Origin of the sequence: Eubacterium sp. AF16-48, assembly GCF_003479405.1 — a bacterium.
In the GTDB taxonomy this organism is placed as follows: domain Bacteria; phylum Bacillota; class Clostridia; order Lachnospirales; family Lachnospiraceae; genus Eubacterium_G; species Eubacterium_G segne.
In genome coordinates, this window is sequence record NZ_QUHB01000007.1 from 84,889 (window position 1) to 142,096 (window position 57,208).

General features: G+C 35.3%; 66 protein-coding genes, 2 tRNA genes and 3 pseudogenes (1 of these 71 cut by a window edge). 9 read left to right on the plus strand and 62 right to left on the minus strand.

Annotation, left to right across the window (positions count from 1 at the left end; all coding sequences use genetic code 11):
* From DWW68_RS13605 to DWW68_RS13900, 11 genes and pseudogenes are all read right to left on the minus strand, one after another.
* Positions 1-329: hypothetical protein (locus DWW68_RS13605; RefSeq protein WP_347497958.1), on the minus strand; the 329-nt coding region annotated here is incomplete at its 3' end.
* Between the two features lie 160 nt (positions 330-489).
* Complete coding sequence (locus DWW68_RS09050) at positions 490-762, minus strand: acylphosphatase (RefSeq protein WP_118589466.1); 273 nt, start codon at positions 760-762, stop codon at positions 490-492.
* Between the two features lie 16 nt (positions 763-778).
* Positions 779-1,054: a DUF6179 domain-containing protein gene (locus DWW68_RS09055; RefSeq protein ID WP_301331905.1), complete on the minus strand. Its 276-nt coding sequence runs from the start codon at positions 1,052-1,054 to the stop codon at positions 779-781.
* Positions 1,036-1,311 (minus strand): DUF6323 family protein, encoded by a 276-nt coding sequence (locus tag DWW68_RS09060; protein WP_118589468.1) that lies wholly within the window; start codon positions 1,309-1,311, stop codon positions 1,036-1,038. The genes DWW68_RS09055 and DWW68_RS09060 overlap by 19 nt, the downstream gene beginning before the upstream one ends.
* A 100-nt stretch (positions 1,312-1,411) precedes the next feature.
* A complete protein-coding gene (locus tag DWW68_RS09065) occupies positions 1,412-2,146 on the minus strand; it encodes a hypothetical protein (protein WP_118589469.1) in 735 nt (244 codons plus the stop codon).
* A 153-nt stretch (positions 2,147-2,299) separates the two neighbouring features.
* Positions 2,300-2,893, minus strand: coding sequence for a hypothetical protein (locus DWW68_RS09070; protein WP_118589470.1), 594 nt, complete (start codon positions 2,891-2,893; stop codon positions 2,300-2,302).
* Positions 2,894-3,008: 115 nt separating this feature from the next.
* A complete protein-coding gene (locus DWW68_RS09075; protein ID WP_118589471.1) occupies positions 3,009-4,559 on the minus strand; it encodes a polysaccharide biosynthesis protein in 1,551 nt (516 codons plus the stop codon).
* A 154-nt stretch (positions 4,560-4,713) separates the two neighbouring features.
* Positions 4,714-5,055 carry a M15 family metallopeptidase gene (locus tag DWW68_RS09080; RefSeq protein ID WP_118589472.1) on the minus strand — a complete coding sequence of 114 codons (342 nt, stop codon included), beginning with the start codon at positions 5,053-5,055 and terminating at the stop codon, positions 4,714-4,716.
* 9 nt (positions 5,056-5,064) lie between these two features.
* A pseudogene (locus DWW68_RS09085) lies at positions 5,065-5,181 on the minus strand (sugar O-acetyltransferase); the annotation flags it as partial.
* Between the two features lie 334 nt (positions 5,182-5,515).
* The gene (locus DWW68_RS09095; protein ID WP_118589473.1) at positions 5,516-6,883 is read right to left on the minus strand and encodes an MATE family efflux transporter; all 1,368 of its coding nucleotides are present in this window, start codon (positions 6,881-6,883) and stop codon (positions 5,516-5,518) included.
* A gap of 447 nt (positions 6,884-7,330) precedes the next feature.
* Positions 7,331-7,534 carry an MATE family efflux transporter gene (locus DWW68_RS13900; RefSeq protein WP_347497901.1) on the minus strand — a complete coding sequence of 68 codons (204 nt, stop codon included), beginning with the start codon at positions 7,532-7,534 and terminating at the stop codon, positions 7,331-7,333.
* A 102-nt stretch (positions 7,535-7,636) separates the two neighbouring features.
* Here DWW68_RS13900 and DWW68_RS09105 point away from each other — a divergent pair, with 102 nt between their 5' ends.
* Complete coding sequence (locus DWW68_RS09105; protein ID WP_243053077.1) at positions 7,637-7,957, plus strand: MATE family efflux transporter; 321 nt, start codon at positions 7,637-7,639, stop codon at positions 7,955-7,957.
* 488 nt (positions 7,958-8,445) lie between these two features.
* Here the strand turns inward: DWW68_RS09105 and DWW68_RS09115 are convergent, their stop codons facing one another.
* The 12 genes from DWW68_RS09115 to DWW68_RS09170 all read right to left on the minus strand — a co-directional run bounded on the left by DWW68_RS09115 (position 8,446) and on the right by DWW68_RS09170 (position 16,481).
* On the minus strand, positions 8,446-9,132 hold the full coding sequence (locus tag DWW68_RS09115; protein ID WP_118589475.1) for a TMEM165/GDT1 family protein: 687 nt from the start codon (positions 9,130-9,132) through the stop codon (positions 8,446-8,448).
* 16 nt (positions 9,133-9,148) lie between these two features.
* On the minus strand, positions 9,149-10,150 hold the full coding sequence (locus DWW68_RS09120; RefSeq protein WP_021952011.1) for a calcium/sodium antiporter: 1,002 nt from the start codon (positions 10,148-10,150) through the stop codon (positions 9,149-9,151).
* A gap of 321 nt (positions 10,151-10,471) precedes the next feature.
* Complete coding sequence (locus DWW68_RS09130; protein ID WP_118589477.1) at positions 10,472-10,858, minus strand: helix-turn-helix domain-containing protein; 387 nt, start codon at positions 10,856-10,858, stop codon at positions 10,472-10,474.
* A gap of 19 nt (positions 10,859-10,877) precedes the next feature.
* The gene (locus DWW68_RS09135; protein WP_243053079.1) at positions 10,878-11,315 is read right to left on the minus strand and encodes a putative sulfate exporter family transporter; all 438 of its coding nucleotides are present in this window, start codon (positions 11,313-11,315) and stop codon (positions 10,878-10,880) included.
* 82 nt (positions 11,316-11,397) lie between these two features.
* Positions 11,398-11,532 (minus strand): hypothetical protein, encoded by a 135-nt coding sequence (locus DWW68_RS13820; protein ID WP_279220117.1) that lies wholly within the window; start codon positions 11,530-11,532, stop codon positions 11,398-11,400.
* Positions 11,529-12,380 carry a KilA-N domain-containing protein gene (locus DWW68_RS09140; RefSeq protein ID WP_118589479.1) on the minus strand — a complete coding sequence of 284 codons (852 nt, stop codon included), beginning with the start codon at positions 12,378-12,380 and terminating at the stop codon, positions 11,529-11,531. The genes DWW68_RS13820 and DWW68_RS09140 overlap by 4 nt, the downstream gene beginning before the upstream one ends.
* Positions 12,364-12,714 (minus strand): helix-turn-helix transcriptional regulator, encoded by a 351-nt coding sequence (locus DWW68_RS09145; protein ID WP_118589480.1) that lies wholly within the window; start codon positions 12,712-12,714, stop codon positions 12,364-12,366. The genes DWW68_RS09140 and DWW68_RS09145 overlap by 17 nt, the downstream gene beginning before the upstream one ends.
* A gap of 145 nt (positions 12,715-12,859) precedes the next feature.
* A complete protein-coding gene (locus DWW68_RS09150) occupies positions 12,860-13,129 on the minus strand; it encodes a hypothetical protein (RefSeq protein WP_118589481.1) in 270 nt (89 codons plus the stop codon).
* A gap of 80 nt (positions 13,130-13,209) precedes the next feature.
* Positions 13,210-13,335 carry a hypothetical protein gene (locus DWW68_RS13825; protein ID WP_279220114.1) on the minus strand — a complete coding sequence of 42 codons (126 nt, stop codon included), beginning with the start codon at positions 13,333-13,335 and terminating at the stop codon, positions 13,210-13,212.
* Positions 13,336-13,831: 496 nt separating this feature from the next.
* The gene (locus DWW68_RS09160; RefSeq protein ID WP_243053081.1) at positions 13,832-13,996 is read right to left on the minus strand and encodes a hypothetical protein; all 165 of its coding nucleotides are present in this window, start codon (positions 13,994-13,996) and stop codon (positions 13,832-13,834) included.
* A gap of 111 nt (positions 13,997-14,107) precedes the next feature.
* On the minus strand, positions 14,108-15,511 hold the full coding sequence (gene rlmD / locus DWW68_RS09165) for a 23S rRNA (uracil(1939)-C(5))-methyltransferase RlmD (RefSeq protein WP_118589483.1): 1,404 nt from the start codon (positions 15,509-15,511) through the stop codon (positions 14,108-14,110).
* A gap of 19 nt (positions 15,512-15,530) precedes the next feature.
* Complete coding sequence (locus DWW68_RS09170) at positions 15,531-16,481, minus strand: HD domain-containing protein (protein ID WP_118589484.1); 951 nt, start codon at positions 16,479-16,481, stop codon at positions 15,531-15,533.
* A gap of 134 nt (positions 16,482-16,615) precedes the next feature.
* On the opposite strand from DWW68_RS09170, the gene DWW68_RS09175 reads away from it, so the two are divergent.
* The 3 genes from DWW68_RS09175 (at position 16,616) to DWW68_RS09185 (ending at position 21,264) form a co-directional block, all read left to right on the plus strand.
* Entirely contained in the window at positions 16,616-18,982 is a 2,367-nt protein-coding gene (locus DWW68_RS09175) for an endonuclease MutS2 (protein WP_118589485.1), read from the plus strand.
* 134 nt (positions 18,983-19,116) lie between these two features.
* Positions 19,117-19,818 carry a response regulator transcription factor gene (locus tag DWW68_RS09180; RefSeq protein ID WP_118589486.1) on the plus strand — a complete coding sequence of 234 codons (702 nt, stop codon included), beginning with the start codon at positions 19,117-19,119 and terminating at the stop codon, positions 19,816-19,818.
* Between the two features lie 12 nt (positions 19,819-19,830).
* The gene (locus DWW68_RS09185) at positions 19,831-21,264 is read left to right on the plus strand and encodes a HAMP domain-containing sensor histidine kinase (RefSeq protein ID WP_118589487.1); all 1,434 of its coding nucleotides are present in this window, start codon (positions 19,831-19,833) and stop codon (positions 21,262-21,264) included.
* Positions 21,265-21,293: 29 nt separating this feature from the next.
* Here the strand turns inward: DWW68_RS09185 and spo0A are convergent, their stop codons facing one another.
* A complete protein-coding gene (gene spo0A / locus DWW68_RS09190) occupies positions 21,294-22,097 on the minus strand; it encodes a sporulation transcription factor Spo0A (protein WP_118589488.1) in 804 nt (267 codons plus the stop codon).
* 350 nt (positions 22,098-22,447) lie between these two features.
* On the opposite strand from spo0A, the gene DWW68_RS09195 reads away from it, so the two are divergent.
* A complete protein-coding gene (locus DWW68_RS09195; protein ID WP_021953450.1) occupies positions 22,448-22,621 on the plus strand; it encodes a 4Fe-4S binding protein in 174 nt (57 codons plus the stop codon).
* A 100-nt stretch (positions 22,622-22,721) separates the two neighbouring features.
* Here the strand turns inward: DWW68_RS09195 and DWW68_RS09200 are convergent, their stop codons facing one another.
* The 5 genes from DWW68_RS09200 to DWW68_RS09220 form a co-directional block, all read right to left on the minus strand.
* Entirely contained in the window at positions 22,722-23,447 is a 726-nt protein-coding gene (locus DWW68_RS09200; protein ID WP_118589489.1) for a MerR family transcriptional regulator, read from the minus strand.
* A gap of 249 nt (positions 23,448-23,696) precedes the next feature.
* Positions 23,697-24,221, minus strand: coding sequence for a hypothetical protein (locus DWW68_RS09205; RefSeq protein ID WP_021953452.1), 525 nt, complete (start codon positions 24,219-24,221; stop codon positions 23,697-23,699).
* Positions 24,222-24,552: 331 nt separating this feature from the next.
* Positions 24,553-25,896 carry a replicative DNA helicase gene (gene dnaB / locus DWW68_RS09210; RefSeq protein ID WP_021953453.1) on the minus strand — a complete coding sequence of 448 codons (1,344 nt, stop codon included), beginning with the start codon at positions 25,894-25,896 and terminating at the stop codon, positions 24,553-24,555.
* 27 nt (positions 25,897-25,923) lie between these two features.
* Entirely contained in the window at positions 25,924-26,370 is a 447-nt protein-coding gene (gene rplI, locus DWW68_RS09215; RefSeq protein WP_021953454.1) for a 50S ribosomal protein L9, read from the minus strand.
* Entirely contained in the window at positions 26,370-28,439 is a 2,070-nt protein-coding gene (locus tag DWW68_RS09220) for a DHH family phosphoesterase (protein WP_243053083.1), read from the minus strand. The genes rplI and DWW68_RS09220 overlap by 1 nt, the downstream gene beginning before the upstream one ends.
* A 217-nt stretch (positions 28,440-28,656) precedes the next feature.
* On the opposite strand from DWW68_RS09220, the gene DWW68_RS09225 reads away from it, so the two are divergent.
* The gene (locus tag DWW68_RS09225; RefSeq protein ID WP_021953456.1) at positions 28,657-28,932 is read left to right on the plus strand and encodes a hypothetical protein; all 276 of its coding nucleotides are present in this window, start codon (positions 28,657-28,659) and stop codon (positions 28,930-28,932) included.
* A 57-nt stretch (positions 28,933-28,989) separates the two neighbouring features.
* Here DWW68_RS09225 and DWW68_RS13830 read toward each other — a convergent pair whose 3' ends face one another.
* From DWW68_RS13830 to DWW68_RS09235, 3 genes are all read right to left on the minus strand, one after another.
* Positions 28,990-29,121 carry a hypothetical protein gene (locus tag DWW68_RS13830; protein ID WP_279220115.1) on the minus strand — a complete coding sequence of 44 codons (132 nt, stop codon included), beginning with the start codon at positions 29,119-29,121 and terminating at the stop codon, positions 28,990-28,992.
* Positions 29,122-29,289: 168 nt separating this feature from the next.
* Positions 29,290-30,726: a hypothetical protein gene (locus DWW68_RS09230; RefSeq protein WP_118589490.1), complete on the minus strand. Its 1,437-nt coding sequence runs from the start codon at positions 30,724-30,726 to the stop codon at positions 29,290-29,292.
* Between the two features lie 126 nt (positions 30,727-30,852).
* Positions 30,853-31,449, minus strand: coding sequence for a histidine phosphatase family protein (locus DWW68_RS09235; protein ID WP_118589491.1), 597 nt, complete (start codon positions 31,447-31,449; stop codon positions 30,853-30,855).
* A 212-nt stretch (positions 31,450-31,661) separates the two neighbouring features.
* Between DWW68_RS09235 and DWW68_RS09240 the strand changes: the two genes are divergently transcribed.
* A complete protein-coding gene (locus DWW68_RS09240; RefSeq protein ID WP_118589492.1) occupies positions 31,662-32,999 on the plus strand; it encodes an MATE family efflux transporter in 1,338 nt (445 codons plus the stop codon).
* A gap of 5 nt (positions 33,000-33,004) precedes the next feature.
* Here the strand turns inward: DWW68_RS09240 and DWW68_RS09245 are convergent, their stop codons facing one another.
* From DWW68_RS09245 to DWW68_RS09285, 9 genes are all read right to left on the minus strand, one after another.
* Positions 33,005-33,676 carry an ATP-binding cassette domain-containing protein gene (locus DWW68_RS09245; protein ID WP_118589493.1) on the minus strand — a complete coding sequence of 224 codons (672 nt, stop codon included), beginning with the start codon at positions 33,674-33,676 and terminating at the stop codon, positions 33,005-33,007.
* A 20-nt stretch (positions 33,677-33,696) separates the two neighbouring features.
* Positions 33,697-34,791, minus strand: a complete 1,095-nt coding sequence (locus tag DWW68_RS09250; protein WP_021953462.1) for an ABC transporter permease — start codon at positions 34,789-34,791, stop codon at positions 33,697-33,699.
* The gene (locus tag DWW68_RS09255) at positions 34,748-35,143 is read right to left on the minus strand and encodes a hypothetical protein (protein WP_147365663.1); all 396 of its coding nucleotides are present in this window, start codon (positions 35,141-35,143) and stop codon (positions 34,748-34,750) included. The genes DWW68_RS09250 and DWW68_RS09255 overlap by 44 nt, the downstream gene beginning before the upstream one ends.
* Positions 35,144-35,317: 174 nt before the next feature.
* Positions 35,318-35,893 (minus strand): VanZ family protein, encoded by a 576-nt coding sequence (locus DWW68_RS09260; protein WP_021953464.1) that lies wholly within the window; start codon positions 35,891-35,893, stop codon positions 35,318-35,320.
* A 14-nt stretch (positions 35,894-35,907) separates the two neighbouring features.
* The gene (locus tag DWW68_RS09265) at positions 35,908-36,303 is read right to left on the minus strand and encodes a hypothetical protein (protein WP_021953465.1); all 396 of its coding nucleotides are present in this window, start codon (positions 36,301-36,303) and stop codon (positions 35,908-35,910) included.
* A gap of 337 nt (positions 36,304-36,640) precedes the next feature.
* Complete coding sequence (locus DWW68_RS13835; protein ID WP_021953466.1) at positions 36,641-37,036, minus strand: integrase DNA-binding domain-containing protein; 396 nt, start codon at positions 37,034-37,036, stop codon at positions 36,641-36,643.
* 137 nt (positions 37,037-37,173) lie between these two features.
* Positions 37,174-37,347: a ribbon-helix-helix protein, CopG family gene (locus DWW68_RS09275; RefSeq protein ID WP_118589494.1), complete on the minus strand. Its 174-nt coding sequence runs from the start codon at positions 37,345-37,347 to the stop codon at positions 37,174-37,176.
* Between the two features lie 75 nt (positions 37,348-37,422).
* Positions 37,423-37,614, minus strand: coding sequence for a DUF6462 family protein (locus tag DWW68_RS09280; RefSeq protein WP_021953467.1), 192 nt, complete (start codon positions 37,612-37,614; stop codon positions 37,423-37,425).
* Between the two features lie 31 nt (positions 37,615-37,645).
* On the minus strand, positions 37,646-38,674 hold the full coding sequence (locus DWW68_RS09285) for a hypothetical protein (protein ID WP_207721409.1): 1,029 nt from the start codon (positions 38,672-38,674) through the stop codon (positions 37,646-37,648).
* A gap of 194 nt (positions 38,675-38,868) precedes the next feature.
* On the opposite strand from DWW68_RS09285, the pseudogene DWW68_RS09290 reads away from it, so the two are divergent.
* Both DWW68_RS09290 and DWW68_RS09295 read left to right on the plus strand, forming a co-directional pair.
* A pseudogene (locus DWW68_RS09290) lies at positions 38,869-39,327 on the plus strand (phenylacetate--CoA ligase); the annotation flags it as partial.
* Between the two features lie 12 nt (positions 39,328-39,339).
* Positions 39,340-39,777, plus strand: a complete 438-nt coding sequence (locus tag DWW68_RS09295) for an ACT domain protein (RefSeq protein ID WP_021953470.1) — start codon at positions 39,340-39,342, stop codon at positions 39,775-39,777.
* 296 nt (positions 39,778-40,073) lie between these two features.
* Here DWW68_RS09295 and DWW68_RS09300 read toward each other — a convergent pair whose 3' ends face one another.
* The 21 genes and pseudogenes from DWW68_RS09300 to DWW68_RS09395 form a co-directional block, all read right to left on the minus strand.
* Positions 40,074-41,816, minus strand: a complete 1,743-nt coding sequence (locus DWW68_RS09300) for a fibronectin type III domain-containing protein (RefSeq protein ID WP_021953471.1) — start codon at positions 41,814-41,816, stop codon at positions 40,074-40,076.
* Between the two features lie 184 nt (positions 41,817-42,000).
* Positions 42,001-42,639, minus strand: coding sequence for a response regulator transcription factor (locus DWW68_RS09305; RefSeq protein ID WP_021953472.1), 639 nt, complete (start codon positions 42,637-42,639; stop codon positions 42,001-42,003).
* Positions 42,636-43,877 (minus strand): hypothetical protein, encoded by a 1,242-nt coding sequence (locus tag DWW68_RS09310; protein WP_021953473.1) that lies wholly within the window; start codon positions 43,875-43,877, stop codon positions 42,636-42,638. The genes DWW68_RS09305 and DWW68_RS09310 overlap by 4 nt, the downstream gene beginning before the upstream one ends.
* Complete coding sequence (locus DWW68_RS09315) at positions 43,877-45,520, minus strand: histidine kinase N-terminal 7TM domain-containing protein (RefSeq protein ID WP_118589495.1); 1,644 nt, start codon at positions 45,518-45,520, stop codon at positions 43,877-43,879. The genes DWW68_RS09310 and DWW68_RS09315 overlap by 1 nt, the downstream gene beginning before the upstream one ends.
* Before the next feature lie 108 nt (positions 45,521-45,628).
* A pseudogene (locus DWW68_RS09320) lies at positions 45,629-45,889 on the minus strand (transposase); the annotation flags it as partial.
* A gap of 143 nt (positions 45,890-46,032) precedes the next feature.
* A complete protein-coding gene (locus DWW68_RS09325) occupies positions 46,033-47,019 on the minus strand; it encodes a leucine-rich repeat domain-containing protein (RefSeq protein WP_021953476.1) in 987 nt (328 codons plus the stop codon).
* 73 nt (positions 47,020-47,092) lie between these two features.
* Positions 47,093-47,263: a hypothetical protein gene (locus DWW68_RS13490; RefSeq protein ID WP_021953477.1), complete on the minus strand. Its 171-nt coding sequence runs from the start codon at positions 47,261-47,263 to the stop codon at positions 47,093-47,095.
* A gap of 81 nt (positions 47,264-47,344) precedes the next feature.
* Entirely contained in the window at positions 47,345-47,893 is a 549-nt protein-coding gene (locus tag DWW68_RS09330; RefSeq protein ID WP_118589496.1) for a hypothetical protein, read from the minus strand.
* Positions 47,894-48,046: 153 nt separating this feature from the next.
* A complete protein-coding gene (rpsR, locus tag DWW68_RS09335; RefSeq protein WP_021953479.1) occupies positions 48,047-48,310 on the minus strand; it encodes a 30S ribosomal protein S18 in 264 nt (87 codons plus the stop codon).
* 44 nt (positions 48,311-48,354) lie between these two features.
* Positions 48,355-48,807 (minus strand): single-stranded DNA-binding protein, encoded by a 453-nt coding sequence (locus DWW68_RS09340; protein WP_021953480.1) that lies wholly within the window; start codon positions 48,805-48,807, stop codon positions 48,355-48,357.
* Between the two features lie 24 nt (positions 48,808-48,831).
* The gene (gene rpsF / locus DWW68_RS09345) at positions 48,832-49,122 is read right to left on the minus strand and encodes a 30S ribosomal protein S6 (protein ID WP_021953481.1); all 291 of its coding nucleotides are present in this window, start codon (positions 49,120-49,122) and stop codon (positions 48,832-48,834) included.
* A gap of 150 nt (positions 49,123-49,272) precedes the next feature.
* Positions 49,273-50,073 carry a hypothetical protein gene (locus tag DWW68_RS09350; protein WP_021953482.1) on the minus strand — a complete coding sequence of 267 codons (801 nt, stop codon included), beginning with the start codon at positions 50,071-50,073 and terminating at the stop codon, positions 49,273-49,275.
* Positions 50,067-50,765: an ABC transporter ATP-binding protein gene (locus DWW68_RS09355; protein WP_118589497.1), complete on the minus strand. Its 699-nt coding sequence runs from the start codon at positions 50,763-50,765 to the stop codon at positions 50,067-50,069. The genes DWW68_RS09350 and DWW68_RS09355 overlap by 7 nt, the downstream gene beginning before the upstream one ends.
* The gene (locus tag DWW68_RS09360) at positions 50,762-51,124 is read right to left on the minus strand and encodes a GntR family transcriptional regulator (protein WP_021953484.1); all 363 of its coding nucleotides are present in this window, start codon (positions 51,122-51,124) and stop codon (positions 50,762-50,764) included. Before DWW68_RS09360 ends, DWW68_RS09355 begins: the two co-directional genes overlap by 4 nt.
* Before the next feature lie 466 nt (positions 51,125-51,590).
* Positions 51,591-51,767 carry a DUF951 domain-containing protein gene (locus DWW68_RS09365; protein ID WP_021953485.1) on the minus strand — a complete coding sequence of 59 codons (177 nt, stop codon included), beginning with the start codon at positions 51,765-51,767 and terminating at the stop codon, positions 51,591-51,593.
* On the minus strand, positions 51,767-53,563 hold the full coding sequence (locus tag DWW68_RS09370) for an Ig-like domain-containing protein (RefSeq protein WP_118589498.1): 1,797 nt from the start codon (positions 53,561-53,563) through the stop codon (positions 51,767-51,769). Before DWW68_RS09370 ends, DWW68_RS09365 begins: the two co-directional genes overlap by 1 nt.
* The gene (locus DWW68_RS09375) at positions 53,547-55,235 is read right to left on the minus strand and encodes a hypothetical protein (protein WP_118589499.1); all 1,689 of its coding nucleotides are present in this window, start codon (positions 55,233-55,235) and stop codon (positions 53,547-53,549) included. Before DWW68_RS09375 ends, DWW68_RS09370 begins: the two co-directional genes overlap by 17 nt.
* A 108-nt stretch (positions 55,236-55,343) precedes the next feature.
* Complete coding sequence (locus tag DWW68_RS09380) at positions 55,344-56,330, minus strand: hypothetical protein (RefSeq protein WP_147365664.1); 987 nt, start codon at positions 56,328-56,330, stop codon at positions 55,344-55,346.
* Between the two features lie 112 nt (positions 56,331-56,442).
* Positions 56,443-56,513, minus strand: a tRNA-Cys gene (locus DWW68_RS09385).
* A gap of 89 nt (positions 56,514-56,602) precedes the next feature.
* Positions 56,603-56,674 (minus strand) — tRNA-Glu (locus tag DWW68_RS09390).
* A gap of 127 nt (positions 56,675-56,801) precedes the next feature.
* Positions 56,802-57,208: the 3' portion of a CvpA family protein gene (locus tag DWW68_RS09395; RefSeq protein WP_158576865.1), read on the minus strand. 304 nt of this gene lie beyond the right edge of the window; 407 of the gene's 711 nt are visible here — the last part of the coding sequence; its start codon lies off the right edge, out of view — the gene reads right to left on this strand; its stop codon occupies positions 56,802-56,804.

The following is a 57,208-nucleotide window of genomic DNA, read 5'->3' on the forward strand; positions in this document are numbered from 1 at the left end:
AAGGAATATTTATTTTTTTTAATTGTCTTAATCTGTTTGTATTTACCCCTTTTTTTCACGTAAACCTGATATCCGGTATTTTCCTGCCAGTTTTTTATAGTAACCGTAACCTTCTTATTTTTTCTCTTTAAGGTAATAACCGGCTTGACGGGTTCTACATTTTCTACATAAGTGTCAGTATTTTCCGGCTGACTTGTAGCTAAATTACTTTCTTCTGCATACACCACTTTTGTACTTCCTATTGATTCTGCAACACTTAATGATAAAGCTACAATCAACACTAATGATACTGCCCTTTTCATACAATTCCCCTTAATAAATTTTTTCATAAAAATACCTCCGTTCTTAATTATCATCCTCTTATAATTAACAACGTATGAAACCCCATTTCGGAACAATATTTTTTGTAAATTTTTTGTTGTTTTTTTGTAAACAATCTATTAAATCTGTTTTTATGCTTTATTTTTGATAGTAATTATGCTTTTCCTCTTATTTTTCATAAAAGTCTCTTTCATCAACTACAGGCAATCTTTTCACTTTCATATCCTCTATGAGAATAAATCGCTGATTTTGCAAAAAAATTATTAACTGGTCTATCTCGCTCTCTTTCCCCTGTACTTCCATTTCAACTGTTCCATCATAAAGATTTCTAACCCATCCCGTAAGACCTAAAGCTCTTGCCTTATATACTGAATAATATCTAAAACCTACTCCCTGAACTCTTCCATAAAAAATTATATGTTTTCTAACCATCTTATCCATCCTTTACCTATCGCTTTTATAAAACCACTACTTTTTCAAGACAATTATGCTCTGCTCCGTTCTTCAAATCGGCAACAAAATCGTTTATGTCTCCCTTTAAGTATTCCTCTAATTTTTTGTTGCCATCCCACTTTTTAATTATAATCTCCTGAATATATTTATTAAAGTATTTAGTTAAATCTTCTCTTGAAAACTTAATTATGCCACTATTCAGTTTAGCATAATCTTCCTTTTTCGCCTTATTCATAAGATTTTTACCAATAAATATACATGCTAATGTATGTCGTAGCATAATATTACATATATTATAAAATTATTTTGGTCAATGTAATTAGAATCACAAAAGCAAAGGATGATTTTTGGAAGTATACTTTCTCCCAATTCCACCCTTTGCTCTTCCTTCAAAGTTTCATTTTTCGATTTTGCCAGTACCCGGGCATCCTCCATTGAAAGGGTAAGTCCAAATTTTTCCGTATATTCGTTTACCCTAAGAATATTTTCCACCTGATACTTTTCCATTAACATTACAAGCTGGTTTTTGCTCTCCATAAACACCTCACAATATATATTAGTTTGGTGATTATACCGCCATTTTCAGGCAAGTAACAGTCTTGAAAATTATAGATTTTTGTGATAATGAAAAGACATATTACTGTTCATGATAGCCTTTTTCATCATAAACAATGTTTTTCCCCTCCATGTCCGTGTATGAATATGTACGATTATTCCAATCCATGGTAAAAAATTTATCAAGAATTTTCTTATCCTTATTATGAAAACCTGAAACCGTTATCTTCTTATTGGTTTTGTCAATAGTTACATATTCTTCTGACATTCTGCTGTAGAACTTAACAGCATCGTCAAAGGATACATTGTCAAACATAAATCCCACCAGTGAATCTTTATCGTTATCATATAATTCTGATATCTCTTTACTTAAATTCACACTTGCAGGCGTAGGTATGTAAATATCATTTCTCACTGCACCGTTTATGACACTACAACAACAATCTGCGCAATAAACATTGTCTTTTTCTGATTTATAAATTACATAATAATTGTTATCATTGTAAAACAACTTTGCTTCATTCTTATAATTATCTGTGTAATAATCGTAATTTCCTACAAAATCTTTGGAATTTTCTTTTTCAAAATCATCCAGACTTTTGGTTGAATAAAATCTTGTCCAACATTCACCATAGTTTGTTTTGATTCGTTTTTCATCATTTGTCTGACAAATTGCATATCTGTTATCTTTTCCATTCCAGTTGCTAACATACACATTTGCTTTTCCCTCACTATTAAGCCTAATTATTACCCCGGCTATTACAGCTATCAATACTACCAACGTGCATATTATCGTTATTTTCTTATTTACCTTCATCTTTCCTCCCTCGAATTTTTCATTTTTGCCTTTCTGTTATTTGTTTTTGTATAAAAACACTTTTATTTATTATTTGTATGATACCTTAATATGCACATATTGTCAATTTTAATATGAGAATCGAATTTACCCGGTTCATTTTCCATATACCTATCAATTAATTACAAATTCGGCAGCAATCTTGCTTTCATGGGAAGTAGAAGAATCATTACTTATAACATTTCTGTCCCACAAATAAACTTCCTTTGGTTCACTAACATCAGTTCCTTCTATGTTATAGGAATAATAGATAAACATCTTGTTCTTATGTTTTATAAATCCGCCATCTTCACCTATGGTACCGGTTCCCATATCCGGACTGACAAAAAACTCAAACCGTCCATATCCATCCTGTTCTTCACAAAAGGTTTGTTGATTTTTCGGAGATTCGTTTGTAAAAACTTTTCTCATATCTGTGTCTTTTAAAGTCAATTCAAATTTGAAATAACCCTTATGATTTTTTGTATCTATGGCAGATTCTAATAATTTTATTTTGTATCCGTCTATTGAGCTAACATTATCTGAATATGTATGAGTTGCAAGATTTTGGGATTTTATATTAAAAAATTCGTCTAAGGTCTTTTCCCTATTAACAATATTATCTTCTACCACGCCGACTACCGTGTCGTCAGTAATTATATAAAAAATAATATTTGCTGCAAAAATAACGATTAGCAATGTAAATATAATAATCAATGCTTTCTTCATGGATTTTATTCCTTTCAAACTGATAAGTATTTTCTAACTTATATGATTATAGCATTTATTCGGCTTTACATTAGTTAATCGTTACTTAATTATTTTAATTTGTTGATTAATTTAATTAACTTAGCTCTCCCTGTTTTAAAAACTTAATGGTAAATCCCCCATACACCACAATTCCAATTACAACTTCTGCTACCAGTAAAAACAGACTTCTTATATTCGTATTTCTTACCAATACTTTAAATATTATAATAGCAATTCCCATTATGAAAGTTCCTACCAAAGGCTTTAAAATGGCATTTTCCCAGTGGATTTGTGGCGATATTTTTTTCTTAATAAATACTGCATTTAAAATCAATATAAGCAGTGGAAAAATAATATCTCCAATAAGTAATCCGTAGGCTCTCAAATCCGTATATTTAATCATAAATACAACCAACACGATATGTACACCCAAGGATATTCCACTGTTCATTACAGGTACCTTAAAATAATTACATCCCTGAAGTATTGACGTTGAAATAGTTGAGAATGAATATAAAACTGCCGATATACTACCATACAATAACAGATTTGCAGCCAAATTATGTAAACTTCTCAGATTTGGAAAAAGCACTCTCATTATTTCATCAGAACATAATGTAAGACCTGCTGCTGCCGGCAATACTACCATGCCTGTCATTTTAATAAGTTGAGCTATATTATGATTAATTTTCAACTTATTTTTCGTGGAAAATGCCGTAGTCAGTTTAGGAATAACGGAAACACCAAATGCTGTAGCCATTCCAATTGGCAAATTTATCATTTGGGTATATTGCGTATTAAAAACACCCTGCAAATCAGTGATATACGTTTCCTTAAAACCCTTTAAGCTCATAATATCAGCGAAAAGATAATCATCCACCGTATATCCTATCTGGTAAATTGTCTGACTTAATATTATTGGAATCATAAGGGATAATAATGACGCAAATATTTCTTTTACCTCAGTATAGGATATGGACATTCTGATTTTGTTTCCGGAATTATTTTTATAATAAATTATCATTACGCAAACAAGTGCCGCCATTGCCCCTGCACATGTTCCCATGGTTCCACCCATTGCTCTCAATGCAGCTTCATTATTGCTCCCAATAATCAAAACTGTAATTTGTCCGGCAGCAATGATGCTTACTACTGCATTAATTATCTGCTCAATAATCTGTGACAGTGCAGTTGGTACCATATTCCCATATCCTTGGAAGTAACCTCTAAAGCATCCCAAAACTGAAACGATAAACGTAGTAGGTGCCAAAACCTTCAATGGCATTTCCAATCCTGTTTTGTTATACACTCCTGCCAGCCCATCCGCTCCAAAATATAATCCCATTGCAGCCAATGCTCCAACGATAACTGAAACCAGCATTGCCACCCTGAAAACTTTAATTGAATCTTCTTTACTTCCTACTGCTGCCTTTTCAGATACCAGTTTTGAAACGGAAATCGGCATACTGTAGGAAGACAGTGTTAGAACAATTCCATAGATTCCAAATGCCACAGAATATATACCATTTCCCGTATTCCCCAATATATTTGCCATAGGTATTCTGTAAACAAATCCTATTATTTTTGTAGTAAGCCCGGCAGATGCCAATATACCTGCCTGAATTGCTAATGATTTTTCTTTCATATTAAGTATTTCCTTAAAATTCGTATTTCCTGTAAAATTGCCTGTGCTAATAAATCATTTTAACACATATCGTATAATTTTAATATATTCCATTCTATATACAACAAGGAAGCATCCGTCACCAATGCTTCCCTGTTACCTCTGTCAATTTTCACTACTTCAAATAAGCTGATTTCATATAACCGACAGTTCCCCTGTATCTGACTTTTGCATATTTCCCTTTTACAAACATTACTTCCACCTTTTTGCCATTTGGCACTTTCCTAATGGCTCTTGTCTTGGTTCGATTCCATATTCGTAATTCCTTTCCATTGCTAACTTTAACTGTCCATGATTTTCTAAAAGTATCATAATCCCTATATTTCTTTTTTAAATACAGCGGAGTGTCTCCCCATTCTCCCAAATAAAAATGTGGAATATCCACCGGGCTGGTCCAATCACCTCCCCAGGATAATCCCACACTTTTAGTTTTCGCAATTTTTGGGATTTTTTTAATTTTATTTTTCTAAAATGCCAAATCCTTTGCCTGAATTTTATCTTCTTCACATACTCTGCGAATTACCCTGCAAGGATTTCCGGCAGCCACTACCATTGATGGAACATCCTTCGTCACAACACTTCCTTTGATTACTTCCTTACCTCATAAAAAAGCCCAAACATAATAGCATTACCCATGAAATAATTGCCATAAAAATACCTATTAAGCACAAGGTAATCAAAAGCCACGGTGCTATTTTTTGTCTATTATATATACTTGATACAATAATGATTATTCCTATAATAATCATTATTACAAATAAAATCATATAACCTTCCATTGTTTTCTCATCCCTTTATCCCAATCCATAATTTATCTCCTAAATTATATTGTATTTTAGGAGATAAATCAATATTTAGGATATAAAATCCCTATTTATATAGTATTTCTTCTTTAAACCAGTGTATTCTTACAAATCTTAACTTAAACTTTCCACTTCCCTCTTTTCTATCCTTTTCAAAAATGCATATCCCACCAGACAGGCTATAATCTCTGTTATTGGAAACGCCCACCAAATCAGCGAAACTCCCATATGACCATTTCTTACGGCAACAGAAAAAATTCCTGCCAAAGGTAATATAATAACCATTTGTCTAAGCAGAGAAATTACAAGGGATGCTATACCGCCCTCTAATGCCTGATAAATTCCCTGATATGCTATGTTGATTCCGGCAAAAATAAAGCTAATTGAAATAATCCTCATTGCACTGATAAAATACTCCCTTGACTGTCCTGCATTAAACAATGTTGCAAACGCCCCCGGAAATATTTCCGTAATAAGTATTCCTAAAATCATCAAGATTCCCGTATATATAAGACCGTATTTTATCCCTGCCTTGATTCGCTTTTTATTTCCCATTCCATAGGCAAAAGCTATAATCGGCGTAATTGCATCTCGTAGTCCGAATGCAAGGAACAACACGAACTGCTGCACTTTATAGAACAGACCATACGCAGTCTGTGCCGAAGGACTGAACTTCAAAATCAGATTCATCACATAAACCATAATAGACATAAGTGCCTGCGCAATAATTGCCGGAAGTCCGATTGCGTATATTTCCTTTATAATTCTTCTCTCCGGTTTCATATACTTTACACCATGTTCAAACTCTTTATTTAGTTTTATATGGAAAGTAAATAACAAAGCTGTTGACGCTATCTGTCCGATTATAGTTGCATATGCAGCTCCCTCTACCCCCATTTTAGGAACAGGTCCTATACCATATATCATAATGGGATCTAAGATAATATTTACCACGGCACCTACAATCTGACCAATGGTAGAATAGAGAGAACGTCCTGTTGCCTGTAGCAGTTTTTCAAACAATGAAAAGAATATAATGCCAAAAGAAAACACGCAACATATCCTCAAATAACCTGTTCCCATGGATATAACTTCCTTATCAACTGTCTGGGATAAAATGTAAGTCCTTACCCCAACTACTCCAAATAATAAACACACCACATAGATGATTACCCCTAAAAACAAACTGTTTCCTGCAACCTTTGCGGCTTTTTTGTTGTTACCCTGTCCCAAGGTTCTAGCGAGCAGTGCATTGGTTCCCACACCTGTTCCAATTCCAATTGCCACCATTAACATCTGAACCGGAAATACCAGTGTAAGTGCATTTAATGCTGCTTCACTTCCCTCTTTCATATTTCCAACAAAAGCACTATCCACAATATTATAGACTGCCTGCAATGCCATAGACAAAATCATTGGTATTCCCATTTCAACCATAAGCTTATTTACCGGCATTTCTTTCATTTTATTACCTGTAGCCATCTTAATTTAACCCTCCTTTTTTTCCGTAAAAAAAGTGTGTGCCTTTTTCATAAGCTGGACTTACGCTGATAGGCTACACACTTTTTAATTACACTATATATATTTTAAAACAAAAAAGAGTAGCAAAAACTGGATTTACGCTAGTCTGCTACTCGTTCGATACGATATTATATTTCTGATTTTAAAAAAAGTCAAACAAATTTCTAAGAGGCACTTGCTTTCTATTACCATTTTTTGTGTATTTGCTATTTGTCTTTTATATTCTAAATTTCTTGTTTCTCTCATAACAACCCTTCTTTGTCTTGTCATATTATATTCTTTTAAAAGCAAAAATCAAACGTATTTTTTTACGTTTGATTTTCGTTTGCTTTTTAGACATATTTTTTGTTTTACGTTTGGATTCCATGTGCATTTTTTTCATAAATACAATAATTCCCACAGCTAATCCTACACCATTCCCGTAAACATGGACTTTCTTGCTCTGTGGTGCTTTCCGGCACCTACATTTTGAGATACAAATGATGCCATGGACTGCATAAGGGCACTTGGAACCAACATTGCAAAATTGACTATCTTGCAAGCCACCCCATATCCTGACGAAGCCTCCAATCCCAGTTTATTCACAAAGGCGCACAGTGCCAAAAATGACATCTGGGTTAAAAATTCCTGAAGTGCCAATGGCAATCTTACTTTAATAAATCTTCTGCATTGCCTATTTAATCTGAAATCATGCCTGCTATGGCAGCTATGCTAATGGTACTTGTATATAATCTCGTCGATACCTTTTTTATTGGTCAGACACATAACGCTTTACTGGTTGCCACAGTATCTCTTGCGACACCGGTATATCTGATTTTTATGTCCATCGGAACTTTGTTTGGAATAGGCGGGACTTCTGTAATTTCCAGGGCATTAGGAGAAGGCAAGAAAGAAAAAGCAAGAAAATACTGTGCGTTTTGTTTTTGTGGATGTGTATTTGTAGGTATTCTGTTGGCAGCATCAATTCCACCACCAACCATGCCTTTTAAGGAAGTCTTTTCAAGACAGTCTCCCCAGCCTTGCAGACCATTGTAGGCTTTTTCAAATGCACTTTTATCATTCTCACTATAATCTTTTAAGAAGAAATCTGGTCTTGAGATCAAAGATATAAAGCAATTTTTTTATATGGGTATCTGAAGGCAGCTCCAGCTATGAAAAAAGGAAAGAAATATTTGAAGCCAGAAAATCAGCTGTTGAAACTGAAATCCAGGAACTTCAAAAGACTCTCTCCCTCTTAAACTTCAAGTGCCGGTATTACGAAACTGCACAGAAAGATGGTAACGAAGATACTATAAATGCCCTGTTGCCTGATAAACTTCCTGAAAACATTCAAAAACTATTTAACAAAGGACATGAATGATTTTTGTTATCTTCATCAAACTGAATTTTACTTTGTAACTATAACCTTCCCTTCATCCTTAAGTCCACTTCCGTTTCTAAATATAACTTCAAATCTTTCTTTGCTATGTTTACTCTTCTTTTCTCAAGTGTTAAATTCCGATTTGTATATCACGTATATTTCCTTACCTGTTTTTCTTCTCTCTTCTTGCGAAAAGACAGGCACATAAAGCAACGAAAGCAATTGTTATAGCTATAAGTATTGGTAGCACAGGTATAGGGAAGACGCTTGCTCCTATCAGCTTAAGTCCCTGATAAAGTGTGTATACACCAAATACAGAAAATATTACAAATGCCAATGTATTAAGCAATCCATCCGGAGTTTTACTCTTTAATAAATAGCCTACTAACATTCCAAGAATATCCGCCGCAAAAAGCCCCAGAGAGCATCCAATCCATACAATAAATGCTACACTCATACCTTCATTAGCGCCAAATGTTATGGCTGTAAGCTGTGTCTTATCTCCAAGCTCAGCTACAAAGAATGTGAAAAAAACTGCCAGTGGTGCAAACTTAATCTTTGATTTGCCCCCCTCTTCCTCTTCATCGTCATCATCCCCTGTGACAGTTGATGTGGCAAAATAAAGAAATGCCAGTGCCGCAATGGTTTTAATCAACCAGTCAGGAATAAATTCACTGACAAGTCCACCTGCAAGAACAGCAAGTCCGTTAAGTACAAGAATTGCTGTGGCAGTTCCTAATATAATATCTCTTAATTTATATTTAGAAGTAAGTGCAATAAGCATAAGCTGTGTCTTATCTCCCATTTCCGCTATGAATTCAGTAAAAAATACCTTTACAAACAACAACATTTGTCTGATATCTCCTTTATCTTATTATGATGTAAACCATATACGCTGCATAAAATGCAACCATACTTAATCCTTCGATTCTTCCGATTTTATTTCCGGTTCCCGCAAATATCCATACTAATACCGTAAATATCATAAGTACGCACAAATCAATAACATTTTCAGTAATTATACTGATTGGGCTGATTGCTGATGCTATACCAAGTACCATAAGTATATTGAATATATTTGAACCAATTGCATTACCCAGTGCCATATCCACTTCATTCTTTCCGGCTGCAACTATTGAAGTTACAAGTTCAGGAAGTGATGTTCCTATTGAGACAATTGTGAGTCCAATAAGTGTCTGGCTCATACCAAGCTCCCCTGCTATTCTTGAGGCGGCATCTACAGTCATATCTCCACCGATTGCAATTGCCATTACTCCACCAACTATGAATAATATACTCATAGGAACTGAAACCAGCTTAATTTCTTCATCACAATCGCCTTCAATCTCGACTTTTCTGCCTTCTTTACTTGCCTTTAATGCAATTTTAATCATGTAGAAAAAATAAACTCCAAAGAATCCAAGTAATATCACACCATCAAAGTGTCCCAGTGTCATACCGGATTTGTCACCAAATGCAACAATGCCTAAAATCATTAAAAGTCCGGCACACACAAGGGAAAATGGGATATCTCTCTTTATTGTTTCTTTTGCAACATTTACTGCAGCAATCATTGCACACACACCAATAACAACCATCAGGTTGAATATATTAGATCCGACTACATTACTTACTGCAAGTTCATTGTTGCCTATAAGTGAAGCCGATACACTGACTGCTGTTTCCGGAAGGGATGTTCCCATAGCAACAATTGTAAGTCCGATAATTATAGACGGAACATGCAATCTCTTTGCTACACTTGAACTTCCTTCCACAAAAAAATCTGCTCCTTTAATAAGTAAGACAAAACCTATTACAAGAAACACAAGTACAAGGGCGAATGGGGCGTTGTTAATAATTTTCTCCATATTTTTTCTCCTTTTCTCCACAACAGTGTCGTCTGTAAAAACATCTGATATTACAGGTATACCCGGCAGATATTAAGTAAAAAAGACTCATGTACATCAACTACCAGCTGGTGTGTAATACATAAGCTGTTAATTGATATACATGAGTCTCATTATTTAAGATTTGCCAGATTATACTCTTTACTATAATCAGAATGTTGACAAACCACACTTTCGCGCTAACTACTCCCTCATGGAATATTAATTTACTGATAAATAATATCAAATGTATTAAGGGGTGTCAACAACTTCACTCCGTCACGCTGACAGGGAAGCAGTCCCTTATCCGTATAGAAACGTAACGTATGTTCCGTAACATCGAACATTTCCGCCATCTTCCTTATAAAAAACATCTGACCACTGACAGATGCTTTGCAATATAGGGACAACAGATTTTCCTTTTTGCGTCAGGGAATATTCCACTTTTGGTGGAATTTCATCATAGGACTTACGGTTAATGATTCCATCCTCTATCAAATCCTTTAATGTTGTTGTCAGAACCGCATCTGTTATGTTATACATCTCCTTGCGAATCTGACTATAGCGCAGTTTTTCATTTGCCGATAATACGCATATAATACGGGATTTCCATTTACCACCAAATATTGCAAGACCATATTCGAGGGGACACCGTATATCATCATCTAATTTTTTCTTATATTTTGCCATAAAAAATCACCTTCAAGCTTTATTTTGTATTATTATAGCTTGATATTGGCTGAGCCCCCTGCACCAGTCCCGGCAGCAAAAGCATAACGAACTGCATAACTGAATTTAATATACTTATTGACGCAACAACCGCCATTTTAATAAACAACGGTCCCACAGGCATTGTTTCAAGAATATTTGAGTCCTTATTTTTATTTTCCATAATAATCATAAACTTTGACAATTCCTTGATTGGCTGGAACACTTCCGCACTAACTCCCATATGTATGCAAAGTGTGGTAACGATTGCTGCAATCACGAAATAAAGTATAAACATTGGGAATGCCCTCTTTAAACTAAACTTCGCGGTCTTAACGTCTTCTTTTGCACTCTTTTTAGCCATTATCAATGATAATCCCAGTGTAATGGGGACAATGGCAAGGGGTCTTGTAAGCTTTACCGTTACAGCCTTGTTCAAAGTTTCACTTCCCCTACTCATTTAATCGCTTGTGTAATCTATATCGTGTTACTATTCTGGCAAATTCTCTCATAAGCACCTCCTATACAATTTCAAAATCATTAAAATCATCAAAACTCTTCACTCTGCTTTTTTGTGCATCCAAAGAATATCCATCAATCTGCATGGCTGTAGAAACACGAGTATATGTATATACTTTAGTTTTCTCACTCATCATTGTTTCTCCTCAATTTGATTGTTTATGCTTTGTGCTTCATTTAATATTTTCAACTGATAATCTGCAATCTCTTTCAATATCAAAAATCGTTCTTTTTTGTCACGACCTTCACGTATCATTTGAGCATTGTGTGTTTCCAAATTTGAAAGAACTGTCAGTTCATTGATTGTCGCATAATCTCTTACATTACTGTTTCCTGCAAGTTCAGGATTAATCTCACGCCACGCTTTTGCAGTAAAACCGAATAAAGCAACATTTAATACATCAGCCTCTTTTGCATATGCAAGCCACTCGAGATTCTCACTATAATTCTGCTTAGGTATCAAATAATTTTTCACGGCATCTGTTTGAATCAAATAATTATTTTTTGATAAGAATCTCTTAGCATTCCATTCAATTTTTTGGAAATCATTTTCCTGTTCCTTTAACCTTTGGAATTCTTTTATTAAATACAATTTGAAAACAGGACTAATTGCTGATGCGAACTCAAAAGCTATGTCTTTATGCGCAAAAGTTCCACCATATCTTCCTTTCTTAACATAAAGACCAATTGCATTTGTCTGATCAATCCATTCCGAAACGCTTGGTGTAAAAGTCAGCAATCCTGCCTGTTTTTTAAAGTGTTCAGATTCGAACACTTTAAAATCCGGATTATATATTTCTTCCCATGTTGCTAAGAACTCCAGAGTCGCACGATTTCTCAACCAATTTCTTACTACATCCGCTGCTCTTGAATTAGAATTTTTTGCATTGGCAATATCAGTTATGCAAATATAATCATTTGCATCATCTGTTGTTACTGTTATAGGTATATTTTGAACGGTAATTATATTATTTTTCTTCTGCATATTCTTCCCCCAATCGCTTCATGTACTCCAATAAATGTCTCTTCTGCCCAGTCGTAAAACTGTGATACTGCGCAAGTATTTCTTCATCTTTCGTTTTTTCCACGTCAATCTCTTCAACTGTTTTCTTTTGAAATGTGTCGGTATCTTCAAGCAATTCCTCAACAGATACTCCCAGCGCCTTACTAATAACTAATAATTTATCTGCTCCCGGATTCATCTTCTTGGTATTCCAATCACTTATAGTACTGGCAGTTATTCCTGTTCTTCTTCCAAGTTCTCTCATACTCATCTTTTGTTCTCTCATAATCATAAAAATTTTCTCACTTATAATCATAGTATCTCCTTTTATTTTTTCGTACGTTATATCTATCGTTCGGTATATCGTTCATTATATTCACTAATTACATTTAAGTCAATGCCAATATGACATTGACTTTCTTTGATTAATGCTGACCATTATGAGCATCTTATAGATTTTTCTAAATCTTTCTATGCCTTTCCATTTCTTCAAGTTCCTTTTCACGAACTTGTTCTTCTTGCCTACATTTACAACCTACAGAAATAAGTCTATGTCCTAGGCAATCTACATCATAAACTTTTTCAACAGGTTCGTGACAAATCGGACAATGTTTAATTCCATCAATCACTTCATAATCTTCTTCACACTGCGGTGACACCGCTGTGTTAGTATTGTTGTTAATAGGATTATTTAATCCTGTGTTTAATTCTTTTTCTATTATATTATTCATGTTTTTTCTCTCCTTTTTACTTAATAAAGATATTACTAATATAAGTTACTATATTAGTTACTAGTGTGAATAAATCTTTACTAATCATCTGCAATTATTTTCACGCTTACGCCTTTATGACTGTCATTTTTTTCATATGTGGTCTGCAAGTTTTTGCATGTATCATTACTGACTACTGAAGATTTTGGCAGTAATAAATAATACACATTGGCTCTGCCTTTGGAATCTTCTTTGACTTCAAGTAAATGCTCTTTCTTCAACTCGTTTATGGCATTGATAACAGTTCTTTCTTTGCAGTTTAATTCTTCTGCGATAGATTTTTCTGTATATACCAGCGTTACTCTGTCATCACCTCCAATCTTTTAAAGTTTTATATAAACATCTAACCGGTTAATGTGTTTATTATTTTTCTTGTTTTGTTTTCGAACAACCGTTCTATGACATTATCTCATGTTTTTAATTGGTTGTCGCTCGCTAGTAAGGTAAAAAAGTTACCTTCTTAGGGATGTTTTGCTGTTTTTTGTTTTAATGTTCAATAATATTATCTAATAATAATGTTCAATTGTCGCTCACTCACATGGTAAAGATAAGCGAATTTTTACCTTCATAGTGAGGTTTAAACAAAATAAAACGCCACTGATTACTCAGCAGCGTTTAGCTCTCTAGGTATGTATAAGGTTTTAGGATAATCCTAAAACCTGTTTATATCATTGCAAAATATCTGAAAGCATCCAAAATAGCCTTTTCTTTTTCAGGAGTGCATTTTCTTTCTGCACTACTTTCACTCTTTGCTGTATTATATTTTTTTCTTTCCTTGATACCACACTTATCTTTTATCTGTGCAATGTTCAAACTACTTACTTTCAAACCAAACTTATCTAATACATAATCTTTAATCTGCTGGTATGTAGCTTTTTCTCGGCACCGGTAACATCCATCTCATCCATATCAACTTTTATGTCAATGTGATGCTTCGCCTCATAGATTTTGAACCAAAAGTGCCACTGTTTCCACATGCACGCTTTGACCAAACATGTCACATGGGGTTGCCTCCACCAGCTTATATCCCTTATCACTTAACCACTTAATATCCCTTGCCAAAGTAGCACTGTCACAGCTAACATACACAATCCTCTTTGGAGCCATTAAAACCATGGTATTAAGCAGCTTCTCATCACAGCCTTTTCGCGGTGGGTCCACAACTATTACATCCGGATTGCATTCCGGTGCATCTTTATGCTTCTGAAAATACTCAGGAACCACATCCTCTGCCGCACCTGAAATAAAATCAACATTTTCTATATTGTTAATTCGGGCATTGACTTTAGCATCTTCCACTGCCGGCTCCACAATTTCCACCCCAATAACTTTTCTTGCATTTTTTGCCAAAAATAAGGAAATACTTCCTATTCCACAGTACAAATCCCAAACTGTCTCACTTCCTGTAAGCTTAGCATATTCCATGGCTTTGGAATAAAGCTTTTCCGTCTGAACAGGATTTACCTGGAAAAATGACAAAGGTGAAATTCTGAATTTAACGTCGCCAATATAATCTTCAATATATCCCGGGCCGTACAGATTTATAATTTTATCCCCTAATATTACGTTGCTTTTTTCCTTATTAATATTTAGGGAAATATCCGTCATTCCAGAAACTTTTAATAACTGCTCCACAAGACGGTCAACCTGTGGTAATTTGTCACCATTTATAATAATGCAAACCATTACCTGACCGGTATGTTTTCCCTCCCTGATTAAAACGTGACGCACAACACCTTTGTGGGTTACCTCGTCATAAGGCTTCACCCCTTCTAATGTCATATACATTTTTACAATATCCATTACTGTCTTATTTACACCGGTACCTAACAGGCAGTCATTTACGCTAATAATGGAATGGGTTCTTCCGGCATAAAAACCGCTGATAATTTTTCCTTCTTTATCCCTTCCTACCGGGAACTGAGCCTTATTTCTATAGTGAAAAGGTCCATTTTCCTCATGTCCCTTTACACATAATTCCTCCATTCCCATAATAGGTTTCATAACAAAATCTTCCACTCCCCCAATACGCCTTATATTATTAAATACCTTCTCCTGCTTAAATTTAAGCTGCTGCTGATAATTCATTGCCTGAAGCTGGCACCCGCCGCAGCTTTTTGCCACAGGGCATAATGGCTCCACACGGTATTTTGAAGGCTTAACTATCTCAACAAGTCTTGCAAAGGCATAATTTTTCTTCGCCTTCATAACCTTGACCTTTGCCACATCCCCTATCACCGTATCTTTAACAAAGAGGGTATAGCCTGAAACCTTGCCTATACCCTCGCCTGTTGTTCCCTGATCTGTAATTTCAATTTCTAAAACATCATTTTTTTTAAACATCCGCAATAAAATCTCCCAATTATTCTCCGGTTCTTCTTACATTAGTCTCTAATAACCGGTTATAACCAAGCCATGTATCAGACCCTGTAGTTTTGTTGCTATTTAGCAGCTCCTTCATTGTTTCAAGCTTTGCATCTGTATTGTCTGCGAAATTAAGAGCCAACGCCTCTATTAATGCCGGCTTTTTAGGAGAACCATATTCCAATTCCCCGTGATGTGCCAAAATACAATGCTTTAATTCATTTGCCTGCTTTTGTGGAAATCCCGGAATAGTAGCAATAATTTTTGACACCATTTCCGAACCCATTACTATATGTCCTAACAGCTGTCCTGCGTCAGTGTAATCGTTGGTAGGGAAATCTGATAACTCATAAACCTTTCCTATATCATGACAGATTGCCGCTGTAATAAGCAAATCCCTGTTAAGGAGTTCGTACTGCTTTGTGTAAAAATCACATAATTTTGTCACTGACAAAGTATGCTCTAACAAGCCTCCAATAAATCCGTGGTGTACACTTTTTGCCGCTGAATGTTTCTTAAATTCATTTACAAAATCCTTATTATCCACGAATAATGTTGTAAGTAACTGCTTATAATATTTGTTATTAACACTGGCAACAAATTTAAGTAACTCTGTTAACATTTCATCAATGTTTTTATCAGTACATGGAAGATAATTAGAAGCATCCACAGTATCACTGTCTACTTTTCTTGCTCTTTTAATGCTAAGCTGCATCTGATTATTAAAAACCGTAATGTCACCATTTACCTCTACATAATCTAATGCATCAAAATCGTCAATTCCCATTGAACCCGGGTCCCATATTTTAGCATCTAACTGACCTGTTTTATCCTGCAAAATAACATTTTCATATTCTTTTCCTGTCTTTGTCATGGCAACGTTTTTCTGCTTGCAAAGATAAACCTCCTGAATTCTCTCCCCTTCTCTTAATGTCTCAATAAATTTCATATTATCCTCTTTCTATAATATAGTTGTTATGCCCTCTAAAAAATATATAAAGGGTTTAAAACCTCTTTACTTTTAATACCGGTATTTATTATAATTGATAATATGCTTAAATACAAGAATTGGAGAATTTAGTTATGAATGAAAAAGTGTTAAAAACACTTGAATATAATAAAATAATAAACATGCTTAAAGATGAAGCCGGCAGTGATTTAGGCCGTATGCTGTGCAGCGAACTTAAGCCTTCTAATGACTTAAATGAAATCAAAAAAAACCAGTTAGAAACTGACGATGCCTTAAAGCGTATCTGGCAAAAGGGCAGTGTGTCATTTTCAGGCATTAAAGACATTGGAGAATCCCTTAAACGTCTGGAAATCGGCAGTACCTTAGGTGTGGGAGAGCTTCTTAGCATTAGTTCTCTTTTAAAGGTTGCCCTTCGTGTTAAGACTTTTTCCAGAAACGAAGACGCAGAAAGGGATAGCTTAGACGATTTATTTGAATCCATTGAGCCTCTTACTAATTTAAATAAAGAAATTGAAAAATGCATTATATCTGAAGATGAAATTGCAGACGATGCATCTTTTAACTTAAAAAATATAAGACGTCAGGTGAAAATCACCAATGACCGGATTCATTCCCAACTTAGTTCCCTGGTTAATTCCCAAAACGGAAAGACCTACCTTCAGGAATCACTTATTACAATGCGTGACGGCAGATATTGTGTACCTGTAAAACAGGAATATCGTGGAAATGTAACGGGAATTATTCACGACCAGTCTTCTTCCGGTTCCACGCTTTTTGTAGAGCCTACGGCGGTTGTGGAGTTAAACAATAAGCTTAGGGAGCTCTCTGTTAAGGAAGCCGAGGAAATCCAGATTATCCTTGCCAACTTAAGCATATCCTGTGCTGAATACATTGACCAGTTAAGATGTGACTTAAAGCTTCTTCCATATTTGGATTTTGTTTTTGCCAAGGCTAATCTTGCCAAAAAAATGAAAGCTTCCATGCCGGAATTTAACAGCAACAGATTTATAAATATTAAGCAGGGACGACACCCTCTCCTTGACGGAAAGAAGGTGGTTCCTATTGATGTTAATTTAGGGAAAGATTTCACACTGCTTATTATTACGGGACCTAATACCGGTGGTAAAACAGTTTCATTAAAAACCGTAGGGCTTTTGTCTTTAATGGGGCAGGCAGGGCTTCATATTCCCGCTTTACCGGGAAGTCAGCTGGGAGTATTTAATGAGATTTTTGCTGACATTGGAGATGAACAAAGTATTGAGCAAAGCCTTAGTACCTTTTCAGCCCATATGGTTAATACAGTTAATATTTTAGAAAAAGCTGACTCGGATTCCTTAGTTTTATTTGACGAATTGGGGGCAGGTACTGACCCGGTAGAAGGTGCGGCACTGGGCATTTCCATTTTGTCATTTCTTAAAAATATGGGAGTTCGTACCATGGCAACTACCCATTACAGCGAATTAAAACTTTTTGCCCTTTCCACGGAGGGGGTACAAAATGCAAGCTGCGAATTTGATGTGGAAACCCTTAGACCGACATACCGCCTTTTAATTGGTATTCCGGGTAAAAGTAACGCCTTTGCCATTTCCCAAAAATTAGGACTTCCTCAATATATTATTGATGATGCCAAATCAAGAATTGATGCGGATAATGAACAGTTTGAGGATGTTTTGGCAGAACTTGAACAAAAGAAACGCCAAATTGAAAAGGACAAGGAAACCATTTCCGTATATAAATCACAGATTGCTTCCCTCAAACGGGACTACGAAATCAAGAACAAAACTCTTGATGAAAAGAAGGATAAAATTCTTTCCAAGGCCCGTGATGAAGCTCTTGATATTCTTAAAGAGGCTAAGGAAACTGCTGATGAAGCTATTAAAACCATTAACAAATACGGTAAATCCGGCAATATGAAGGAATTGGAGAAATCGCGAAGCAGCGTCGGTTCAAAAATTAAGAAAAACCAAAGCTCAGCTTCCATGAAATCTTCTAAGCAGAAAAAGACCTATAAGCCTTCTGACTTTAAGATTGGAACAGGAGTCAAGGTTCTTAGCATGAACCTAAATGGTTCTGTGGTAACATTGCCTAATGCCGACGGTAATTTAACGGTAAAAATGGGTATACTTAATTCTAAAGTTAATATTAAGGACTTAGAAATTATTGATGAACCTGATATTAAGGCACCGGGACTTAACCGCACCGGCAGTGGAAAGATTAAGATGAACAAATCCTTAAATGTTAAAATGGAGCTTAATCTTATTGGTAAAACCGTGGATGAGGCATTATTTGAACTTGATAAATATTTAGACGATGCTTATTTAGCACATCTTCCTCAGGTATATATTATACACGGCAAAGGTACCGGTACTCTCAGAAATGCCATACAGACTCACCTGAAAAAATGTCCTTATGTAAAGTCTTACAGAAACGGCGAGCACGGTGAAGGTGGCGCAGGAGCTACTGTTGTGGAATTTAAATAAATTGACTTATTATCACAGTTTACAATTTATTTTAACTTTATTAACATTATTTGATTATAATTAGCATGATATTTTAGAATACCATAAACATATATAAAAAGCAGTTTACTGCGATTTCAAAGGGAGGATAACAAATGGCTGGCAAACAGAAAATTTTAATTGTTGATGATGATGAAAACATCGCAAACTTAGTATCTCTTTATTTAACAAAGGAGTGCTTTGACACACGAATTGAGCATGACGGTAATTCTGCACTGGTGGCTTTCAGGGACTACAAACCTGATCTGGTGCTTCTTGACTTAATGCTTCCGGGAATAGGCGGATATGAGGTTTGTCGTGAAATACGAAAAACTTCAAAAACTCCTATTATTATGCTTTCTGCTAAAACAGAAGTTTTTGATAAGGTTTTAGGTCTTGAGCTTGGAGCAGATGATTACATGATAAAGCCTTTTGATTCAAAGGAATTAGTGGCAAGGGTTAAGGCTGTTTTAAGAAGATATACTGCGGCTCCACAGCCTGCTGTTTCTCCTTCTGAAAAGCGTGTTGAATACAAGGATTTGATTATTAATCTTTCAAACTATGAGGTTATTTATAAAGGAAAACCTGTGGAAATGACTCCTAGGGAAATCGAACTTTTGTATTTCCTTGCTTCTTCACCAAATCAGGTATTTACAAGAGAACAGCTTCTTGACCATATCTGGGGCTATGAATACGCCGGTGACACAAGAACCGTAGATGTTCACATTAAGCGTATCCGTGAAAAAATTGCCGACACAGATGAGTGGTCAATTGGAACTGTATGGAGCGTTGGTTACAGATTTGAGGTACATAAATAATCGGAGCGTACAATGAGGAATTCAATTTTAACTAAGTTTTTTGTTGGGTATTTTTCTTTTGCGGTACTTGGTTTTTTATTAATTACCTATTGGTCAACAAACCTTATTTACAATCATTTGCTTACTAACGATGCGTCGGAGTTACAGTCCTACGCTTCCATTGTGGTGGATAATGTCCAAAACGCCATTGGGGATTCTATGTATGATATCGACAATCCGGACAATTTCTTTAGTGATTTTAATAAGGTTTTAGACTGTAATCTTTTGCTGTTAGATAAGGACAATAAACTTGTTTACACCACTGATGACACAAAAGCTCTTACTAACGATGATGCCAATATTGTAATTAAAAATTTTGACCCAAATGAATATACCGGAAAAAGCTATAAAATAAACAAATTTTACAACATGTATAAAACAGATACTTTAAGTGTTGTTCAGGCCATAAGAAAAAATAATACCGTATTCGGATATGTAGTGGTTCATATGCCTACATCCATTATTAAACAAAGCAGTTATGACGTAACTCATGTTTTTTACCTGACTTATGCCATTATTCTGGCTTTGTCCCTGATTATCTTTTTTAACTTTATGTGGTTTATTTATTTACCGCTTAAGCAAATAAGATTGGCGGCAATGGAATATGCCCAGGGTAATTTCAGCTATGACGGCCTTATGGTTAGCAATGATGACGAAATTGGCGACGTGGCAAGTTCACTTAAGTATATGTCAAAGCAATTAAATAATTCAAGGGAATATCAGAAAACCTTTATTTCCAATATTTCTCATGACTTCCGCTCACCTCTTACTTCCATAAAAGGGTATATTGAGGCTATGATGGATGGAACCATTCCTCCTGAAGACCATAAGAAATATTTGTCAATTGTTCTTTCTGAAGCAAACCGCCTGGAGAAATTAACTACCGGGCTTCGTGAACTTAACAGCTGGAATACTACCGGCCCTGAACTTTTCTTAGAAGAGTTTAATATGGAAAGTGTGATTGCTTCTACTGTAGAAACTTTCCAGGGCAGTTGCGAAAAGAAAAATATTGAACTGATTATCCAGTTTCCTCCAAAGCACTACAACGTGTATGCAGATAAAGGAAAAATAGAACAGGTTTTATATAATCTTTTAGATAATGCCATTAAATTTAGTAACCCTTCCTCTAAAATTGTTATTCGTCTGTATAATAAAGGGGATAAGCAATACTGCTCCGTAAAGGATTTTGGTATGGGTATTCCCAGCGGCAGCATTGATAAAATATGGCAGCGTTTTTACAAAACCGACTTATCCCGTGGCCGTGACAAAACCGGTTCCGGTATTGGTCTTTCCATTGTAAAGGAAATTATCCGTGCCCATAATGAAAACATAGACGTTATCAGTACCGAGGGAGTTGGTACGGAATTTGTTTTTTCCATAAAACATGCCAAATCTAAAACCCTATAGAATTTTATTTTGCCGGGGAACTGTCAGTTTTATGCAGACTGACGTATTTCCCGGCTTATTTGTGCAATAAATTCAGAATTTGTAGGTCTGCCTTTCTTATAGCGTACACTATATTTGTCTTTGCTTCCATTATTATATGCATCCTCTACTGACCATGCCACCTCTATGGCATGACGTATGGCCTTCTCAACCCTTTGTGGCGTTGAATTATGTTTTTTGGCAACATCAGGATATAAAACCTTTGTAACACCTTCTAATGCATCTTCATTACTTATTACCTCCTTAACAGCGGTAATCATATATCTGTATCCCTTAAGTCTTGCAGGGACGCCTATTTCATTTAATTTATTTGATATAATTGTATCCATTCGTGGAATCGTACCTGATTTGGCACATATTGATAAGTCGTCCGTATTATAATCCGGCATGCTTTTATTTTCTTTTAAGATTTCATTCATCCTCAAATAAACCTTTTTAATCTTTTCAGCCATAATATTGCAATCAAAAGGTTTCATTATTACATAATTAACACCCCTGTTTAAAGCCTCACTAATTAATATATCCTTATTTATGGATGTAATAATAATATACATTGTTTTAGAATTTTTAGCTGACTGCTGCATTTTTTCCAATAATGTGTACCCATCGTACACCGGCAACAATAATTCAAACAGAACTATGTCCGGATTATGGTCAGTGTACAACTCATACGCTTCCTTTCCATTGTCGGTTTCACCTACAATTTCAATACTTTGATCATCCTTCAAAGCTTTAACTAACTGCCTTCTTACTTCATTTTGTGCATCTGCAATAAGCACTTTAAATTTTTTCATTTTTCAAACCTTTCTCTTTCATAGACATTATTTTTCAGTCATATTCACTTACATTCCGTGAATACTCTATTATCATAACCCCCGCACTAAAACAAGAGAAGTTCCTTTATGGCACCTGATTCTTGTAAGTTGAACCACTAGTCGGTGCCATATATTACCCACCTTGACGTTTTTCGATTTTTTGCCTTATTTTATTTAGTGTTTTTAACACTATTATTTTTCTTCATCATTTTATTACATAGTGAAAAATTTATATTAAAATGCTAAATTTGTTAAATATTATGATGTTGCAATAAGTCATAAATTGTATTATTATATTGCTATAATCTTATTCAAAGGAGGCTTACAAAATGGCTTACAAAATTAACGACGGTTGTGTCGGTTGTGGTGCATGTGCAGGCGCTTGCCCAGTTGGCGCTATATCAGAAGCTGACGGAGTATTCGTTATAGATGCTGATTCATGTATCGAATGTGGAGCATGCACAGGTGCTTGCCCAACAGGATCAATCGAATTAGACGCTTAATTTAAAAACAAGCAGTTGCAAAACGATTATCGTATTGCAACTGCTTATTTTTTTCCCTGCCCCCGCATCACAGATGCGTTTACAAGTTTTTTTACTATCCTTACTGGGTTGTAACAGGATTTGTCTTTTCTCCAATATGTACCCTGTTTTTCTTTTCCTTTGACCCGAAAAAAAATCCCGGCTTTTTTTCTTTTTCTGAACCTGTTTTTTTCTGACTTTCCATTACTGTTTTTAATTGCTTTTTCTTACTCTTATCACTTTTCTTAAGCAAAAGCTTTTCTGCCTTTAATTTCTTCTTTCTTTCCCGTCTGCTCATTTGCTGTCTTGAGCGCATAACTTCGTCTAATTTTTTATAACGCTCTTCTTCTTTTTCGTCCTGAATCCGCATAAGATAATTCATTTCCTTTAAAACAGTTTCGCTTACGTGACCGCTTACTTCCTTTCCCAGTTGTGCCGTCTGCTGTTTCATTGCCTTAGCTACTACCTTGTCCATTATTTCCTGAAACTGCTCCATTTTACTTCCTGAAGGCTCTGAAACCTCCAGCCTTCTGTTTTGCTGCATTGCCGGTGTCATTACCATTCCCTTGTTTCCATCCTGCCTGTCCGGGTCGGTAAGCATCATTTTAATGGTTCTTAAGCTATAACCCTGATTCTTTAAATCTCTAACGTTTTTTAATAAATTAATATGATTTTCCGTATAATAGCGATGCCCCATTTCGTTTCTTGGAATTGACACATTAAGTTCTTCCTCCCAATATCTTAAAACATGAGATTCTACTCCCAGCATTTTAGATGCATCTGATATAATATATCTCTTTTCCCCCATCTCATCCTCCTAAAAAATAAAATTAAACATTTTCCATGCTGTCTGCCCTAAAGATTCATTCCAGCAATTTTGCGGGCAAATTGCATACTTTTTATTAAACACAAATAAATTATAAATCCATTATATTCCCCCTTCAATATGTTCATTACCGCAAATATTGTAACCTTTTGCGGTAGTGTCGAGGAGGGCAGAAAAAAGGAGCTTAAAGCCAATGCCACTGACCTTAGAGATATTTTTCATAAAACATATCTATTCTTCACTGTTCCTTACAAAATCATACGTTACTTTCACTTTCTTAACGTTTTTTAATTTTGATTTCTTTGATTCAATAATATATGTGTTTGCTCCATATATGACCACGGCAGTTTTATATTGTCCCTCTTCCAACAAATCTCTTTTTTCAACATTTAAAGTGACCTTTTTGTCTTTTTTAGTTATAGAAAGAAGTTTATAACTAAAAAAATTTAAGTCAATATTTTCTGTTGCGAAAATCAATGCCTTCTTCTTAAAATATGATTTTTTGTATTTATTGAGTTTTTTTATATATTTTTTAGGATTATTATAATTTTTCTTTATGTATTTTTTTAATTTTACCAAATCTTTATATGATCTTATAATTTTCTTATAACTATTCTTATTGTTCGTATCAGAGTATTTACCGGATACACTAATTTTCTTACAAATATAACCATCTACATTTGCCGCTTTAACATTTACAGAACAGATTGATAAAACTGTCAATATAACCACAAAATATTTTAATCCCTTTTTCATATATTTAACCTCGTAATCTCCTCTTTCAACTTATAATTTCCTGAATTTTTCATAGTTAAAATAATATTTCATCCACGACAAATTAACATAATCCCTACCAAATTCCTGCATCTGAAACTTCATTAAACTTTGTTACTTAATACTGAATATGCGTAAGGTTTTTTCATTGTATCTTAAAAGTCAATTCGTGTCAATTTTTCACTAGCCTTTTGTTTTTCCGGTGAATTTTTTTAATAAATGTTTAAACATAACCAAAAAAGTTGTACTATAACAATTATAATTTGCTACAGTACAACTCCCAATGATTTCTATAAATAGTCCCCTAAATACATTAAATTTGCTCTTCTGCCTGTTCAGCGTCCTCAAATTTTGTAAACTGTGGTAACCAGACTAACTGAACCTCACCTACAGGGCCGTTTCTTTGTTTAGCAACATTTAAAATAATCCTATTTCTGTCTTCTTCCTTCTTTTCCTTATCATAATATCTTGACATAAGCATTACAACGTCGGCATCCTGCTCAATAGAACCGGATTCACGTAGGTCAGCCATAATAGGTTTTCTGTCTTCACGGGTTTCAGATGCACGGTTAAGCTGCGACAGTGCAATAACCGGCACATTTAACTCTCTTGCAATACCTTTAAGAGTTCTTGAAATTTCCGCAATTTCCTGCTCACGGCTTCCGTGAGGTGTATTAGTAGTCATTAACTGCAGGTAGTCCACTATAACCAACTGTATGTCTTTTTCCAGCTTGAACTTTCTGCACTTTGAACGCATCTCACCAATACTGATACCCGGTGTATCATCTATAATAATATTAGAATTTCCAATAATATTAGCAGACTCAACTATGTTAGCCCACTCATTATCACTTAAATCACCAATACGTATTTTCTGAGAGCTAACCATTGAATTCTGGGAAAGAATACGGTTAATAAGCTGCTCGCTGGACATTTCCAAACTAAAAATGGCTACAGGAATATTGTGCTTAACAGCAACTGTTTCCGTTACATTTAACACAAACGCCGTTTTACCTACTGACGGACGGGCTGCAATTAGAATTAAGTCTGACGGCTGCAAACCGGATAGCTGTGTATCAAGTTTCCTGAAACCGGTTTCAATACCTGTAATGGTGCCCTTGGTCTGGGCTGCCTGTTCTATCTTGTCAAAAACATTTAGCACTATCTGTCTTACCGGCACATAATCCCCGGTATTACCTGTCTGTAACAGTGAAAAAATATCCCTTTCCGTCTCTTCTAATATGGCATCAAGAGGTTTATTTCCTGCATAACACGTATTTGCTATTTTTTCATTTGCCCTGATTAAATTTCTCATAACGGCTTTCTCATAGACAATCTCAGCATATTGTCTGATATTAGCTGATGTAGGAACCATATCAAGAATATTTCTGATAAAGTCAATACTTATTACCTCTGAAGGAACCTCCATTTCCTCTAACTTATTTTTGATAGTTACAAGGTCACATTCTTTTCCTTCATTAAAAATTTCAACCATTGCCTTAAACAATGAACCGTATTGTTTATTGTAGAAATCTGCATCAGAGAGTTTTTCCATTGCAATGGGGATAGCCTCCGAATCCATAATCATAGAGCCGATTACAGCCTGCTCCGCCTCATTGCTGTGGGGCATTATCCTTTTAACAACTGCCTCTTCCATTAATTTTACCTCTGCATGTAATCTAAATTATTTTGCCACTACTTTAACTGCCAAAGTACCTGTAACATCCTTGTGAAGCTTAATGTTTACATTGTATGTTCCAAGAGACTTAATGGCATCAGGAATAACAATTTTTTTCTTATCAATGTCCATGTTAAGCTGTTTCTTTGCTTCAAGGGCGATTTCCTTGCTGGAAATTGAACCAAATACCTTTCCTTCAACTCCTGCCTGGATTCTTACGATAATGGACTTATTTTTAAGGTCTTCAGCTAAAGCTTTAGCTGCCTCTAATTTTTCCTTTGCTACCTTTTCTTCATTCTGTTTATGAAGCTTTAAATCGTTAAGATTCTTCCCTGTAGCTTCAAGTCCTAAATTTTTCTTTAAAATAAAATTTCTGGCATAACCGTCGTTTACTTCTACTATCTGACCCTTTTTACCAAGAGTTTTAACATCTTCTAATAAAATAACTTTCATTATATGTCACCCTCCTCTAATTTTCTTTCTATAATATCTTTTAAATGTTCAATGACTTCCTCTACGCTACTATCCCTAACCTGGGCTCCTGCTAAGTTCATATGTCCGCCACCGCCAAATTCTTCCATAATAACCTGTACGTTTACTTTATCTACGGAACGGGCGCTAATATATATCTGGTCTCCATAAGGAGTAAACACAAAGGATGCTTTTATATCCTTTATATTTAAAAGTTCATTTGCTGCCTGAGCCCCAACGACAGTAGGCGAAGATACATCCTGTGCGTTACATACGGATATGGCATATTCATCCATAAATACTTCCGTATTTTCAATGGCTTTGGCTTTTGCCTTATAATCATTTAAATCATCTCTGAACATTCTGCGAACCTTTGTAATGTCGGCTCCATTTTTCTTTAAATAAGCTGCTGCCTCAAAAGTTCTTACACCGGTTCTGTTTATGAAATTGTTAGTATCAATCATAATACCGCCGTAAATTGCTTCTGCCTCTAGCTTGGTAAGCTTAACTGTTTCGTTAATATATTGCATAATCTCTACAACCATTTCACATGTAGAAGATGATGATAATTCAATATAAGATAACTGTGCATTGTCAATAACGTCCGTACTTTGTCTGTGATGGTCAAATACCAAAAGACACTGGGAACGTCTTACCAATTCAGGATATTCCGTATAATTTGCCCTGCTTACATCCACCACAATTAAGGCATCATTTTTAGTCATTTTAAGGGCTGCTTCCTGACCTGTAATAAACATATCCTCGTCGTATATTTCCATTTCCTTAAAAGCTTCTACTAACGGAACAACACTGCTGCTTACCTCACCTAATACAATGTGGGCATCTTTTCCTATGGTTTTTGCAATTCTGTAAAATCCAATAGATGCTCCAAAGGAATCATTGTCCCCAATGTGGTGTCCCATAATGTATATGGTTTCCTTTGTTTCAATTAAATCACGAAAGGCTGTTGCCTTAACTCTTGATTTAACCTTTGTATTTTTTTCAACGGACTTTGTTTTTCCACCGTAATAATAAACCTTGTTGCCATCCTTCAATACCGCCTGGTCGCCGCCACGACCTAATGCCATGTCAATGGCAGTTCCTGCCAGGTCATAATTTTCAACCAATGTACTGCTTCCCATACCTATACCAATACTTATGGTAATTGGAAGCCCGTTTCCAATATTAACCGTCTTAACCTCGTCTAATACTGAAAATTTATTTGTCTGCATTTTACTTATATACTTTGTCTTGAAAATAACGAAATACTTATCGTTTTCCAGTTTTCGCACAATTCCGTCATACTGGGCAAAATATTTATTAATTTTTCTGTCAATAAGAGCAACCAAAAGTGTTCTTCTTGTTGCCTCAATACTTTGAAGCACCTCGTCGTAATTATCAATATATATATGTCCTGTAACTAAACGTTCTTCCCTGTTTTCCTTAGTCAGCTGTCTTACGTGGGTTTCATCAAACATATACATGGAAATAAGGGTTCCGCTACTTTCAGACAAAGCCGCAAGAGGACTTTCCTCACTGTTTCTCATATCAAACAGCTTAAGAACTACTCTGTATTCTCCCTGTTCCATTTCCACGTCAAATTCATTTCTTCCACTTTCGTCAAACTCTAAATATTCCGGTTTAAAGCTTTCAAAAAGTGCCATTGCAGATTTGCTTCTTACATCTTTTCCCTTAAAAATATTTTCCATCTCAATATTAGTCCATAAAATCTTTCCATCCATGTCTAAAAGACTATAGGGAATTTCCATTTCACGAAGCATATGCCTTTGAACCTGACTGTAATCAGCCCCAAATTCCACCAGCATTTTCGTTATATTAGGTTTAAATCCTAAATATGCAATAACCGTTAAAACTAAATATACACCCTCGGCTAATGCCATAAAAATTCCGGCTTTAATATCCACTGCAAACATTACCACAGTAATAATTAACCAAAATGCATTGTAATAAGCCGGCCACTTAAGGTATTGCTTCATCTGACCCTTCAGTCGTAATCCTTTTCTTTTCTCTTTCATGGTTTTCTTATCCATATATCGCTCCATCACGCCTGTTTAACGCAGTTTACAATATTTTTTAAGATATTTGTAATATATTTTACGTCTCTTAATGCCTCTTAGTATACCATTTTTCCGTAAATAATAAAAGCATATAGTTTTGCAGGTGCAACTTATCCCTTTTCTAATTTACTTTTTTATGTTTTTGTCTTAAAATAATGCTGTGAATTAAGATTATGAACGGAGATTATTTATGTTTAGAGTTTGGGCAAGAACCTTTAAAAGTAACAAAATGCTTAAAAGCACCACAATAGAACTGGATATTCCTAACGAAACAAGAACTCACAAAGTGTTTATGGCACTGGAGCAGGTTTGTGAGGAATTTGATTTAAGCAATCCTATCTGGCTGGATACAAATATTAATGAATTTAAACGTATCGCCCGCACAAGGTTTTATTCTGACAGTTTTGTTGAAACTATAGATTTTGATTATTTGGATTTTTACGTTATAGAAGAGGATGATGTTTAGTACTTACATCACCGTAAATACTAAACATATCCTAAAACTAATTTTCACATCAAATATTTAGTTTTCCACTTTTGTCTTGTCTTTTCCGTTATTTTTTTCTTCCATTTTTCTTAGAATTATTTCCCCTTTTTTCTGCATATACACTGCTATTGCTTCTTTAAGTAATTTCTTTGAAATCATATCCTTCATCTCTTTACACCTCACTTATTTTTCTTAAGAGAACTTTTTTGGCATATATAGTACACTATATATAAATCTCTCTATATATACCAACGTGTGAAAAAGCATTTCGGAACAAAACTTTTTTATTTTCGTTGTTTTGCACAAATTTAGTTTTCTTTTTTGTACATTTATTCCCTACTTAGACATTGTTTTGCAAAAGGAATATGTAAACGTTCTTCTTTGGGTAAACTGTCCCATAACACTATTTTTCATTGCTGTTTCATGCATATATTTTAAAGCATCCTTTGCATTATTAAATTTTGCCTTTCCCTCATAATGCTTTATACACTCATCAGTTATGGCTCTTGCGTTTTTAGGATTTTGCCAGAACAAATCGCAGAAATAGGCAATTAACCGGCTGTTGGTAAGTCCATATTCACTGCGGGCAACATTTATTCTTACTGCTACATCTGACTGAACCTGTGATTTTTGTACTTCTATGCCAAAACTGCTGCCTAAAAGTGCCTTCACTGCCACTAATTCTTCCTCACTAAAGCTTCTGGCACCATTTTCCCAGCTATCTCCTGACAAAATATCCGAGTATAACTTATCAGCCTTTTTCTTTTGTTTCTTTTTAGAGCCGGTAAAGGAGTTGTTAATTATATCTCTCGCCTCCTCTACATTAGTGGCACATATTCTTTTAAGCAGATCATGGGCTCTTTCCCCATACCACTGCCATGCTCCTACTGTAATGGTCTTTTCTCCCTTAAACTGAGCCAAACCATTTCTGGCTGCCATATAGTTTCCCGACTCATTTTGTGCCAAAAGTGAAATAATGCTGTTGGTAAGTTCATCACTTCCGCTAAAAGAACCTACATTTATTACACTTTGAAGCTGAGCCTGATACTCTAACTCCTGTTCTTCTTTATAATCTTCATATTCTGACTTTGTCATTGCCAACTCTGCCACAATATCAATAGCTACGGAAGAAACCGGCACCCATCCTGTTATGGATTCCGTCCTTTGAACCCTGAGATATTTTTTATTATTGCTAAATCCGATAACCGGATATGAACGTCCTGAATATCCCATACCTACAGCCACATCTTTTCCTTTAGCTTCACTTTTTAACGCCACATCTTTTGTAAATTTCGCCTCTATTAAATTGTCATCTAATAAAACCGTCTCCACATCGCTGTCCACCACAACATCTTTAACAGACACATATCCGGTAATTTTTCCTGACTTTATTTTATATTTCTTACCGTCCTGCTCAACAACCTTCATTATTCCTTTATCCGGCAGATAACCGATAACTTTTGACTTTTTATCTTTTGTTTTGTAGATTTTGGCACACTCATCGTCGTTGTCACTTAAATCAACTACACCCATATCAAATATTTTCTTTTTATATTTATCAATTTCAGATAATTTGGTTTTCTTTTTATTCTTTTTCTTAACCGTCTTCTTTTGAAGCTTTGTAACATTTAAATCTTTATTTAATACGCTGATATTATTTCCTATGGTTTCAATATTATTTTGTATATTTATTGCTCCTAAATCAGCTGCCGGTGTATCAGCAGATACACACAATGTTAAAACCATACCTAAAATTAACGCTTTTGCTCGCATTTTCCGTCCATCCTTTCAAATAAATTTCAAGGCTTTTGTTAGTCTTTCTATTCAACATTATCATTATATCACCGGTGACAAATACCACCAGCAATTTACCCTATATTTCATAGAACTTTAACAATTTTATATCTCCCCTATTTGTTTATATCCATTATCATCCAAATTTAGCATAATTACCCCACAGTTTTTCTGTAGCCCCCCTGACCAATATTCATCAATGCCGTGATTTAACACGTAGCACATAATGCCTTTATTCATTGCCCCATGTCCTGCAATCAGCACTCTGTTTAGCTTGTTTCTTTGTGGCTCAATAACCTGTTTCATAAACTCCTTTGTTCTATGACACACTTCCTCAAAGGATTCCCCGTTTTCAGGTGGAATGTAATGCCCCGGATCATCAAAAAACTTACAAAAAGAGTTGCTTTTGTCCTTTTTTAGCTGGTCTGCCTGCATTCCTTCATTTATTCCGAAATTAATTTCCCTTAATCTATCATCCTTTATAATAGGTATATTACGCTCTCCCCTAATAATGCATGCTGTTTCGTATGCACGGTTAAGAGGTGAACTGTAAATTACATCAAAATCCACATTTTCAAGCTGTTTTCCCCTTTCTCTTGCCTCATTTCGTCCTACTTCACTTAAATCAATATTCCTGTTTCCCTGAAGACGTTTTGATTTATTCCAAAGGGTTTCACCATGTCTTACAATATATATTTCCATTTATTTCTCCTTTAAATGCTTTTGCCTTATGAATTATAGCACTATGATCTTTTTACTTCAAACCGTGTTTATTGACAATATCCTATTTTTTACTTATAATCATTTAAAACCATTGTTATGGAGTGGATTTTTTTAAGACTTAGGTTTTATTTTCGCCACACAGCTTAATACAAGTTGTGTGGCTTTTATATTGTCAAAAAAGGAGAATTATAATGAATCAGACTTTTATGAAGGAAAAGCCGATTTTTCCACTGGTTTTATCCATGGCTTTGCCTATGACTATATCTATGCTGGTAAATGCCTTATATAATATAGTAGACAGTTATTTTGTTGCCAGTATCAGCGAAAGCGCAATGACTGCTTTGTCACTGGTTTATCCTATACAAAACATAGTAACCGCAGTAACTGTTGGCTTTGGTATTGGAATTAATGCCCTGGTGGCTTTTTTTCTTGGGGCTGATAATAAGCATATGGCTAACCGTGCCACATCTCTTGGAATGCTGTGCAATTTTATTCACGGAATACTTTTAACTATTATCTGTATTTCCATAATGCCCGGCTATCTTGGGCTTTTTACGGAAGATGCAGGAGTAATTTCTCAGGGACTTACTTATTCCCACATTGTTTTTGCTTTTTCCATACCTATATCCGTGTCTATTAGCTTTGAAAAAATTTTTCAGGCTGTTGGGCGTATGAAGGTTTCAATGGTATGCATGATGATTGGGTGTGTTGCTAATATTATTTTGGATCCGTTTTTTATATTTGGAATTGGATTTTTCCCAAAACTCGGGATTGAAGGTGCGGCTATTGCCACTGTAATAGGTCAGATTGCCACCCTTTTAGGATATGTTTTGGTTTATTTTTTAAGACCTATGCCTGTTAAAATCAGAATTTCTGATATGGGATTTGATTTAACATTATTAAAAAGATTATATGTTGTGGGATTTCCGGCAACTCTTAACTTGGCTCTGCCTTCACTTCAGGTATCTGTTCTTAACAGGATTCTTTCAGTCTACTCAGGCAGTTATGTTTTAGTTTTAGGTGCCTACTACAAGCTTCAGACGTTTTTGTACCTTACGGCAAATGGTGTGGTGCAGGGAATGCGCCCTCTCATATCCTATAATTATGGTGCCGGTGAAAAGGTACGTGTCCAAAAGATTTTTAAAACAGCTCTTAGCATAATCATTGCCGTTATGGCTCTTGGAACCGTCCTTTGCCTGTGGATTCCTCAGTATCTTATTGGACTATTCTCCGACAATGAAGCTACCATTGAAATCGGTTGTACCGCTCTTCGCTTTATTAGTGCAGGATTTATTGTTTCTTCCCTGTCTATCACGGTATCCGGTTCCTTAGAAGCTTTGGGAAAGGGATTTTCTTCCCTTGTTATTTCAATGTTGAGATACATTGTAGTTATGTTAGGACTTGCTTTCATATTAAATCACTTCTATGGTACTTACGGAGTTTGGGCAAGTTTCGGTGTCACAGAACTTATTACCGCCTTGTTCGCCTATGTTATCCACAAAAAAAGCGGATGCGGGGCAGTTAAGTGAGGTGGTTAACGTATATTCACATCGCTTTCTAGTGATAGAATATTGTCCTTAGGTGACAATATTCTATTATCATGAGTTGCCACAACCACCATTGAATTGTTTTCTGTATTTATCTGCCTTAATTCTCTCATGATTATCCGGGCATTATCAGCATCTAATGAAGCCGTTGGTTCATCTGCAATAATAACATCCGGATTATTTATGAGTGCCCTTGCCATTTCAACTCTTTGCTTTTCTCCACCAGACAATTTTTCCACAATAACATTTTTTAAGTTGCCAATTCCCAGTCTTTCCAGTAGTCCGAAAGCCTTGGTATAGGCGTTGCCATTCACCTTTCCACCAATATATATGGGCAATAACACATTGTCTAATACAGATAGCTTAGATATTAACATAGCTTCCTGATGTACATATCCTATTCTGGAATTTCTATATTTTAATATTTCTTTTTTATTTTTATATTTAATGGGACTTCCGTCAAAATAATAAACTCCCCTGTCCATTTTTTCCACAAGTCCGATTATATTCAATAACGTTGTCTTTCCTGTTCCGGAATCACCTACAATAAAGTTAATCTTCTCACTATCCAATTTCAGAGAATAATCACTAAAAATTTGTTTACTCCTAAAATAATCCACCTGATATTTTTTATACATATTGTGTATTTCAATCTTCATTTTCTTTTCCTTAATAAAATCTACTTTATTTTATGCAACATTAACATGGTATAAATTCCCTGTAGTCCCATAATTATTGCAAACAATGAGCCAATTATTATATAGCTGCTTTCACTGTATAGTATTTTTTGAACTTCTCCATTATTTCTACTGTTGCACAAAATCTCTATTATAAAAACTATTCCAAAGGCAACTATGCACTGTAAAAGCATATCTAACATACATAATGCAAATATTTTTTTCTTAGACATTCCCAATGCATAAAACACTTTATATATTTCCAGATTTAAGTTATAAATCATTGCCGATATTAGAACAAAGCTATTAATGATTAATACCCCAAACATTAATATGTATATGCCTGATGTACTAAGTTTTTCTCTCATTTCATTGCTTGAGTTCCTTTTCACCTCTTCAAAGGATGTTATATCATAATTTGAAAAGGCTTTCCTTATATCCTGTTCATTTCCCTTTGCAATTAAAGATATAATTGAAACCTTTCCCGTAATACTTTTAGCCATCTCTTTACTATTTGTAATAAGGCAATTATTATCCATTTTCTCTAACATCAGCTGATAGTCCATTTGTTTTCCACCTGAATTAAGTTTTGCAAATACAAAATCCTTTTTTAATATTCCACTCACCTTGCCTTTAACCTGTGTGCCTGTACTTAATGTTATTTTTATTATATCTCCTATTTTATATTTGCGATTCCAATCATAGCCTAAAATAAACTGCTGTTTCTTTTTCCCTTCAAACCACATTCCATATTTCAGCTTATACCGGATTTTTTCCATGGTATCATTAACATATATCACAGTTACATACTCCCCATTTAGCTGTGCATTTCCCTGTAATTCATAACCTACCTCAATTCCGTACCTACCCTGAATATCCCTGCATTTCTTTGTCAATGTATTTACATCCTGTGATTCATTAACACAGTTTGATATATAGTACATATCACTATCATAGCGTATGCTTTCATTTATATTTTTTTGTTCCCAAAGATCAAATACTTCTCCCTTGATAAATAGCACAAATATTATTATCTGTATTATAAACAGAATTTTATATTTTCCGTTTACCTGTAATGTTTTTAAAAAAAGTGTCACTTTTTTTCTCCTTAATTTCTACTGCCCCAAACACACTTATTACCAAACCAAATGCCAGTGAATAAATCCCCCAAAAAACAGGCAACTCATAAATCACAAATTTAATAACCTGACTAATTGATATGAACCACCCTCTGGAAATCAGCAATATTCCAACAGCCGTTCCTAAATAAGCTAACAGAAAAAACATCAATTCAAAAATGTAATAGCATAATATAATTTTTTTCTTTCCTGCACCATATTTGTAAAATATTTTAAATAAATTACAATTTCTTCCTGTATATTCCCCAAAAAATATCAGATAGCCTACTGCAAAAAGAATCAGTACAATTTGAATATTTATATTTATCACATTTTCTATTGTATATTCTCCCCAATAATAACAGGAAATAAAATATATACAAAAAATGCATATTAGTTGAAATGTCAGTAATGTTCTAAATAATATATTATTTTTTATTAATGTTTTAAAAAAAATTTTAACCATAATGTTGATATATAAATAATGAGGCTATAAATAGCCTCATTATTTATCAAAAAATTTTGCAATACCTTTCTCTATTTTTGTATTATTTAACAGATGAATAATCAATATCGATAATATTATTCCTATAAAATTCAAAATAACATCATCCACATCACATACTTTATTAGGAAATTTTGTGATTATATCTATAATATACTGTGTTATTTCTATAAAAACAATAGCCATAAAGCAATAAACAATGCATTTTCTGTAAGATTTTATAAAAAAAACATAATACAAAAAAAATACTAAAGGCATCAATAAGAGAATGTTTCCTCCCACCTGTACAGCAAAATTATGCACGCTTCCGACTCCCGTAATGGTCCTAAATGGTACGAAATTTGCGTAATTCATTTTCATCTTTTCCACCATATCATCACTCATTGCCCTATTAAACACGATTCTAACTGGTGTGTATACAACCTTAACTAAACATAAAATATATAATTCAAACAAAATCAAACCATATATGTTATACTTGTTTTTCTTTTTCAGTTTATATATTAATAATGTAATACACAGTATTAATATATATAATAGGGCAAAAATTTCTAAATGTAAATCAATTACTATCATTTAGACCTCCATGCCTATGGAGCATCCCATGTAAATGTAACTGTTCCCTCCACATGATATCTATACGGAGATGACAAATATACCCTGTAGGTAGCCTTTTCTTTTGTCGTAAATGTTACTGTTTTAAACTCGTGACTATTAACACTCTTGGACGAAATGTCAGCGCCCCCCCAACCATACCAACGTTTTTGTTCAACATAAATATCAATTGGACAATCATAACTTCTGACACAATTAGGTTGCATACCTACCTTTAATTTGCCTTTCTTTTTTATGTTCATTGACTTACTATAAACCCCCGCACTCATAGAGTATGTTGTTTTACGAATCTTTGTATCCGCAAACACAACCGTTGTTGACAAAACTGTTATAATCAGAATTGCCAACACTTGTTTTAAATGATGTTTCATATAGATAACCTCCATTCCTTTCAATTTTTTCTACATTTTTCCAATGTAAACATCCCTCCCATTTTACATTTATTTTTATATGAAGTCAAATATTTTTTACTTTTTCATCTTTTTTGCAAATATTAAAATTAACATTTTATTCTATATCAATTCGATTTTTAACTATATTTTTATTCCCACTTCATATTTTATAGTAGCCTTTATAAATATTATTACTGTCTGCACTCCCTTTGTTTTAATGGGATTTCTCTATTCTTGTTTTTATCATTGTTCGTGATATGTCTTTCGATTGGTGTAGTAATTGGTGTAGTAGAAAACTAGGTTTGTATCTCCCAAATTATGAGATTTTTATATTATTTAATTTGCTCAACTCCTGTTGTTTCTTTTCTTCGGTAACATGCGTATAGATATTCATTGTCGTTTTAATATCAGCATGCCCCATTATGGATTGGGTTGTTTTCACGTTTAAATCATTTTCACATAATCTTGTACAAAATGTATGTCGCATTATATGTGCAGAAAACTCTGGCATTTCTATTGCTTCTCTGTTTTCTTTTTCCGCCTTTTGTATTTCCTGCTCCTGCTCTCTTAATTCAATTATATTATTTGCATATATTGTCTGTCGCTCGCCTGTATCATCCGTAAAGCGATACATATACAGACCGTCTTTTCTTTGGCTTTCTCCTACTTTTAAAACTCTGCCCTTTGAATCTACTCGCTTTTTTCTTGCCATAGTTTTATATCCTTTCTGAAATTAGTTTGAAAGAATACTCACACTATGATAAGATTATTTCGTAGTGCAGAGTATTCTTATTTTGTACTAAGTCAATGGGTTAGTCATTCGCTTTGGTCGGGGAGTGACTAACTTTTTTATTTACCTAATAACAAGTTTATTCCCTGTCGTATGGCTTCGCCTTTGGTTATATTGTTTTTCTTGCAATACTCTTGTAATGCCTGTTCCGTTTTAATATCTAAACGGACGCTAAACCTTATATCCTTTTTTACGTCAGCACTTGCTTTCGGTCTGCCGACTTTTTGTGACACTATCTTTTCACTTCCTTTCTATTTTTGTCACACCTATATTGTAATATTTGTCACGCAAAAATTCAACTATGAATTTTAATCAATGTATGTATCTAAAACTTTGCTTGCTGTCGGAATATCGATTCTTACGGATTTTCCAAAACGCTTTATTGCTCCTGTTCCGTCAAGCAAATTCATAAGGGTATTTCTTCCAAGTTTGTAATAATCACAAGCCTGTGGAACTGTTGCATATTTTTCTATTGTATCTGAATAACTGCCTTTTCGCATAAATAGCACTTCCTTTCAATCATATTAAATATTATCGTAGCCTGTAAATTTTTATTTGTTTCAGTTCCTCATCTGATATGGCATGAAACTCTTCATCCCTATGCAGATATTTTTCAACAGAATCATATACGTCTAGCGTTCCATCTGCATGATAGTGGTGTACTTCATGAATCCTGCGTAGAAATGCCTGCCAAGATTCAGGACTGTTTTTTTGTACCTCTGAATACTGCATTTCCAAACTCCAATTAGATATTATGTAAACTCTGCTGTAGCAGGCAAATTTATTGCTGTACCTTGCAGGAAGTTCAATCGGATATATGTCACAGTAGTTGAGCATATCAGATATTTTTATACCCGACCTAAATTCGTCGAAGGCAATTACTTCCTGCGTTCCATAACCATCAAAAGGATGTAAATAGTCACTGACCCTGTACACATTGGAATTGCCGTGTTCGTCTAATACCCCTCGGGTTTTGCCAGTGCCTGTTGCACCATAGATATATATCACTTTTAAATCCAATCGTCTTTCATTCTTGTATTTTTCCGTTAACAGCATAGTTCGGACTTTATCCAGTTTGTCAATGTTCAAGATATAATCATTATTTATAGCCAAAATTTCAGCGTTTGAGTATCCGTTTTTTATCATCTCATAGAGTTCTTCCATGTCGGCTTTTTTACCTCTTTGTGTGGGAATCTCTCCCCATTCCTCAAAAGTACCTTCAACGCTTGTTTCTGCCTTGTTTGTTTCTGCCCATTTTCCTGTTTTCTTAATATATTCAACATTAGATTGAGCAGAGCCTTTGGCAATTTCAATATGTGCTTCATCAAAATTTTTCTTCACTTTCGACCAACGAACTCTAGAAGAAAAGACAACATAGATATGCGTATGATACGTACCCTGTCCCCCGATTTCATCAGCCATACAGAAATACTTTAAAGTGGTAAAATTCATAATCAGTGTTTCTTTTATCTTTTCGTGAGTATAACCATATTCAACAGGGTTATTGATTGTAAGTTGAAAGGCATTTCTCTGCACATTCTTTATGTTTTCCTGTTGCAATTTTTATCAACTCCTTTCCTTACATATAAACTAACACATTACTTCGTTTATTCAAATTTCAATGCTCACCCCTAAAAGTAGGAGAGTACAAAGCTTATTTTGTTCGATTTGTTCATTTGGTGCGAACAGGAATTTTGAACCTTAAAACCCTTCATTTATGGGGATTTTATTAATGATTTTATTTGTTTGTGCATGGCACGGTAGTATTTACCAGTTTTGCTAAGGAAGCTTTTCCTATTATCAGATATCGTACAAAGGACATTACATATATCACAAGAGAGAAATGTAAATGTGGCAGAACTCACGCACGTATTCACAGACTTATGGGACGTTCAGATGACATGCTTATTATCAAGGGTGTTAATGTTTATCCTTCACAGGTTGAAGAAGTTCTTATTAAACACGGTATGCCTGCTAACTATCAGCTTATTGTTGACCGTGTAAATAACAGCGACACAATGGAAGTTTTAGTTGAGATGACACCTGAAATGTTTTCTGATACAGTTAGCTCAATTGAATCCAAGGAGAAAGAAATTGTTGCTGCTCTTAAGAGCATGCTTGGCATTTATGCTAAAGTTAAATTGGTTGAACCAAAGTCAATTACACGTTCAGAAGGAAAAGCTGTCCGTGTTATAGATAAACGTAAAATTTAAGGAGGTTTTTATATGTATATTCATCAGATTTCAGTGTTCGTTGAAAACAAGCCGGGTAACATTGCAAACTTTACCAATTTTCTGGCTGAACACAAAATAGACATGCGAGCATTCCAGATTGCTGATTCAAGCGATTTTGGTATTATTCGTATTATTGTAGACGATTCTTTTAACACTCTTACTTTATTAAGAGACCATAATTGGGTATGTAATCTTGCACACGTCATTGGCGTAAAGCTTCCGGACGAGCCGGGTTCAATGTCTAAGGCAATGAATGTTATTGCTGCCAACGGATACAGCGTTGATTATGTTTATGCCTTCCTTGCAAGAGGCACAGACGATGCCCTTATGGTATTCCGTGTTAAGGACGAATACACAGACAAAGTCGCTTCATTATTGGTTAAGAACGGAATGAAAACTGTTGACCAGGAAGATTTGACTAAGATGTAGTTTAGACGTTGATATTATTATTGAGCTAAACGGCAAATGCCATTTAGCTCTTTTTTCGTAGCATTATAGCAATACAAAAAGCGCCCCTCTACCTAAAGGAACAGGGCGACTGCTACGGTTACCAGTTTTCCAAACCGCTCCATTGACAAAATTCTAAACTACAATTTTTCGACAGATGCGCCTGAAGAAAGCTAAACCCGACGATCACAAGACCGTCGGGTTTTTCGTTTTCTCACTATGTATTTACTTTATTTTTACATTTGTTCCGTCCAGGGATTTGTTTTATTTCGGAAGTTTTACTTCGCTCTGATCACTTTTTTAATCTGCGGTCCCTGACCATTGCTCTTATTTAATCCTGTATTCATATAAATGTTCAGCTTCTTACCAGTCTGTGCTCCCTTTGGCAGCCATACAGTGTAGCTTTTCTTATTGCCTTTTATCCATGTATCACCAATCCTCATACCGCCGATCTTCGGAACTTTCTTCTTCAATGTTACTTTTACTTTATATTTTGTCCATGTGTACGGTTTGTGGTAAATCGGTGGGTACCAGTAATCTCCACTCCAGTGTCCTGGAGATGTCCAGCCTCTTACTTTCACCTTTTTCTTCTGTACAATCTTAATAGACTTCACAGCCGGTTTTACTGCCGAACCAGTCTTCAATGTCACTACGTCAGACGGTGTACCGGTTGCTCCATTCGCATAAGCCTGCGTACGGAACTTATAAGTTGTCAACGGCTTCAGATTCTTTACTATAGTTGCTTTATAACAATTATAATCTTTCACCGTTTTTACAGTTGTCCACTTACCACCTTTGTAAATCTGAATTCTAGCATTTGTCCCCATCATCTTCGTGGATCCTACGGTTACTTTTGCATAATTATGATAAGTCACTACTGTAGGTTTTTTTAATTTCTCTACCGGTACATAAAGATTTGTTGTATAAGTCTTTCCATTCTTTGTTTTGAAGGTAAGCCAACTCTGTCTACCAGCTTTAATATTATAGATTGGAACTTCGCCATGAGCAACCTTGTTGCTGTTATAGTTCCATGTCTTTCCAGAAATATGATCGTATACTTCTACGATTTTATCATCGGAATTTGCAGGTACCGTCTCTGCAACGACTTTTATGTTTCCTAACTGTGATTTCTTTACTTCTTGATGAGAACATTTAATCTTCTCAGCCGAAATATAGTTATGTCCATTCAGATTAAAATCAAAAATTGCCGGGTAATAAGCACCCTTGCTAGTAGATATGCATACATAATATATTCCACGCGTTAGTACCTTTGCTCCAGGCTCCCACGCCTCTTTGCCATTGTATTGTGAGGATCCTTCGCTATAGATTTGATTATTATTAGAGTCATAGACACGAATGAACGTACGATTCTGTCCGAAATAAGTTGCTCTTTCTGTGTTAACAAGGTGGAAGCTTGGATCAATCACTGCTTTGTCTGCAACATTAAACTTGTACCAACGTTCATCTGTTCCCGTTCCTGTCAGACCTTCATAAAGACTGTACGGATGTCCGGATAACGGAATCTCATATGCTGTATCTTTTGTAAGACCAATCTCGTCTTCTTTGAATCCGATTTTTTGATCAATGAATTCTGCGGTGATAGTAATATCCGTATAAGCTGCTGCATTTCTTGTAAATTCCACTTCACAGGCCTTTTCTACCCACTGACACGGATATAAATAAAGTACATTTGCATCCTTTACTGCTGTAGCCATACGGCTGGCAACTTCATGACCGCCTATCCATAATTTCGTATGGTAATTCCGCATAGGAATATTGTGCGAAAATGTTACTTTCATCGGCCTCTGTGTATTATTTGTTACTTCAATATGCTGTTCAAGCCCATCTGTTCTCTCAAATTGTACTATTTGTGATCCTTCAGATTTAAATTCCACTGAGTGCGTAACAGATTCCGCTTTCACTCCAATATCAGTTGTGAACCAGCCACCTACAACCAGGGTGCATAGCAGCAATCCCTTCAGTAAATAGTTACCTATTCGTTTCGACTTTAATTTCCTCATAACTTGTCCCTCCTTCTTATCTTCTTTTAATAAGTTCCAGAATATCTTTTAAAAACGACACGATTTTTCTAGTTAAAGTATAACAAATGCATTCGTTTTTTACCCTGTACTCAAGGACAGGTTTTCGTTATTTTACTGAGAATTTCAATATGTAAACAAATATTTTCTGAACAAAGTGCGAATATTATTGAATTTTTTCCGGGCTACTCGGAATGATAAAGTTTTTATTTGTCACTGCGATTGCCAGCCGCGTCTTATTGGCATAACCGGTTTTTGACAAAATATTAGAGACATGGTATTTCACCGTCCTTACGGAAATGTTCATCCGCTCTGCGATCTCGCTGTACTCAAGCCCATCGCACACAAAGCGAAGCACTTCTATCTCTTTATTGGTAAATTCTGAACTATCCGCGAGACCAAGCTGTACGCTCGGTGTTTTATCTGGAAATACACTTTCCCCGTCCATCGTCCGATTGATCACATCAATCAATCGTTCAGGGCTAATATCCTTATACCAGAAGCTGTCTACTTTCGCCTCTCTTGCCCGCTGCAAATATCCGACTTCCACCATGGAAGTTACGATAATGATTTTTATATTTGGAAACTCTGCCTTTATTTCTGCTGCCGCTTCGATCCCATCTTTATTTCCGGCTGTGCATACGTCCATCAACACAAGGTCGATCCGCTGTCTTCTACATATAGCAAGGGCGACATCCGCCCCATTTACGCTTGCCGCAAACTCATAATTATTGCTCTCTGAGATGACCCTCTCCATATTTTCACGGGGCATTCTCTGATCCTCTACAATTAATACCTGTTTCATGCTCTCTCCTCTTGAAATGTAATCGTCAACGCAAAGTACGGAAATGACTGTATTCGCATTTCTCCACCATAGTCAAATACATGTCGGGAAATATTATACAATCCGCCTTTTGGAACGATCTCTTTATCCGGCGCTGCTCCATTATTTGTGATGCAAATGCTGTATTGATGATTTTCATTTTGCATCTTGATGGAGAGCTCTGTCGCACCGGCATGGCAGACGCCATTTGTCAGGCACTCGCGCATTGCAAGGATGCAGATACTAGCCAGTTCCTCTGACTCCGACAAATCTCCCACACACACCACTTCTACGCCAAGTGTCTTTGCATCCTGCAGAAATCTTTCAAAATCGCCTTCTTCCAGCGGATATTGGTTGTCGTTCCAGATTGCATTTACGGCGTGGCGAAATAAGCGCACCGCCTCTTTATCATCTGCATTCTCCTGTGTCAGACTCTGTCGGATCGCAGTCAGTCCGGCTCCCATCTGATCGTGAAGCTTTGTCTTTGCCGCAAGTACTTCTCGTTCACGTGTCAAGATTAACACATTATCCGACAGATAGCGGAGTTCTTTTGCTATTTCTTTTAACTGTTCGGTCTGCTTTGTCAGATTTATTTTTTCTTCATATTTTTTTGTAATATCCAGGAAAATAGCTTCTGTATAAGCCTTTCCTTTCCGGTCTGTCACTTCATTTTCCCGATAGCTCCATGCCTTCCCGTCAGGAAAAAGGTAGATTTCTTTGTTGTTAATCCGGCTCACGCCATAACGCTCACACAGGCACAGTGCCTCTTTTAATTCCTCTTGCTTTTGCAAATCTCTGTGAGCGATTGTTTGAAATAGGCGATACATCTGTTCATTGCAAAGTTTCACATATCCATCTTCTGTAAAATAACAGATTCCAATGGGCAATACATTCATCGCCTCTTTAATAGAATTCTGTCGGATTTTTTCTTTTCTTGTACGATGCAGCCAAAATCCTTCCCAGATAAGCAATCCATCGATCACACCGACGATGCACCACCAAATCCACAGTGAGACATCCGGCATTTGAAAATAAGCTGGTTTTCCTCGCTCTGCCTCGTAAGAATAGGCCAATGCATTTACAAGAAGAAACAAAAATACGAAGATTGCGATATTCATATGCCACTTTCGATTGTCGATCTTCATATCGTGGAAAACAAGAAGCAAGATCAAACTCGCCACGAGACTTAATAATATTGCCAGCATCAAAAATGTCTGCATTACGATTCACCTGCCTTTTCCACTGTAAATACAAATCGCCATATGCCATCTTCGCATGTGCAGGACTGTGCCATTTCTGAAAAACAGGCAAGATCGGTCTCGCTTTCGATCTCCATACAGAATAGAATATCTTCACTCTGACTGCGGAGCTTTATCCACACCGAAGCGCAGCTGTCTACACATTTTTCCACTACATTTTCAAAAAATTGATACATAACAACAGCATCTCTTACATAGATTTTCTCCCCTTCCGGGAATGAGCATGCGCAGTCAATATCTAACAATCGTAAACTGGAAAAGGATTCCTCTATACAGGCTTCCAGCTCGACGACGTCTGATACTTTTGATCTTTCTTCGATAAACTCTAGATTTCCGCGTCTTTTTATATATGTTCCAATGAGGCTGATTTTCACTAAAAGGATACGGCTTTTCTCCAGCTCTTCTTCCTCTTCGTAACGATTGAGCAATTCATTTAAAAGATTGATCTGTTTGGCAGTCTGTGTCTGCAGTTTGTCGAATAAGCGGTTTTTCTCACGCAGCATATTGATGGCTGCCTTCGTCTGATAATTTTCCTGCTCGATACAGTTACTTTCTTCGATCGTCTTTCTATTTTCTTCCATTCTCTCAAGAAGCTTAATAATGTCTTCCATATCTTCCTGCCAGAGAACATGACCGCCACGAATTGTTCGATTCTGGATCCGCGTCTTTTTATCGATCACCACATCCTTCTCCACCGCATCCTTCATCGTCTTTTTCGATAATGGCATTGCATTCGCAGACGCATAACAAACGTTGTAATTCTGATCCGTAATCTGAGCACCCAATGTACAGACTTCAAACAGTTGATCGTACCCAGTATTTGTCTGGATCAATCCGCAGCGCACACAGCTTTCCAGTATTCCAACGAAAAACAGACATAAGACAGCGGTAATGTCTCCGCCAATTTCCTGTACCCACGCCACACCGCTTATGAAGAGCACTGCATAGAGAACTGCAGCGCCGATCCCAAAAAGGGGAAGGTATTTCTTTTTCTGTGAATGCCTGCACTTGTAAATCATCAGAACAAAAGCAGTTAGAGCGCAGACTACTTCCCAAACCAACACCACATAATAGCCCCATCCGTATGTGTAATGACTATCTGACCACGCAGACCCTACCGGAAAAGAAAATACAAGCTGGTGCAAATCATTGGACAGCACAAGCAGAACTAAGACAGCTGTTGGAATATATACTCCTTTTAACCATTTAGGCAACCGATATTCTTCCGACTTTCCGAGAAAGAATGCTGCCTGCAATACTGCTACAGGAATGAACAACATCGGTATGTAATAGCTGTACCACAAGTAACGCGCGATCTGGTTATCCATTGTGAAAAAATATTTTGTCGTGCGCACAACAAACCAGAATATGATCAATTCTGCTATAAAAATCAATACATTCCGCACCGATTTCTGAATAACTCTTTTATAAATACTGATGCCCCATCCGATATATACTCCAACGTAGATCATTGTCCGCAGCATACCACATATAATGCGGAGCGAACTTATTTTTCCTAATCTGCGACAGAGCAATGCCGCGAGCATACATAGCAAAAAGAGCTGGATATTCAACTGTTCTCTGGATTCGTTTTTCTTTTTCATTAGCGTATTCAAATGTATTCCTTTACTGTATTATTCTATATTTTCTATCACTTCTATCTTACTATATTTGCACAGTTTCGACCATATGATAACGCATTTTATACCATCGCCATAACTACTGTTGACACGCTTCGACTTGTAACCGTTTCGATAATCATCGGATTCTGAACGTTGTGATTTTGAATACCCCAAATGGTCATCCATTTCAGCTTCCATCATTTCCTTGATTGTACCTCCAAGAAGATCTTTTAATGCATCCTGGATGTCTTCAGCTGTCTGGATGTCATATTCATCCAATAGCTGGTGGATGATGGCACGTTTGCCATCGGTCATTTGTACCTTGTGTACTTTTTTTCTTTCTCTTGCCATAATTAAGGCATCCTATAATAAATTTTATCATAGAAGGCCTATTAATTATATTTAAATATTAAATTTACAGAAAAACTTTCACAAAAAGCCCCTCTACTTTCTTGAGCAGAAATGCGCTTTTTTGCTTTTTTCACTATTAACTTTTATTTAATTTTAACTTTATAAGCTTTAGACCAACTAGAATTTAAAACCTTTCCATTATATAACTGAGAATTCTGTACTCGCACATATAATTTTTTCTTTTTCTTCAACTTAGAGTTTGAAAGCGTGAAACTGCACTTCTTAACTTTCTTGTCCAGAATTTTCTTTTTGAAATTTTTAGTTGTTGAAACCTGAACTCTGTAACCATATGATGAAGCTACTTTTAAAATTTTAATCTTTACCTTTTTTGCTTTTTTCTTCTTGTTAGCTTTCAAAACCTTTGATGGCTGAACCTGTATCTTAGCAAAATGGATTGTGGCATTTTTAAGTTCCTTATTATTGTCACTTATTCTAATTTTTAGCCAGCCCTGCTTTGAGCCTCCATAATATATGTCCTTAAAATTTTTACAGCCTTTAAAAACTTCAAATGATATATTCTGAACATTCTCCGGTATGGTAATACTTTTTAGTTCTGAATTTGCAAATGCATCATAGTCAATTTCTTTTACTGATGTTGGCAATACTATGTTTTCTGCCGGCACATTGGCAAACATATATGAACCTATCAAGGTTACTTTTGAACCTATGTTAATTGTCTTTAAGTTCTTACATCCTGCAAAAACCGGGCTCACCGTTCCTTCGCAGTTTACGGCATTAAAATTAACTGTACTTAATGACTCGCAGTTTTTAAACGCTTCAAAACTTATACGTGTTATCCCTTCCGGTATTGTAACTTTGCTAATTTTCGAGTTCAAAAAAGCATCATAATCTATCCCTTTTACTTCATAACCATCTAATGTTGACGGTATTATAACATCTGTTGCGCTGCCTAAGTATTTTTCAATAGTTGCATCTCCACTACTTAAAGAATACTCATACTCCCCACTTCTAATATTTTCCGCTTTCACTGTTCCTGAAATCATTCCCACTAACATCAATGTTACTATGAATGTAAGCACAATCCCTACATATTCTTTTGATTTTTTCATAAAAAACTCCTTTATACCTTCCTTTGATAATATAATTCTGCTATGTCTCTTAATGGCTATAACATTTTTTTGCTTATAACTCAATATTTTTAAGTCTAATTAAATAAGGTATTATATGTGTTGGTTTTATAGGAGTTTCCTGCTCTGACAACACTGTTGTTCCACCAAAGTCTGCTCCACCACCTAAAATTGTTGTTTCTCCAAAATCGGCTGCTACATCTGCATATGATTTTCTCGGTTGCATAATCACATTCTGCTGTGCATTTTGTACCGATTGTACATACGAATTTTTATTTTATACAGGTGATTGTGGTGCAACACTGTCTTACATCTTAGGTGTTTCCAATCCCGGCACTGAGAAATTAGCTCCAGGAACTGAAAATGGTGCCTGAGTATTGTTCTTGCTCTTTTTATTTACATTGTTACTTTTTTTAGCTCCACTGTTTTTTTCTTGTTTTTGCTGTCTATATTTCTCCTTGTTTTCCTTGCTATAGTGCATCAGTAAATGAAACATAGATATCTCTTTTTCATCTTTTCCCTTTTTTCCGACATTAGTTGCGCCTTGCGGTACATTCATTGCTGACACCGGAGGTTGTACTGGTGGTACAGATATTCTGTTATCGGGTATGTTCTGTCTTACAACAGGTTCTTTTTGTATCGAATTTACCTTCGGCTGTTGTACACTATTCGCATCAGTTCTATTAACTATCGGCTCAGCTTTTTGTGTCTGAGAAGAAATATTAGAATTTTGCTTTTGTACATTTATGTTTTGTTTTTTACTTGATTGTGTACTGACTGATTCTAACTGTATATCTGACAATAACTGTTTAAAATTATATACATTAAAAGATGAAGAACTGTTTAAAAAGTTCATCAGTTTAGCAACATAATCACAGTTTTCAGTCTGATCAAATTGATTTGAATATTGGGCGATACCTCTTTTTCTTTTTCAATTGGTGTAAAATTGGTGTACTAGGGTAAAAATAAGGCTCTCCCACTACTGGGAAAGCCTTTAAAAATCATTGTTTTACTCTACTGTGTATGGCATTAATGCGATATTTCTTGCTCTCTTAACAGCTGTTGTAAGAGCTCTCTGGTGTCTTGCACAGTTTCCTGTCATTCTTCTAGGAAGAATTTTACCTCTTTCAGACACGTATCTCTTTAATGTTGCTACATCTTTATAATCAATTGCTTTATTTTCATTTGCACAGAATGCACAAACTTTTTTTCTTCTACGACCGCCTCTTCTTCTCATTGGAGAATCTGGTCTCTCGCTCTTATTGTATGGCATTTTTTACCTCCTTAAATATTCTCTCTACTATATACTAGAGACTACTAAAAATTGAATGGTAAACCTGAATCATCCACATTATCAGGGATGTTCATAAATCCATCACCTGCAGGAGCTGTCGGTGCTGATGCTGCAGCAGGCTGCTGTGCCTGGAATCCTGCATTATCAGATGCTGCCTTACTCTCAGCAAATTCCTGATTTTCTACAACTACTTCTGTAGTGTATACTGTCTTACCATCCTTATCCTGATAGCTTCCTGTCTGAATACGACCCTCAGCTACTATTTTTGTTCCCTGATGGAAATACTTTTCTGCAAATTCACCACTTCTTCCAAATGCTACGCATCTGATAAAGTCTGCTGACTGCTCTCCATCTCTTTTAAATCTTCTGTCTACTGCTAATGTATATCTTGCAATAGCCAACTGTCCGTCACCAGATGTAGAATATCTGACTTCCGGATCACGGGTCAAACGACCCATTAATATAACCTTGTTCATATTATACCTCTCTTATGTCTCAAATTATGCTTCTACAGCGACACACATAAATCTGATAACATTTTCCATAATACGAAGCTGGCTTTCTATTCCGCTTGGAGCGTCTGTGTTATCAGTATCAAAAGTAATGAAGTAGTAATATGCTTCTGACATCTTCTGGATTTCGTAAGCTAATTTTTTCTTTCCAGCATCGTCAATGTTAGCAATAGTACCGCCGAATTTTTCAACAAGAGCTTTTACCTTCTCTAATTCAGCTGCTCTTCCTTCATCATCAAGTTTCGCACTAACAACAACTGTTAATTCATATTTGTTCATGCTTTTACCTCCTTCTGGTCTCTGGCTTTTTCCTTATGAAAAAGCAAGGATTATTAATATTTCACAAGTAGACATCATAACATAAAAAAGCCCTTATAGCAAGGGCTTTTTCCGGTTTATTTATTAAATTATTTATTAAATTTCCATTATTTACTGTAAATTTAACTTTCTTTTAAGCATAAAGTTTGTAATTGCAATATATACAGCAATCTGTATTATGGATAGCACTAAGGAAAATGTCATTAACGGTTGGAAAAACGCATCTCCCATATCGGCATTATTAAGTGCATCAAGATTGCTTCCAAAAATTGCCACCATGGCTACTGATGAAATTATCTGCATTATAAAGTAAATTATAAGGTAAGCCACAAAAGCTCCCAATACCTTATTTTTACCTAATGTCTGACCTATGCTAAAGCACGCATATCCCATAACAATAGCACTGTAACAGCCTAACAAAAGTACAAATATAAGCTCGACCACATATCCCGTATATCCAAATTCCTGCATTTCCTTAATACCAAGCTCAATGCCCTCTTTAACACTGTTTAAAATTTCATTGTGACCTAATCCTAAAATTGTAACCAGCAAAACAGCTACCACTGCACTAATAACCATCCATGCAAAACCTACTATGGATTTTCCGGCAATGTGCTCACCCATTCTTACCGGAAGAGTAAACGACAAATATCCTTCATCTTTAAGCATATTGTCATAAAATCTTTTTATTACCAGCACAAAGGAACCTAAGAATATAGCTATAATTCCCAACACAAAGGCGATAATAGTTACCATGGTAATCATATTTAAAACGGTATTATCCACTTTAAACACCGTCTGAACTTCTACTATACCTTTTAATATTAAAGTTATTACCAATACAACGCCATATAATGCAGCAAACATTCTGGCAGTTGACTTGAATTCATGTTTTATCAATTTTCCTAACATCTGAATACCTCCCTAAATACTTCATCCACTGATTTTCCGTATTCTTCTCTTATTTCATCTACTTTTTTGTGCATAACCAGTTCGCCGTTTTTTATCATTACCACATCATCTAAAACCTTTTCTATATCAGAAATTAAATGTGTTGAAATTATAACTGCCGCTTCCGGATTATAATTTGAAATAATAGTGTTTAATATGTAATCTCTGGCTGCCGGATCCACCCCACCAATTGGTTCATCTAAAAAGTATAATTTTGCCTGTCTGCTCATTACCAGAATAAGCTGTACCTTTTCCCTGGTTCCCTTAGACATGGTCTTTAATTTGTCATTAGGATTAATGTTAAGTTTTGAAAGCATATCATAGGCTCTGTTTTCCTCAAAGTCACTGTAGAAATCCTTGAAAAATTCAATAACATCTTTTACCTTGGAATGAACATCTAAGTAAGTTCTTTCCGGAAGGTAAGAAACTACCTTCTTTGTTTCAACTCCCACTTCCTTGCCATCAATATAAAGCTCACCGCCATTTTTAGTAAGTAGTCCGTTTGCCAGCTTTATAAGTGTAGTTTTCCCACTTCCGTTTGGTCCAAGAAGCCCTACAATCTGTCCACTCTCAATTTGTAAATTGAGTCCTTTTAATGCCTGATTTTTTCCATAATTTTTTCTCAAATCCTTACATTCAAATAAAATGCTCATTTGCTGTCTCCCTCCTTAATTATATCTATTATCTCCTCTTTTTTATATTTAAGTTCTGTCATTTTTTCCAGATATTCCGTGGTATATTCTTTTGCTCTGCTCTTTCTTATCTGGTTTAATATTTCCACATTATCTGTAACACATCTGCCTGATGTGCGATTGGTAATAATAAGACCTCTGCTTTCTAACTCAGTCATGGCTCTCTGCATGGTATTAGGATTCACCGATGCCTCTGCTGCCAGTTCCCTTACAGACGGTATCCTACTACCTGTTTCATATTCGCCTGTGACAATCTTCTGCTCAATCTGCTCTAAAATCTGTGCATATATGGGTCTGTCATTTCTAAATTCCCATGCCATTATTCTTCTCCTTTCTGTATTATTGTATTAAGTGCTTAATACAATAATACATCTTAATTAGAATTTGTCAATAGTTTTAGCAAAATTAACTTTTTAACACTCATATCATGTTATTGTTTCCCAAAAAAAACGTAGAAGAAATTTAGATTCATGTCCTAAATATTTCCTCTACGTTTTTAAGTGTTTTTAAGCAGTCTTCTAAGCCGGTTGTCTCTCGGCAAGCTGCTTCTTTAATTCCTCTATTTCTTTTTCATATTTGTCTAATCGGTTCTGCTTTTAATCCTCACATCACAGTATCTTTATTACATCTTATATTGATTATAATACATATGTTTTGTTATGTTGTCAACCTATTTTTATTTCATTTATATATTTTTTGTGTATTTGCATATTATAAAAAATAGGAACAGATTTGCAATTTTCAATATTCACGCAACTCTGTTCCTATTATCCTATCCTATTTATATTAACTTATAACTTTTTTCACGCTTTTCTCAAATGCTTTTCTGGGAATCATAACTATTCTGCCACATCCCCTGCATTTCAGTTTAAAATCCGCTCCTGTTCTTATAACCTCCCACTCATTTGTACCGCAGGGATGTCCTTTTTTTAAAGTGACTATATTTCCAATAACGTAATCCATTAATTTACCACTCTCCCAATTCCTACAATATATTTTGTATTGTTGCTGCTCATTGTCTGACCACCTTTTTCAACAACCTGTCCGTTTCCTGCGTACATTGCCACATGATATATATCAAGAGTACGTCCCGGGGTACTATATTTTACTGCATTATTGTAATCTCCATAAAAAATAAGGTCTCCCGGCTTCATATCATCAGTTCCTGTGTAACCAAAATAAATAATCTGATTTTTGCTGTACAGGTAATCAAACAACTCTCCTGCCGAATATGCCCATTTAGAACTGCCTAATTTTTTCTGGTAATTATTGTATGCCTTATATCCCTTCCAAACCAGCGCTGAACAGTCATAATATCCACTTTTCATTCTTTTTGCCTGACTGTACTTCCAATGATTTACTATATAATTAGCCCTGTCAATGATTGTCTGCATTCCTGTTGCAGAAACCTCTATTCGGAAGCTTTTTGTGTAATCTCCCAGCTTTACATCTATATATGTAACACCTGACCTTACACCTTTAACTGTTCCATCAGATTTAACCGTGGCAATCTTTCTGTTTCTTGATGTGTATTGCGGAGTGATACCCTCTGCTCCCGACACTGTTATTTTAGTTGTCTTTTTCTTTTGGATGCCTGCTGCACCACACGTTACTATTGCATTATATGTAACATATTTTATTTTTATGACTTTGCCATCTATTGTCACTTTAATGGTACCGCTTCCCTCGCTTAGACCTGTAACAGCCATTTTATCATGAAAAATCTGAACCGATGCCGCTTTTTCATTACTATTACTAACTGATATGGTGCTAAACTTGTTTAATCCTGTAAAAGTTACATATTGCTGTCTGTTATTTCCTACACCCTTTCCATAAAGTGTAAGTTTACTCTTGTCCGCGGCAGGAGTTGTTACAAAAACATAACTGGTATATTTACTTACTTTTCCCGACTTATTAGTAACCTTTGCCGTAACAATTGCGGTTCCTGCTTTTAATGTATTTGCATCTGTTGTTATCAGACTTCCATCTCTTTTTTGAGGCTTAGACAAAACCGTTTTGTCAGAAGAACTCCATACGCATTTTTTTATGTTATTCTCATTAATATTATCAATTTTAAAGGATATGGCTTTATTACTTACCCAACAGATATTATCATAAATAACCGTTCCTCTTTTAGTTATTCTTCTGATACCTGTTGCAGATTTATTATATATCCAGTCAGGGCTTGTAGCCTGCTCATCTGCTGATTGAACCTGTACAGTGCACTTTGAAAATGCTGTTGCGGTTTTTGCGGTAATAGTCACTGTTCCCGGATTAACTGCTGTTATAAGTCCATTATTGTCAACAGTTGCTATATTGTTGTTTTCTGATATATACGTTACCTTACTGTTTGTTTCTGCCACAAGATGAAAAGTATTATTTTCAACCAAAGTAACATTTTGTGAATTTAACTTAATTTGTCTGTCCGGATCCGGCACATTAATTTTGCAGGAATAGGTTTTATTTTTATATTTAACATATATAGTAGCATTACCTGCATTTACAGCCCTTACCGTACCTTTTTTAGAAACAACTACCGCATATTTATTAGTGGTCTTCCAGGTTATTTTTGCACCTTTCGGAGCATTTTTTAACCTTAACCTGGTTTTCTTTCCCTTAGTCAGCTCCATATTAGTGCTCGAAAGATGCACTGTGCTTTTTGCCTTTATATTTACTTTCGGCAAATATACGCTAAAGCTCATTACAATACACATTATTAGTGCTAAACTTTTTAAGAGTTTCTTATTCATTCTTAACATTATTAACCTTCTTCCATGATTGTATGTTTCTTATTGCTGTATCATCATTTGTGTCATAATATATTTCAATTTGCTGCCCCTGACTTATAAATACAAGAGTTTCATCATCAGCAAATTTTTCTTTATAAACATTGCCTTCCTTATCTGTAATGTACACATATGTTTCATCTGCCATATTTATATATTTTATTTCCTTAACCTCAATAAGGGCACTTTCATATATTTTTGACAAATCTTCCTGCTTATCAGATAAGTTTACACCATTTTCCCTAAGAAGTTTTCTATAGGTTGCAAGGGTATCCTTCTGCGTCAGCCCCGTTGCAACTATGCTATATTTTTTTACATCAACAAGGGCATACTGTTTTACCAGATTTCCCTTATCCTTTAATACCATAAAATAAGTTGGTCTTCCATCAATATTAATAAGGGACGGAAACGCCGCATCATATCCTAAATTCTGAACCTGTCCCTCTGCCGCTTCCATTGCAGAAAATTCTTCAGCACCTGCCACATTAAAGTAACTTGCCTTTCCGGTTCTGGCATTTACCATTACAAATCCTATGTTTGATGAGTCATCAATAACAGAGGTTACTCCTGTGTAAATCCACACATCATTGTCAATGACCTTGTATCCATAATCCGCCGTGGTTTTCTTACAATCCTTCTGTCCTATTATGCTGTTGATAAATCCATCTGCTAACATTCCATGCCAATTGTATTTAGTTTCAATTAAATCTCCATCATAAACTCTGTCAACCCACTGCGGAACTTCGTCTAATGAATACTTTTTGCATTCTCCTGTACACGGATTGCATATTACCACACCATTTACGTCATAACCTCCAAAAAGTCCTATTTTTGCAGTCATTGTAGGGCAGATATAATATGGATTTCCCTCTTCATCTACCTCAAAATAATATCCTTCAAATATTGCTGTTGGATATTTAAATCTTAAATGTCTTTGAAGATTATCATTAAACCATCCTGATGTTGTGTACTTAATAGCCTGTTTTAATTTAACATAATTAGCCTCAAATTTAACGGCGTCTACTAACACGTACCCCGGAATGCCGTTTTTTCTGTTATTAAACCACTTGAAAAATCCGGCATATTCTAAAGTTGCCACCTTCATCGGCTCGCCATTTAATGCAATCTGGCTGTAGTCTTCATTTATCTGATACTGGCTGACTACATCTGACAATGCACCTATTGCCCTTTGTCCCACTACTCTGGCACTTCCTGTATCCATAAGGGCAATGTCATTTATTGTTTCCGACGGTTTTATTATATTTTCAAATTTTGTATTTTCTATGTCCATTATGGAAGCATATCTTTTTGCGTTAAAAATTTTTGCCGATACAAGATTTCCTATTAGCACCGCCAACACACCTAACACTAAAATTATTCCTACAATTTTAGTGATTGCATTGTATTTTAATTTTATATTATTCTTTCCTTTGGTTTTAAATGTAAGAACAAAAAATACAAGGAGAAAGAATCCCTGAAACTCCCAAAATTCCATGGAATGGATATTAAACGCCGGAATCATTACATAAAATGCCACAAATTCTATTGCTATTGTTATTATTAGGCTTACAATTAATCTTTTTATATTGACTTTCCCCTTTACGGCAAAACTCTGGTTATACATAAAGTTGCTAAATATATTCATAAAAAACTCCTTATGATTTTCTTTCATTATGCAAAAGATTCCACATGAAAATTTATGTGAAATCTTTTGTGTCTGAAATGTCTTAAGTATTATAATACTCTCACATTCCTATTTTATAAATTTTACTTTCTTTTTCACAGTCCAGGTGCCATAATATTTCTTTTTACCCTTCACTATGTATGCCCTTGCTCTGACATAATATACTTTTTTTGCCTTTAAAGCTTTTATGGTACAGCTTGTCTTCTTAATATTTTTAGTAATTGTTAATTTCTTGACAAATTTAGCTGAGGTAGATATCTGCACCTGATATCCTGAAACTTTTTTAACCTTTTTCAGGGATATTTTTGCCTTTTTGGCTTTTTTCTGTTTAACAGCTTTTTTTATTGCAGTCTTTCCCACCTTAACCTTTTGAGCAGCTGTCGTTGTAACTGACTTAGTTGTAGAAACAACCGTAGTCGGTTTTATCGTAACCGGCTCTGTTATAATAGGCTTAGTTGTCGGTGCCTGTGTTGATGCTTCTGACTCTGTTTCATCCTTTGTAGTTGGTGCCACTGTAACAGGTTCTGTTGTAACCGGCTCAATATCCTTTGTGGTCGGAACTACTGTAGGTGTAGTCTCCACTTCCCTGTAAATAGTTATTGATTTTTTTGCAACATTAATAACTCTTTTCGCTACTACAGACTGATTTCCATCAGCTGTTGATACCCAAAACTTTATTGTATACTTTCCTTCTTTATTAAATGTGACATGCACTTTCTGTTTTGTTGTATCCTTAAATACTATTTTTGAAGTAAACTGTTCCACATCATTCCACTTGCCATTTTCATAGTATTCAAATCCTGATACCGGGTAATCACCTGTTATTTCTATATGTCTTATTGCCTTTAATCCTACACTGTCTGATGGGTAATATGCTATTTCAAATTCCTTTGATGTTCCCAATTCATAATTACCTAAAAGCTTGTCATTTGTTATTCCCACATTCCATGGAGCATTATCATCTCCCCAGTTGCCATCACCTGCTGCCACAACAGGAATAGCCAGTGTAACCAATAAAGTAATTGTTAAAATAATTGCAATTATTCTATTCTTCATATACTTTCCTTTCATGATTGTTATTTGCCACAACTTCCTAATTTTATTTTATCTATGTTCACAATAGTAGTCAAGAAAAAAAGCACCCAGAAACTCTGAGTGCTTTCTCTAGAGGCGCAAACCAGATTTGAACTGGTGATCAGGGTGTTGCAGACCCGTGCCTTACCACTTGGCTATTGCGCCATATTTTTAGAACCACTTTATTATAACAAGGGTTCTTAATATCGTCAAGGCAATTTTGCAAATACAATTACATTTCGCCATAACGTCAATGACTCCAAGGGGATTTGAACCCCTGTTACCGCCGTGAAAGGGCGGTGTCTTAACCGCTTGACCATGGAGCCATAGTGGATTAACCACTTTAACAGCCTTTATAATGTATCAGATAGAATATATTTTGTCAATAAAATTTATATATTTTACTTAAGAAATTTCATTTATGGATTTTCCTTATAAAATCCTCTCTATAATTTATATTGAAAAAATCCCTGTAATAAACTTCTGTATAATATTATTGTCATAAATAAAACTTAATATACCATTATCTGAAATTGCCTTACAAACCGTCTGTCCCCACTGTGTTGAACTAAAAGCAGTTACAACAATGCAGGCTATCCATATGATGATTACGGACTCTGCCAATCCAACTAATGCTCCGCCTGCTGCATTAAATGTGCTAATCACCGGAAGCCTTGCAACAATATCCAGAACATTTATTAATATCTTAAGTAAAGCTGATAATCCAATATATAGTATTATAAATGCTACAGCACCTACTATCATATCTGCCAGCGATGCCGATATGTATGCAGAAAATGAATCTACTTTAAAAGAATTGTAGCTTTCTTCAGTATTATTTTGTTTTAAACTCTTTCTAA

What these genes read in the sequence shown, in the direction of transcription:
- DWW68_RS09050 (WP_118589466.1), bottom strand. Translation starts at nt 762, where the DNA reads ATGGATAAGATGGTTAGAAAACATATAATTTTTTATGGAAGAGTTCAG.
- DWW68_RS09055 (WP_301331905.1), bottom strand. Translation starts at nt 1,054, where the DNA reads ATGCTACGACATACATTAGCATGTATATTTATTGGTAAAAATCTTATG.
- DWW68_RS09060 (WP_118589468.1), bottom strand. Translation starts at nt 1,311, where the DNA reads ATGGAGAGCAAAAACCAGCTTGTAATGTTAATGGAAAAGTATCAGGTG.
- DWW68_RS09065 (WP_118589469.1), bottom strand. Translation starts at nt 2,146, where the DNA reads ATGAAGGTAAATAAGAAAATAACGATAATATGCACGTTGGTAGTATTG.
- DWW68_RS09070 (WP_118589470.1), bottom strand. Translation starts at nt 2,893, where the DNA reads ATGAAGAAAGCATTGATTATTATATTTACATTGCTAATCGTTATTTTT.
- DWW68_RS09075 (WP_118589471.1), bottom strand. Translation starts at nt 4,559, where the DNA reads ATGAAAGAAAAATCATTAGCAATTCAGGCAGGTATATTGGCATCTGCC.
- DWW68_RS09095 (WP_118589473.1), bottom strand. Translation starts at nt 6,883, where the DNA reads ATGGCTACAGGTAATAAAATGAAAGAAATGCCGGTAAATAAGCTTATG.
- DWW68_RS13900 (WP_347497901.1), bottom strand. Translation starts at nt 7,534, where the DNA reads ATGTCATTTTTGGCACTGTGCGCCTTTGTGAATAAACTGGGATTGGAG.
- DWW68_RS09105 (WP_243053077.1), top strand. Translation starts at nt 7,637, where the DNA reads ATGGTACTTGTATATAATCTCGTCGATACCTTTTTTATTGGTCAGACA.
- DWW68_RS09115 (WP_118589475.1), bottom strand. Translation starts at nt 9,132, where the DNA reads ATGTTGTTGTTTGTAAAGGTATTTTTTACTGAATTCATAGCGGAAATG.
- DWW68_RS09120 (WP_021952011.1), bottom strand. Translation starts at nt 10,150, where the DNA reads ATGGAGAAAATTATTAACAACGCCCCATTCGCCCTTGTACTTGTGTTT.
- DWW68_RS09130 (WP_118589477.1), bottom strand. Translation starts at nt 10,858, where the DNA reads ATGGCAAAATATAAGAAAAAATTAGATGATGATATACGGTGTCCCCTC.
- DWW68_RS13820 (WP_279220117.1), bottom strand. Translation starts at nt 11,532, where the DNA reads ATGATGAGTGAGAAAACTAAAGTATATACATATACTCGTGTTTCTACA.
- DWW68_RS09140 (WP_118589479.1), bottom strand. Translation starts at nt 12,380, where the DNA reads ATGCAGAAGAAAAATAATATAATTACCGTTCAAAATATACCTATAACA.
- DWW68_RS09145 (WP_118589480.1), bottom strand. Translation starts at nt 12,714, where the DNA reads ATGATTATAAGTGAGAAAATTTTTATGATTATGAGAGAACAAAAGATG.
- DWW68_RS09150 (WP_118589481.1), bottom strand. Translation starts at nt 13,129, where the DNA reads ATGAATAATATAATAGAAAAAGAATTAAACACAGGATTAAATAATCCT.
- rlmD (WP_118589483.1), bottom strand. Translation starts at nt 15,511, where the DNA reads ATGTTTAAAAAAAATGATGTTTTAGAAATTGAAATTACAGATCAGGGA.
- DWW68_RS09170 (WP_118589484.1), bottom strand. Translation starts at nt 16,481, where the DNA reads ATGAAATTTATTGAGACATTAAGAGAAGGGGAGAGAATTCAGGAGGTT.
- DWW68_RS09175 (WP_118589485.1), top strand. Translation starts at nt 16,616, where the DNA reads ATGAATGAAAAAGTGTTAAAAACACTTGAATATAATAAAATAATAAAC.
- DWW68_RS09180 (WP_118589486.1), top strand. Translation starts at nt 19,117, where the DNA reads ATGGCTGGCAAACAGAAAATTTTAATTGTTGATGATGATGAAAACATC.
- DWW68_RS09185 (WP_118589487.1), top strand. Translation starts at nt 19,831, where the DNA reads ATGAGGAATTCAATTTTAACTAAGTTTTTTGTTGGGTATTTTTCTTTT.
- spo0A (WP_118589488.1), bottom strand. Translation starts at nt 22,097, where the DNA reads ATGAAAAAATTTAAAGTGCTTATTGCAGATGCACAAAATGAAGTAAGA.
- DWW68_RS09195 (WP_021953450.1), top strand. Translation starts at nt 22,448, where the DNA reads ATGGCTTACAAAATTAACGACGGTTGTGTCGGTTGTGGTGCATGTGCA.
- DWW68_RS09200 (WP_118589489.1), bottom strand. Translation starts at nt 23,447, where the DNA reads ATGGGGGAAAAGAGATATATTATATCAGATGCATCTAAAATGCTGGGA.
- DWW68_RS09205 (WP_021953452.1), bottom strand. Translation starts at nt 24,221, where the DNA reads ATGAAAAAGGGATTAAAATATTTTGTGGTTATATTGACAGTTTTATCA.
- dnaB (WP_021953453.1), bottom strand. Translation starts at nt 25,896, where the DNA reads ATGGAAGAGGCAGTTGTTAAAAGGATAATGCCCCACAGCAATGAGGCG.
- rplI (WP_021953454.1), bottom strand. Translation starts at nt 26,370, where the DNA reads ATGAAAGTTATTTTATTAGAAGATGTTAAAACTCTTGGTAAAAAGGGT.
- DWW68_RS09220 (WP_243053083.1), bottom strand. Translation starts at nt 28,439, where the DNA reads ATGGATAAGAAAACCATGAAAGAGAAAAGAAAAGGATTACGACTGAAG.
- DWW68_RS09225 (WP_021953456.1), top strand. Translation starts at nt 28,657, where the DNA reads ATGTTTAGAGTTTGGGCAAGAACCTTTAAAAGTAACAAAATGCTTAAA.
- DWW68_RS13830 (WP_279220115.1), bottom strand. Translation starts at nt 29,121, where the DNA reads ATGAAGGATATGATTTCAAAGAAATTACTTAAAGAAGCAATAGCAGTG.
- DWW68_RS09230 (WP_118589490.1), bottom strand. Translation starts at nt 30,726, where the DNA reads ATGCGAGCAAAAGCGTTAATTTTAGGTATGGTTTTAACATTGTGTGTA.
- DWW68_RS09235 (WP_118589491.1), bottom strand. Translation starts at nt 31,449, where the DNA reads ATGGAAATATATATTGTAAGACATGGTGAAACCCTTTGGAATAAATCA.
- DWW68_RS09240 (WP_118589492.1), top strand. Translation starts at nt 31,662, where the DNA reads ATGAATCAGACTTTTATGAAGGAAAAGCCGATTTTTCCACTGGTTTTA.
- DWW68_RS09245 (WP_118589493.1), bottom strand. Translation starts at nt 33,676, where the DNA reads ATGAAGATTGAAATACACAATATGTATAAAAAATATCAGGTGGATTAT.
- DWW68_RS09260 (WP_021953464.1), bottom strand. Translation starts at nt 35,893, where the DNA reads ATGATAGTAATTGATTTACATTTAGAAATTTTTGCCCTATTATATATA.
- DWW68_RS09265 (WP_021953465.1), bottom strand. Translation starts at nt 36,303, where the DNA reads ATGAAACATCATTTAAAACAAGTGTTGGCAATTCTGATTATAACAGTT.
- DWW68_RS13835 (WP_021953466.1), bottom strand. Translation starts at nt 37,036, where the DNA reads ATGGCAAGAAAAAAGCGAGTAGATTCAAAGGGCAGAGTTTTAAAAGTA.
- DWW68_RS09280 (WP_021953467.1), bottom strand. Translation starts at nt 37,614, where the DNA reads ATGCGAAAAGGCAGTTATTCAGATACAATAGAAAAATATGCAACAGTT.
- DWW68_RS09295 (WP_021953470.1), top strand. Translation starts at nt 39,340, where the DNA reads ATGTATATTCATCAGATTTCAGTGTTCGTTGAAAACAAGCCGGGTAAC.
- DWW68_RS09300 (WP_021953471.1), bottom strand. Translation starts at nt 41,816, where the DNA reads ATGAGGAAATTAAAGTCGAAACGAATAGGTAACTATTTACTGAAGGGA.
- DWW68_RS09305 (WP_021953472.1), bottom strand. Translation starts at nt 42,639, where the DNA reads ATGAAACAGGTATTAATTGTAGAGGATCAGAGAATGCCCCGTGAAAAT.
- DWW68_RS09310 (WP_021953473.1), bottom strand. Translation starts at nt 43,877, where the DNA reads ATGCAGACATTTTTGATGCTGGCAATATTATTAAGTCTCGTGGCGAGT.
- DWW68_RS09315 (WP_118589495.1), bottom strand. Translation starts at nt 45,520, where the DNA reads ATGAAAAAGAAAAACGAATCCAGAGAACAGTTGAATATCCAGCTCTTT.
- DWW68_RS09325 (WP_021953476.1), bottom strand. Translation starts at nt 47,019, where the DNA reads ATGAAAAAATCAAAAGAATATGTAGGGATTGTGCTTACATTCATAGTA.
- DWW68_RS13490 (WP_021953477.1), bottom strand. Translation starts at nt 47,263, where the DNA reads ATGCAACCGAGAAAATCATATGCAGATGTAGCAGCCGATTTTGGAGAA.
- DWW68_RS09330 (WP_118589496.1), bottom strand. Translation starts at nt 47,893, where the DNA reads ATGAACTTTTTAAACAGTTCTTCATCTTTTAATGTATATAATTTTAAA.
- rpsR (WP_021953479.1), bottom strand. Translation starts at nt 48,310, where the DNA reads ATGCCATACAATAAGAGCGAGAGACCAGATTCTCCAATGAGAAGAAGA.
- DWW68_RS09340 (WP_021953480.1), bottom strand. Translation starts at nt 48,807, where the DNA reads ATGAACAAGGTTATATTAATGGGTCGTTTGACCCGTGATCCGGAAGTC.
- rpsF (WP_021953481.1), bottom strand. Translation starts at nt 49,122, where the DNA reads ATGAACAAATATGAATTAACAGTTGTTGTTAGTGCGAAACTTGATGAT.
- DWW68_RS09350 (WP_021953482.1), bottom strand. Translation starts at nt 50,073, where the DNA reads ATGTTAGGAAAATTGATAAAACATGAATTCAAGTCAACTGCCAGAATG.
- DWW68_RS09355 (WP_118589497.1), bottom strand. Translation starts at nt 50,765, where the DNA reads ATGAGCATTTTATTTGAATGTAAGGATTTGAGAAAAAATTATGGAAAA.
- DWW68_RS09360 (WP_021953484.1), bottom strand. Translation starts at nt 51,124, where the DNA reads ATGGCATGGGAATTTAGAAATGACAGACCCATATATGCACAGATTTTA.
- DWW68_RS09365 (WP_021953485.1), bottom strand. Translation starts at nt 51,767, where the DNA reads ATGGATTACGTTATTGGAAATATAGTCACTTTAAAAAAAGGACATCCC.
- DWW68_RS09370 (WP_118589498.1), bottom strand. Translation starts at nt 53,563, where the DNA reads ATGTTAAGAATGAATAAGAAACTCTTAAAAAGTTTAGCACTAATAATG.
- DWW68_RS09375 (WP_118589499.1), bottom strand. Translation starts at nt 55,235, where the DNA reads ATGAATATATTTAGCAACTTTATGTATAACCAGAGTTTTGCCGTAAAG.
- DWW68_RS09380 (WP_147365664.1), bottom strand. Translation starts at nt 56,330, where the DNA reads ATGAAGAATAGAATAATTGCAATTATTTTAACAATTACTTTATTGGTT.